We start from the raw sequence: 57,039 nt of genomic DNA on the forward strand, positions 1-57,039 counted from the left end.
TATTGAAAGTAGTTGCAATAGAGATATCCTGTAGCTGAGTTAAGTGGTGGAGTTATATCCCTCAGTCTGACTCTCTATCTCTCTATGTTGTGGAAACAGCGGGGATCCCGCGGCGGCAGGATGTGGGTCATCTGCGTCTTCTCCGGGCCTGGTTGAGGTTCTTTGCTAATGCAAGTAATTCTAACTAGCAAGAGTATGGCTGATCGTGTTGATGCCCGGTTATGCTCCCAGCACCTACTGGCCGGCTTCCATGTAACAGCGGTCAAAGAAAATGGCCGCAGCGGCTTTCAACTCGACCGGCCAGTTTCAAGGATCCCGGCAGCAGTGGGCAACAGTATCCTGTAAGCTGGTTGAGTCAGAGGCCCTTCTGGTTTGGGATTGGTGCATCCGGGTCGTAGCTATCGCCGTCTCATCCCTTTTATCCGGCCCCATCTGTGGATGTTGTTGTTGGGGCTGACCTGCACTCTTGGCTTTGTCCTGACCATGCCCGCGCTTGCCTACTTGATCGAGTGGGTGGCCCGCTCCATCGGCGCCGGGGATCTGGGGCAATTGCGGACGCTGGCCCTGATTGGAGTGGTGTTTTTCTTGGTGCGTGGCGCCTTCCAGTACGGCCAAGACACCCTGATGGCGAGGGCTTCCCTGCAAATGGTGTTGGAATTGCGCCAACAGATCTATGCCCATTTGCAAGCGCTGGATGTGGATTATTTTTCCGGCAGCCGCACCGGCGATCTGGTCTATCGCCTGACAGGGGATCTGGATCGGGTGGGAGAGGTAGTGCAACGCTTTTTCCACCGTTTCATCCCCAGCGTGCTCACCATCTTGGCGGTGGTGGCCTACCTGTTTTATCTCAACGGCATTCTCACCTTGACCACCCTGCTGATCGCCCCCCTGATGGCCGCTTTGATCAGTTGGTTTGGGGATCGCCTCTTGTTTCGCTCCCGCCTCAACCAAGAGAAGATGTCGGATTTGGCCGCCCTCTTGACAGAAGTGTTTGCCGGCATCAGTCTCACTCGCGCCTTTGCGGCCGAGGACTACGAAATTCGCCGCTTCAGTGCCATTGCCGAAAGCAACCGCCTGGCCCGGTTTCAGACCGAGCAGGTGAAAGCCATCCAAGACCCGGTGGTGGGTTTCCTGTACGCCATGAGCGTGTTGGGGGTGTTTTGGGTGGGCGGCTGGCAAATTAGCCAGGGCAACCTGACCGGCAGCCAGTTTCTCGGCTTTATTGCCGGTGTTGCCATGTTGATCGACCCCATTGTGCACATCACCAACAACTACAGCGAGCTGAAACAGGGTGAGGCTTCGGTGGAGCGGATTTTCGAGCTGCTGAACACTCGCTCGCAGATCCGGGAGCTGCCCGGCGCTCGGCCTATGCCCCCCATTCAGGGCTGGGTGGAATTCGAGCAAGTTTCCTTTGCCTACAAACCGGATCAGCCGGTGCTCAAGGAAATCAGCTTTCAGGTGTCTCCCGGCGAGATCGTGGCCTTGGTGGGATCCTCCGGTGCCGGCAAATCCACCCTGGTGAGCTTGATTCCCCGCTTTTACGATCCGCAGCAGGGCTGCATCCGCATCGACGGCATCGACATCCGCACCGTCACCCTCAAGAGCCTGCGCCGCCAGATTGGCATTGTGCCGCAGGAGATCACCCTGTTTTCGGGAACCATTGCCAGCAACATCGCCTACGGACAAGAGCAGTTTGACCTGGAAGCGGTACGCCAGGCGGCCCAGGTGGCCAACATCGACACCTTTATCGAGAGCTTACCCGATGGCTACGCCACCCGCGTGGGAGAACGCGGGGTCACCCTTTCCGGCGGACAACGGCAACGGCTGGCCATTGCCCGCGCCGTGTTGCTCAACCCCAAGATCTTGATCCTGGACGAGGCCACCTCTGCTTTGGACAACGAGTCGGAAGCGTTGGTGCAGGAGGCGCTGCAACGGCTGATGCAACGTTGCACCGTTTTTGTTATCGCCCACCGCCTCTCGACAGTGCGCACCGCCCACCGCATTTTTGTCTTGGAGCAAGGGCAACTGCTGGAGCAAGGAAATCACCGCGAGCTGCTGGGCAAAGGGGGGCGCTACGCCCAGTTTCACCTGCGCCAGTTTCAGTAGGCTTCAGAGCCGCCACTCCTGCCGGAAAGGCCGATAGAACTCCGAATCCTGAGGCGCACCCCCCGCGATCCCGCAGATGGCCGAGGCAAATTGCACCGCCCGCTGCAGCAACACCTCCTCTGGCCATCCCCGCAGCAGGCCCAGGATGGCCACGGCACTGAAGCCATCTCCAGCGCCCACCGTATCCACCATCTGAGGTACGGAAACCGGGTCGGCCTGATAAACCTGGGCGGGGGTGATCAGGAGCGCACCTGCGGCCCCTAGAGTCAAAAATAGACCTTTCAGGTTCAACTGCGCCCGCAGGATCTGCCCTTGCTCCCGCACCTCTTTGGCAGGGATCCCTTCTAGCCGCGCCACCTGCTCCAGCTCCGCCTGGTTTAGCTTCAGCCAATCGCAGGTGCGCAGCATCTCCCGGATGGGATCCGGCTGCCACCAGGGATCCCGCAGGTTGAGATCCAAAAACACCGGACAGCGAAGGGCGGGGATCGTCTCCTGAAAGTGGCGATGGGCCGCTTCCCGTCGCGCCGCCAAGCTGCCCCGATAGAGCAGGCTGGGCTGGAGAACCCCGATATCCAACTGAATGTAGTCGTAGGCTTGGTCGGGCAAGATGGCAAAGCTTGGGATCCCCTCTGCATCCAGCGTGACTTGGACTTGGCCGGTGGGGTGAATCGGATCCCGTTGCAAACCTTCCAGGCGCAGCCCCTGCCGCCGCAGCGCCGCCAACAACTTTTCTGCCGCTTCGTCTTGGCCGATGCGGCTAAGCAAGAGGGGATCGGATCCTAGCCCCTTGAGGTTCCAAGCCACGTTCAAAGCCGCACCGCCCAGCACCACCTGGCTGGGGAAGCAGTCGAAAAGCACCTCCCCCAAAATGAGAGGCAAGCCCTGGGGCACATCGGGGGGATCCATCATCGGCACTTAGGAAGCAGCCGCTCCCTGCAGCTCCAGGATTTGCTGGTAGGTGTTGCTGCGGAACCAACGCTCGATTTCTCTGGCCCGCAGGACCGGCAGCGGATGGGTGCGCCCCACCGTTTGCATCTGCTTCAGCTCCATCTGCCACAGATCCCCGTCCAGCTCGTCGTAAGCGCGGGCCTGCTCCAAAAAGGCGTCCACATTCAGCTTAGAGGCCAATTGCGGGGATCCACCGCACAACTTCATCAACACCGAGATCACCGTCTTGGCGTCTTGGGTGACCAACAGCGCCGCCCGGTCACAGGTAAACTCGGCGCACCGCAGCCAGTGCATCAGTTGCTCCTGCAACGCCTGATAAAACAGCCCGCCGAAGGGGAGCAAGCTGGTGGAGAGCATGAGGATGTTGGCCATCGTCAAGTAGACGCCGTGATTACATTTCAAATGGCCCAATTCATGGGCGATCACGGCTTGAATTTCCGGCGGCTCCAACAGATCCAGCAGAGAGCTGTGCAAAACGATAAAAGGCTTTTTCCCCTGCATGGCAAAGGTATAGGCATTGGGCGTGGGGTTCTGCCGCACATAGAGCTGGGGCACGTCCAGATCCAAGATGCGACAGGCCTGCACCAAAAGCTGGTGAATCTCCGGCAGCTGATGCTCGTTAATTTGAATACTGGAAGCGATGTTATCCAGATAAAAGACCTGTCCTGCTGTTGAGCCGAGCCAGTTTTGAATCAGCAGGCCCAGCCCCGGCACCTGCTGCAGAGAGCGGGTTGCCTGCAGATCCACAGGATGGCGAAACTGGTCGGCCCGCAGGCCCAGCAGAATGCGAGGTTCTTGTTGAATGGATGACATAGACAAGATGGGGAGAAAAAGGCTTCAAAAGCAGGCGGGCGGCTGGAGCTTGGGGATCCCTGCTGTCGGCCGTCAAGGGATGGAGACCAAGAGAGCTGGGCATGTCCGGGCTGACCTGCAACTGAGGGCTGTGAACCCCCTCCAACTGTTGCCTCGGCAGACTCCGCCCTTCCCTACATGGTTTCTTGATTTTAGCCGCTACTCTGGAAACATCTCTTCTCTCGACCCTAGTCCGTTTGCAAGCTAGACCCCTTTGTCGTCGTTCTAAGGTCATCATGCGGATCCCGACTTCCACCTATCGCATTCAGTTTCATGCTGGGTTTGACTTCGAGGCAGCACGGCAAATGGTTCCCTACCTGAAGTTGCTGGGCATCAGCGACTTGTATGCCTCTCCCATCTTCCAAGCCCGCAGCGGTAGCACCCACGGCTACGACGTGGTGGATCCGAGGCAGATTAACCAGGAACTGGGGGGAAGTGAAAAGTTTGAGCTCTTGTGGGAAACCCTCAATCAGCAGGGAATCGGCTGGATCCAAGACATCGTGCCCAACCACATGGCCTATGACGGCCAAAACCAAATGTTGATGGATGTTCTAGAAAGTGGGCCCAACTCAGACTTTATCGATTACTTTGATGTCAACTGGAACCACTCCTATCTGGGTATTAAAGGCAGGATCTTGGCACCCTTTTTGGGAGATTTCTACGATAAATGTTTGGAGTCTGGTCAAATTCAGCTTCGTTACGATGCCGATGGCCTCAGCATCAACTACTATAACCTGAGATTTCCTCTGAATATCGATACCTATGCCGATGTTTTTACCTACAACTTAGGTAAATTGCGGCGGAAGTTAGGGCGAAGCCACCCCGACTACATCAAGTTACTCGGGATCCTCTTCAGCCTGAGATTTATACCCAGCAAGGAAGATCTCCTAGAACGCACCGATCAAATTAACTTTGCTAAGCACTCCCTTTGGGAGCTTTACACGTCTAGCCAATCTATTCAAAACTTCTTTGACGAGAACATTGCCATCTTTAACGGCAAGCCGGGGGATCCCTCAAGCTTTGACTTGTTGGACGACCTTTTGGCGCGGCAGAATTTCCGCCTTTCCTTCTGGAAAGTGGGCGCCGAGGAAATCAACTACCGTCGCTTCTTCACCATTAACGAGCTGATCTCGCTGCGGATGGAGGATCGCGAGGTCTTTCGCAAAACACATCAGCTTATCCTTAAGCTGGCAGAACAAGAGCGCTTTACAGGCTTACGTATCGACCACATCGACGGCCTGTTTAACCCGGAAGAATATCTCCATCGCCTGCGGGAACGCTGCCCAGATCTCTACATCGTGGTAGAGAAAATCCTAGAAGCCGATGAGAAACTGCCTCAGCAATGGCCGATTCAAGGCACAACAGGATACGACTTTTTAGCCAAGCTCAATGGTCTTTTTTGCCAGGAAGAAAATGCAGAGGCTTTTGACTCTCTTTATCAAGACTTTACGAACCTACGACATTCCCCAGAACAGGTGATTGAAGACAAAAAACGTTTGATCATCGAGCGCAACCTGGCAGGTGATATGGATAATCTTGCTTTTTTGCTCAAGCAGATCACCAGCCATCACCGCTACGCTAACGACTTTACCCTCTACAGCTTGCGCCGAGCCCTGGTGGAAGTTTTGGTGTGCTTCCCGGTTTATCGAGTTTACATCCACCAAGGGATCCTCAGCCCAGAAGGTCAGCAGGTTATCCGTAAAGCTGTAGAGAAAGCCAAGGAGAACCTGCCCATCTTGGTAAACGAACTAAATTTTCTGCAGCGTTTTCTCTGCCTGGAGTCTCTCGACAATTTGTCAGAGCAAGAGAGAAACGAGCAGATCTACTTTGCCATGCGCCTGCAACAGTTGGCCGGCCCTCTCATGGCCAAAGGGGTAGAGGATACGGCCTTCTATGTTTATAACCGGCTACTATCCTTAAACGAAGTGGGCGGGGATCCCTGCCGTTTTGGCTTTTCTCTGCAGGAGTTTCACCGCTTTAACCAAGAACGAGCAGCCGAGTGGCCTTTTTCGATGAATGCTTCCTCTACCCACGATACCAAACGCGGCGAAGATGTACGAGCCCGCCTGAATGTGCTGTCTGAAATCCCTGCTGAATGGAAAAAACACATCAACCTTTGGCATGAGCTGAACCTCGGTTACAAGGTCCGCAGCAATCAAGCCAAGCGCTCGGAACTGCCAGATCGCAACGATGAGTATCTGCTCTACCAGACTTTGCTCGGCTCTTATCCCTTCCAAGCGGAAGAGGTGCCCCAGTTCGTGCAGCGGGTTAAGGACTATGCCATCAAAGCTGTGCGGGAAGCCAAAGTTCACACCGCTTGGCTTCGCCCCGATACCGAGTATGAAGAAGCCACCCTCGCTTTTATCGATCAGATCCTACAGACCTCAAGCCCCTTTTTGGAGTCCTTCTTGCCTTTCCAACGCAAAATTGCCCACTTTGGCATCTTAAATTCCCTCTCGCAAACGCTGATCAAGCTCACCAGCCCTGGGATCCCGGATATTTACCAAGGTACCGAGCTATGGGATCTAAGTATGGTGGATCCCGACAATCGTCGGCCTGTAGATTTTTCTCGTCGCCTCGCCTACTTAGAAGAAATTCAACGGCGAGTCAAACAGGATCCTCTACAGCTTGTCGAAGATCTGCTGTCCCACCGCCGCGACGGACGCATTAAGCTGTTTCTCATTCATCTTGTGCTCAGGGCCCGTCAGGAACAGCCGCAGTTGTTTCTTGGCGGAAATTACATTCCCCTGCAGGTGAGCGGATCCCATGCTGCCCACGTGGTGGCTTTTGCCCGCCAGCACGAGAAGCAGGTTTTGATTACGGTGTCACCCCGCTTTTTGACCTCGTTGATCGACGAGACGCAGGATCCCCTGGGAGAAGCCGTTTGGAAAGATACTGAAATTCATCTGCCCCGCTGGAAGCGGCTGGAGTGGGTGAACGGGCTGACCCAAGAAGGGATCCCTGCCGGCGAAACCTTGCCGGTGGGCATCCTCCTCAAGTCTTTTCCGGTGGCCCTGCTGTGGGGGCAGAAGAACCTACTGAGCAATTGAGGCCGGGGTCAGGGCCTGAAAGTTGGCGATGCGGGCAAACTCCCGCGGATCGAGGCTGGCCCCGCCCACCAGCACTCCGTCGATCTGGGGTTGGGCCATCAGCTCGTCGATGTTGCCGGCTTTGACCGAGCCGCCATACAGGAGGGGCAGTTGGTCGGCGCCCAGGTGCTGGCGGATCAAGCCGATGACCCGATTGGCCTCTGCGGCTGCACAGGTGTCGCCGGTGCCGATGGCCCAGATCGGCTCGTAGGCAATCACCAGGTTCTCCAGATCGATCCCTGCCAAGGCGCGATCCAACTGCCCTAGGATCCAAGACTCGATCAAGCCCTGCCGTCGCTGCTCCTGGCTTTCGCCCACGCACAAGATGGGGGTGAGGCCATGCCGCTGCGCCGCTGCCAAGCGCCGATTCACGGTTTCATCTGTCTCGCCGAAGTATTGCCGCCGTTCACTGTGGCCGACGATCACGTAGCGCACCCCCAATTCCGCCAGCATGGGGCCGGAGATCTCCCCGGTAAACGCCCCCTGATCCTCCCAATGCAGGTTTTGTGCTCCCACGGCGATGCCGGATCCCCGCGTTTGCTCTGCCACCACGGACAGGTCTGTGAAGGGCACACACAGGATGATCTGCCGTTGTGAAGCCGCTCCTAAGGACGACGCTTGCAGAGCCGGAGCAAACTCCCGCAGAAACTGGCGGGCCTCAGCCTGGGTTTTGTACATCTTCCAGTTGCCGGCGATGAGGATGGGACGCAAGGTGGATCCTCCCTAAAAGACGCTCAGAAGACAACTAAAGAAGGGGATCCCAAAGCAGAAACCCAAATGGATAGGCAGGGATCCCAGCTTTTGTTTTTTCGTATGTCACAGTTTATCAGCAAGCGGCTCCAGAATACGGCGATGGGATCCGGGCCCCGGTTAACCCTCCTGGGCCGTCTCTTGTTCCAGGCTGGCAGCGATGGCCGCCAGGCAGTCTTCCCAGGCGGCTCCCTGCTCCAGAGATTGGACGGCGACGGCATAGGTCTGGGGGTGGGCCTGCAACAGCGCTCGTCCCTGGCGTAAGAAGCGGTTGATTTGGATCTTCATTTTGGCTGGAGAGGTCAAGGGCTGCGCTGCCAACAGCGTTGCCAACTGCTGCCGATCCTCTGTATCGCCCGTAATTTGGCTGTAGTGCAACGATTCTGCGGCTGCCCCCGCCATCCAGAACGTGCCGTAGCGCTCCACCTCTGCCCAAGGGATCCTTCCCTGAGCCTGCCAAGTGTGCATCGGGGCCCGATCCAACTCCACCCCGCCGTAGCCAGGCATCCCCCGTCGAAAGGCTTGCCAGGGACTAAGCACATAGCCCAACAACGGGATCCCGAGCAGATGGGCCACCAAAATGTGCCCCGCTTCGTGGCGGATGACCCGCTGCCGGTAGGCCGGCGAAGCCCAATCCAGCAGCCCGCCCAGCAACCCTGAAATCCGCCCCCCAAAGGCCACTTGCTCGACGATGACCAGCCCCACCAGTCCTACCAGGGGCATGGCAACCCGCGGCCCCAGCACCGCCGACAAAACCAAAGCTGCCACCACCCAAGCAGCGCGAGTAATTCCAGCTTCTGACATCGGCTAGCTACCCCCTTAACCAACCAGCTGAAGGGAGGATCCCATACCAGCTTACGCGCCAAAACCCAACAGGAAAGCCGGGCTTTCACAACCCGACAATCTGGGTGTTTTCAAAGGTGGCGAGAATTGCATCCAGATCTTTGCTCTGCAGTGAGTAGGTGGCAGTGGCATCGCTGCCAAACTGGATCTCGTCCCCATCCTCAAGATCCCGAAATTCCACCCGTTGCCCACCCACGTAAAGGCCATTGGTGCTAGGATTGCCCTGAATGTCGCCGTCGATAATTTGGTAGGTGAACCCGTCGGGAGAAGAAGGAGATTCGGTTTTAACCAAAATAGCGTGGTAGCGAGAGGCGTACTGCGAGTCAATGCGAATACTGTTGCGCGGATCCCGGCCCAATGAGTAGAGCTCGGCTGTCAACCAGTAGGCCTTTGGCCCCTGTCGATCTTTGACAATTAGCACATGATTGAGGGCCGGTCGGCGAGGGGGCGTGGTCATAAAGCCACCCACTTGCACAACACTGAGGGCAGTATACCCAAAACATAACATACGGAATCCCCCAGTTGGATCCCTATATCCACCGGATGAGTCTCACTGGGATGGGCAGGATTGGCCCATCACCCTGAGCAGCGAGTAGATTTTTGTAACAACTCCTCTCATAATGGGATTAACGATGCACATGGATCTCTGACCATGAATGGCTCGCAACCGGATCCCGGTGTCCAACCCCGTCCTCCCCAGACACCGAGGCTGATTGAGCTACCGGAAGATGAAACCGATGCGCAGCTTGGCGATCCCCTGCGCATGCAGCGCTACGAATGCCGTTCCTGTGGCTACGTTTACGAGCCAGCCAAGGGGGATCAACTCAATCGGATCCCGGCGGGTGTGCCGTTTGAGGAATTGCCCGCCGATTGGAAATGTCCGGTGTGCCGAGCCGACCAGCGCTTCTTCCAAGCAGTGGGAGCCAAAGGCAAGCCTTCGGGTTTTCAAGAGAACTTGCGCTACGGCCTGGGGGTGAACGTGATGACCCCTGCCCAAAAGAACCTGCTCATCTTCTTGGGATTGGCGCTGGGGTTTTTATTTTTGATGAGTTTTTATTTCGTCGAGTGATGGCCAAGATGTTGAAGCTCTTGAGACTGGCGCTGTTGGCTGCTTGCTCCCTGCTGCTGATGGCGGCGCGGATGCCGAATATGCAGGTGGTGCCCTGGCAGCAGGTGGAGGTGCCTACCCAAAACATTCTGCTGGACATCGCCTTCACCGGCACCACCCCTACACACGGCTGGCTGGTGGGAGACAAGGCGACACTGCTGGAATCCCACGATGGCGGTTTGCACTGGCAGGTGCGGGAGCTGTCGAGCTTGGAGCCAGAAGCCTACCTTGCCTCGATCAGCTTTGCCGGGGCAGAAGGCTGGGTGGCCGGGCAGCCGAAGATCCTCCTTCACACCCTGAACGAGGGATCCGACTGGACTTCCATTCGCCTCAACACCCAACTGCCGGGTGAGCCGATCTTAATCCAGGCTTTGGGCCCTGGGGCTGCCGAGATGGTGACCAATGTGGGCGCCATCTACCGCACGGAAGATGGCGGGCAGACCTGGCGCGCTCAGGTGGAGGAGCCGATTGGGGCCATCAAAAACATCGCCCGCGGCCCTGGGGGAGAATACCTGGCGGTGTCGTCGCGGGGCAGCTTTTATTTTCTCTACACGCCAGAAAGCCGCGCCTGGAAGCCTTATCCGCGGGAGAGCTCCCGCCGCATTCAAAACATGGGTTTTGGCCCCAACGGCAGCGCCTGGAAACTGAACCAAGGGGCAGAGATTGCCTTCACGGAGGACTTCACCTCTGGCGAGTGGGCGTCGCCGCTGCGTCCGGGTCGGGCCCTCAGCTTTGGCTATTTGAATGCGGCCTATCAAAACGACCACGACCTGTGGGTGGTGGGGGGTGGCGCCACCCTGATCCACAGCCCCGACGGTGGCAAAACCTGGGAGCAGGCTAAGCAAGTCAGCGATATCCCCGCCAATTTCTACAGCATCGAGTTTTTCGGCCCCGACCGAGGGTTTATCTTGGGGCAACGGGGCACCCTCTTGCGCTATGTCAGCTCCAACAACTCCTGACGATCTCAGGGATCCCTAGCCGGTACGCGGGTGGATACACGCGCCAGGGCCACAGTTTCGCTTCCGCGGCTGCTGGTTGCTGCCAGCGGTACTGGCGGGCACGTTTTTCCGGCTTTGGCCATTGCCGAGCAGTTGCCCGATTGGCAGATCGAATGGCTGGGGGTGCCGGATCGGATGGAAGGGAAGCTGGTGCAGGAGCGCTACCCTTTGCACCGGGTTGCCATGTCTGGCTGGCAGGGATCCCCTCTCCACAAGCTGCGAGCCTTGGCTCAACTGGCGCGGGCGACCCTGCAGGTACGCCAACTCCTCAAGTCGGGACGGTTTGATATCGTCCTGACCACCGGTGGCTACATCGCCGCCCCGACCATCTTGGCCGCCCGTTCGCTGCGGGTGCCGGTGTTGCTGCACGAGTCCAACCGCATCCCCGGCAAAGTCACCCGTTGGCTGGGAAGATTTTGCCACGTGGTGGCGCTGGGCATGGCGGAGGCGGCAGAGCATTTGCCGGGGGTGGCCGCCCAAGTGGTGGGCACGCCGGTGCGGGCCGAGTTCTATCGGCCCCAGCCCCTGCCCGCCGATCTCCCCATCCCCGACGGGGATCCGCTGATCGTGGTGATAGGGGGGAGCCAAGGGGCACGGGGCCTCAACCGCATGGTGGCCGCCTGTGCCGAAGCTTGGTTGGAGGCGGGGGCTTGGATTGTGCATCTGACGGGCGGCAGCGAGGCCGGGATCCCCATCCATCCCCGCTACCGGCCCTTTCCTTTCCGCACCGATGTGGCTGCCCTGCTGCAGCGGGCAACGTTTGCCATCAGCCGGGCCGGAGCCATGAGCCTGGCGGAGTTGTGGGCCACCGCCACTCCGGCCATTTTGATCCCCTATCCTTTTGCCGCCGAGGATCATCAGTATCAGAATGCCCTAGCCTTTGTGGGGCGCGGTGGGGGTGTGGTCATGCGAGAATCCGAAGAGCATGTGGACTTGCTGCGGCAAACGGTGTTGACCTGGTTGGCTCAGCCGCAGGTGGTTGCCCAAATGGCTGCCCACTTGCAAGCCACAGCTCCCCCCAATGCCAGCAAGGCCGTAGCCCACCTGTTGCAGGAGATCTGCCAAAGTTCTGCCCGTTAACTCCCCCAGAGGGCCAGCCGTGGTACAGCCGAGAGTGGATGGTCTTTCCCAATGTCCGCCTGAGCCCGCCGTTTGCGCTCCTCGGACGGAGCCGTCAACCCCGCTGCCAGAGCTCCGGCTCGCCGACAGGACGGAATCGCTGTTGATGCAGCTAGAGCAGTGCTTCGGGATCCCTCAGCGCCCCCACACCCCCGACGGCCTTCCCCTCTATCCCGATCTCCTGGACGAGTTGGTGGGCACGGTTCTCTCCCAAAACACCACCGATTACAACAGCAGCCGTGCCTTCCGCGCCCTCAAAGCTGCCTTTCCCACCTGGGAGGCCGTCTTGGCTGCCGACCTGGCGGAGCTGGCCCAGGTGATCCGGCCCGGCGGCTTAGCCCACCTCAAGGCAGCCCGCATTCAGGAGATCCTGGCTGCCATTGGCGAGCGACGGGGATCCCTCAGTCTTGACTTTCTAAGAGACCTGGACGACGCCAGCGCCCTCGACTTTCTGCTCTCCCTAAAAGGGGTAGGGCTGAAGACCGCCACCTGTGTGTTGTTGTTCGGGCTGGGTCGGGATCTCTGCCCGGTAGATACCCACGTGCATCGAGTGGCCAACCGTCTGGGCTTGGTGCGGGCCAAACATCCCGACGACACCTTTGCTCAGCTTTCCCCGCAGATCCCCAAGGGCAAAGCCTACTCCCTGCATGTCAACTTCATCCGGCTGGGCAAGCGCATCTGCAAAGCGCGTATGCCCGAGTGTAGCCGCTGCCCGCTGCGTCGCACCTGCCCCTCTGCCCCCTTGCGGCAACGTTGATCCCCGCAGCAGAGTTCTACGCAGAGGGGATCCCCTCTTGTCCGTTGCCCTGGGCTGGAGGAACTTCCGGCTTCAGGACTTGCCGCACAGATTCGATCTCTTGGGAGAGCAACACCCGATCCCGATCCAAGAGGCCGACCACATGCTCCGGATCCTCCCGCGAGACCACCGGCAACTGGCGCAAATCGTATTCGTACATCGGCTCGGCAGCCACTGCCACCGCCTCATCGGGAAAGGTGGTGAGCACCGCCGATTGGCTGACCTGCTCTACTGTCAGCTCGGCCAATTCCCCAGCTTCCCTGTGAGCCAAAGCGCGCTCGAGGTCTTCCAGGGTGAGAATGCCTCGCAGCCGCTCCTGGCCATCCACCACCAAGGCGCTATGGCACTTTTGTTGCAGCAAACGCTCCAGGGCCTCCCGCAGGGGCGTATCCTGCTGCAACAGCAGAGAAGGGGGTACCATCACCTCTTGCACCGTCAGGCCCTTGTTGGGCTCCTGGCCGCGACGGCCGGAAGGGTAGATGGCCGGTGAGTGCAACTGCTCCGCCAGCCAAATGCTCAAACCCACCGCCGCCATCACCGGCAGCGCGATGTGGTAGTCCCGCGTCATCTCAAACAGCAGCAAAATGGCCGTCAGCGGAGCCCGCACACTGGCCGCCAACACCGCCGCCATGCCCACCATGGCGTAAGCGACAGGGGGAGAGAGGGCGATGGCGGGCAACACCTGTCCCAACACCTGGCCGTAGGCTGCCCCCAACACCGCCCCCAGGAACAAAGCCGGCGCAAAGGTTCCCCCCACAAAGCCGCTGGCCAGGCTCAAAGCGCTCAGCAACAGCTTGCCCAGCAAAAGCAGGCCCAGATGGCCAAGGGAAAAGGGCACAGCCTGCAAGATCGACTCAACGGTTTCATAGCCCACCCCCAACGCCAACGGGATCCCCAAGCCCGCCCAGCCCAGGATCGCCCCCCCCAAAATGGGCTTGCTCCAAGCCGGCCAAGCGGCCAGGGGGCCACTGCCGAACAGGTGCTTGCCCCACTCCAGGGTGTAGCTGAAGGCCAGAGAAACCAGGCTGGCCAAAAAGCCCAAGCCAAGATAGAGGGGCACCTCCAGCAGGCTGTGGATCTCGTAGTCCGGCAAGACAAAAGCCGGCTGCGTAATGGTGGGCAAGAGAAAAGCCGGCTGCGCCCCCAACCCCACCTGGGCGACCAGGGCCGACACCACTGCCGCCAACACCACCACACTGACGGCAGAAGTGGTGAACGTGCGGGCCAAAGCCAGCTCCAGCGCCAAAAACACTCCGGCAATCGGCGCATTAAACCCCGCCGCCAGCCCCGCCGCCGCCCCCGCCGCCAGCAACAGTTGCACCCGCTCCCGCGAGAGGCGCAGGTTTTGCCCCAGCAGGGATCCCAACAAAGCGCCACTTTCCACACTGGGCGCTTCCGGGCCCAGGGAAGCCCCCGCGCCCAACGAGATGGCAGCCGCCAGGAGCTTGAGCGGGATCCACCAGGACTGAGGCGCCAAAGGACGAACGGAGCTCACCAGACTGGAGAGGCTCGAGTTGGGGAAGGGCACGACTGCTCCCAAAGCGCCGATCAGCAGACCTCCCAGCACCGGCGCCAAAGCCAGAGACCAGGATCCCGGCAGCCACAGGCCATGGTGTTCTGCGGCTCTGCCGATGCCATCGACAAAGACGTCTTGCAGCAGATAGCGACACCAGCCGATCAGATAGCGAAACCCGACCACCAACAGCCCCGTGCCTAGCCCCACTGCCGCCGCCAGCAGCAGAAGAAGGTTCTCAGAAGAGAGGCGCAGGCGGAGAGCGAGGGCGCTGCTCATGATCGGCTCAAGGGCTTGGGGAAGGCAGGGTCAAGATCTCTACGCCAGTTTCGGTGACGGCAACCGTATGTTCGAATTGCGCCGAAAGCTTGCCGTCCAAAGTAACAGCCGTCCACTTGTCGGGGAGCACCTTCACCTCCCAAGTGCCCTCGTTGATCATCGGCTCGATGGTGAACACCATGCCGGGGCGGAGCTTCTCCCCTTTCCCTCGTTCGCCGTAGTGGGGGATCTGGGGGGCCGTGTGAAACTGCCGTCCCACCCCATGCCCGACAAAATCCCGCACCACGCTGTAGCCCTGGGATTCGGCATATTCTTGAATGGCAGCGCCAATGTCGCCGACCCTCCCCCCCGGCTTGACGGCGGCAATGCCCCGCCGCAGACATTCTTCGGTTACCTCCACCAAGCGCCGCGCCCGCTCAGAAGGCTGTCCGACAAAGAACGTTTTGGAGGTATCGCCGTGGTAGCCATCCAAAACCGGCGTCACATCGATGTTGATGATGTCGCCTTCTCGCAAAACCTGCTTGGGGCTGGGAATGCCGTGGCAGACCACGTGGTTGACGCTGGTGCAGATGGACTTGGGAAAGCCGTGGTAGCCCAGAGGGGCGCTTCTGGCCCCATGGGCCCGTGTCCAGCGCTCCGCCTCGTCGTTGAGCTCTTGAGTGGTAATCCCCGGCCGCACCAGCGGCTCTAGGTGCTTGAGCAGATCTGCCGCCAGGCGACAAGCCCGCCGCATCTTCTCCAGTTCCCGCGCCGAGAGCAACACAATGGGCTGGGGAGCTTGCGCGAGCTGGCTCATGCCCGTCTGCAAAGCGGATCCCAACTGCTCTCCCCATCGCTGAGAGCGACGGCTGAGATCTGTTAACAACGCTCGCATGTCTTCCATGATCAGACCTTAGATTAGACTTAATCTGTGAAAATTGTTCGCGTCAGCGGCGTGTAGCACCTCGAACCTCTGCCCCCGTCCAGGATGGGTTTGAGTTGAGGTACTCACTCACAGATTCTCTGCCGCCGACGAATCCGCTGCACCAACCACAGCCCCAGAAAATAGCTGACGAGAGCTCCCCAAAAGCCGACAAACGCACAGCCGACAAACAGCGTGCCCGACACCTCCAGGCCCCACTGCATCCAGTTTCGCCAAGTGGCCGCCACCAGCTCTGTGGTGGGAAGGACAGTCCGGGATCCCAGCAGCCATTCTCCCACCCGATAGTTAAAGGCATAGATGGGCACATAGGTGAGGGGATTGCTCACCCAGGTTCCTGCTGCCGCTACTAACTTATTGCCTCGAAATGGAATGGCCAGCACCAGAGCAGCCAGGGTTTGAAAGCCAAAAATCGGGAAGCAGCCAGCAAAAACCCCTACCGCCAAGCCGCGGGCAATTTCCTTGGGCGACGATTGCAGCCGCAACAGCCGCAGGTAAAGATAGCGCAGCCAACGCTTCCAGGCAGAACCCTGGCGGGCCGAGGTCGGCCCCAGTTGAGATCCAGAGTAGGAGCGGGAATAAAGCCCAGGGGATCCCGACGAAGGTTCAGAGAAAGAGGGCAGCCTCAACCAAAAGAGGGGGCTCATGGTGGCAAAAAGGGCAACGGAGGGAAGGTGTTAACTCCTGTAAATCCAGTGTATCTTTCCTGCCGTCGGCAAATCCAGGTCGGCAGCAACAGGATGAGGCTGGAGGATCCATTGAAGGGCGCTAGCTGAGCTTGTCCACCAAGGCCAGCACGAAGTGAAGACTCAAGTAGGAAACCAGCGCCACCAAAAACAGGAACAGGGCAATGCTCAGCCCAGATCGCAGGGCGACCCATTCTCTCTTGGGGTCAGGCTTTTCGGGGGGAGTTGTCATCAGAGCAAGTAGAGCAGGATAAACAACACAATCCAAACTCCGTCCACAAAGTGCCAGTAGATCTCAGCAGCCTCGACGCCAAAGTAGTGTTGGGCGCTGTAGTGGCCCGGCTTCAGGGATCGCCAGAGCACCGCCAAAATAAACAGCAACCCCGCCGCCACGTGCAGCCCGTGAAACCCCGTCAAGACATAGAAGGTACTGGCAAACAAGTTGGTGGTGAGGCCAAACTCCAGGTGGCTGTACTCGTAGAGCTGCCCGGCCAGGAAGATGGCCCCCATCAGGGCAGTGAGGGCAAACCACAGCCGCAATCCCTTGACGTTATTGGCCTGGATGGCAGGCTTGGCCTGGTGGATAACCAAACTGCTGGAGAGGAGGATTGCCGTGTTGATCCCAGGCAAGAGCAATTCCCGCTCCGGCGTCCCTTCCGGTGGCCAAACCGGGGCCGTGAGGCTGTAGGCCAAATAGGCCATGAACAGGCCCAAGAACAGACAGCCTTCCGCTACCAGGAACATCAGCAGACCAAAAACGCGATGATCTGGGTGCTCGGCATGAGCGGCATGGGCCTGAGTGTGGCCGACCATCAAGGCATCAGAAGCGAGGGATCCTTGCATATTCCTGTCCACTTAAAATCAATTTTCGCCAAATTCCAGAGACTTCTTGAAACTGTAGGGGCAGCCCAGCCAAGATCAAGACGGGAATACCCGACGAGCAGAGGATGGATACCCAGCGGGCAAGTCTCCTGCTAAGAAGAAGTAGGCTCCGCCTCAGCCAGCGCCAGCTCCCGCAAGCTCTGCAACTGGGCGGCCAAGTAATCCAAAGTCTCCTTGCTGTGCAGGCCGTAGTCGTAGGGGCCAGTTAGCAGGATGGGATCCCCGTAGAAGTTGTGGGCAGGCGGTGGGGAAGAAGTTGTCCACTCCAGAGTTAGAGCCTGCCAGGGGTTGTCTCCGGCCTTGGGCCCAGATACCCAAGAGTAGATGGCGTTCACCAAGAAGGGCAGCGTGGAGATGGCCAGAATGAATGCCCCCACCGAGCTAATCCAGTTGAGGTCGGCAAATTGCGGGTCGTACTGAGCCACGCGGCGGGGCATGCCCATTAGACCCAGCTTGTGCATCGGCAAAAAGCACATGTTGAAGCCGACAAAGGTCAGCGCAAAATGCACCCGCCCCCAAAACTCGTTCAGCAGCCGGCCGGTCATCTTGGGGAACCAGTGGTAGAGGCCGGCATAGATGCCAAACACGCTGCCGCCAAACAACACGTAGTGCAGGTGGGCCACCACAAAGTAGGTGTCGTGGACGTGGATATCCAACGGCACCGAAGCAAGGATGATCCCGCTCAAGCCGCCGATGACGAACATGGAGATAAAGCCCATGCCAAACAACATGGCTGACCGGAAGTGGATCTTGCCGCCCCAGAGAGTGGCCAGCCAGCTAAACACCTTGATCCCGGTGGGAACGGCAATGGCCATGGTGGCGATCATGAAGAACACCCGCATCCAGTCGGGGGTACCGCTGGTAAACATGTGGTGAACCCAGACAATCAAGCCCAAAAAGCAGATGGCCAAGCTGGAGTAGGCAATGGCTTTGTAGGCAAAGATGGGCTTGCGGGCATGCACCGGCAAGATCTCCGAGATCATGCCGAACACCGGCAGAACCATGATGTACACCGCCGGGTGGGAGTAAAACCAGAACATGTGCTGGTACACCACCGGATCCCCGCCGCCGCTGGGGTTGAAGAAGGCCGTGCCCGCCAACAGGTCAAAGCTAAGCAGGATCAGCGCCCCAGCCAGAACCGGCGTTGCAATGAGAGTGATGATGGAAGCGGCCAGCATCGCCCAGCAAAACAGAGGCATATCCTCCATCTTCATGCCGGGCATGCGCATCTTGAGGATGGTGGTAATAAAGTTCACGGCCCCCAGAATGGAAGAGGTTCCGCCCAACAAAATGCTCAGGATCCAGAGTTCTTCTCCCACTTTGCCACTGATGAGGCTCAGCGGCGGATACGAGGTCCAACCCGCTGCCGGGGCCTCGAGGAAGAGGCTAGCCAGCAGCAAAAGGCCGCTGGGTGGAATTAGCCAAAAGGCGACGGCGTTTAGCCTAGGAAAAGCCATGTCCCGCGCCCCGATCATCAGCGGCACCAGGTAGTTGCCAAAGCCCCCCATCAAAGCCGGCACAATCCACAAAAAGATCATGATTGTGGCGTGCAAGGTAAAGGCGCCGTTGTAGCGCTCAAAACCGAGAAAGTCGGCTTCGGGGGTGGCCAGCTCGGCCCGCACGGCTGTAGCCAGCGCTCCCCCCACCAAGTAGAAGCAAAAGGTGGTCACCAAATACTGGATCCCGATCACCTTGTGGTCGGTGGAGAAGGTAAAAAAGCGCCACCAAGGCTCGGCGGCAGGCTCCAGGCTGGCTTTGGGGGCGGCGGCAAAGGTGGGATTGTCCTGTAGCTGGGTCATGGCAAAAGGCTCCTACTGGCGTCACCAGAACGTCCGTCAAGGGGAAAGGGAGCTCTCTAGCCCGCTGAGGGAAGGGATCCCGTTCGCGTCAGCAGGACGGAGTCCTTGGGCAATTGGAGAGAGGTTAGATCAGCAGGCGAGAGGCCCAAACGCTGCTGGTGAACTTGGACAAAGGCAGATTGTGGGTGAGGGTGGCGCTCAGCCAAGGCCAGGGCGCCGGTTCCGCCCCGAGCAGCCACAATTTGCTCCTGCTGCCAGCGCTCGAACTCTTCCGGCGTCTCCACAATCAGTTGCCCAGCCATCACCCCATGGTAGGGGCCGCATAGCTCGGCACAGATGATGGGATAGGTTCCTAGCTGCGTGGGCACAAACTCTAGGTGAGTCTCTCGGCCAGGGATCAGATCCTGCTTGAGGCGAAATTGCGGCACCCAAAAGGCGTGGTTGACATCCATAGCCGTCATGTTCAAGCGCACCCGCTTGTTAAGAGGCAGGTGCAGCTCGCCGGCCACCAAACCCGACTCCGGATAGGTGAACATCCAGGCATATTGCATGCCCTGAACTTGAACCACCAGCTCTGGCCGGCCTGTTTCTTTTCCGGGCAGCACTGCAGGGGTGTAAGCATAGCCCGGATCCCCGGCTTCTGCCTCGTAGGCAGACCCCATCGCCATGGCCGCGTGGACGTGGCCGCCAACATCGGCGCCCCCATACACCGCCTGATAGACATCGAGACTGGCCAGGCCCAACCAGAGGATGATCACCGCCGGCACCGCCGTCCACACGATCTCCAGCAGCACGTTGCCGTGGTTGGGATCCCCATCTCCTCGATCGCCCCGCCGCTTACGGTAGCGGATAATGCAGTAGAGGAGTACCCCTTGCACCACCAAGAAGATCCCGGTGGCGATGGTGATCGTGCTGTTGAAGAGGCTATCGAACAAGGGAGCTGAGTCGGCTGCTGATTCGGGAAGCAGATGGTGGTTCTGGCCGTACCAGAGGCTGGCCAGGGCCAGCAGAACTCCGATACCCACCAAAAGGATGTTGCTCAGGGCACTCACGACTGCTTTTCCCCACTGCAAGAGATGCTTACTCCAGCAGATTGCCCAATAGGGCCTGCCGGATTGAACTTGGCTTTTTATCCCTCTCAGATGCTAGCTCACAGGAATCGGAGAGGATGGCTCAGGCTTATGGATCTCTTCAGGATCTTCCAGGGATCGGCAGTTTCGGCAGACCTGCGCAGGGGCCGTACTACACGACTCTGGTGGAGAGGCATCTCTCCGAACAGAGGTTCTCGTTGCCCGTAGCCTGAGGTAGCGTGGGATAACCCCGCCAGTTGGGGGGTTAGAGAGATTCTGCACCGTTGTTTCGCCAATGTCTTTTCCCCATTCATCGGCGACCTTTCTATCTGGCTTAGGGGATCCCCTGCCGATCCAAACCCCATCGACCGTCTCGGAGTTGGCCGGCATCCTCAAGGAGTGCCAGGGGCGGAAGGTGCTGCCGCTGGGGCAGGGGAGCAAGTGGAGCTGGGCCCAGGTTGCCGAGCCGGTGGATCTGGCTCTCAGCACCTCTGGCTTACGCCGGCTTATCGACCATGCGGCTGCCGATCTCACCGTCACGGTGGAAGCCGGTATGACCCTGGCAGAACTGCAACCCATCTTGGCAGAGCGGGGGCAATGGTGGCCGGTGGATCCCCTCTATCCAGATCGGGCCACCCTAGGGGGCATCATCGCCACCGCCGATACAGGTTCTCTGCGCTGGCGCTACGGTGGGATCCGCGACTTGCTGCTGGGCATAACCTGGGTGCGGGCGGATGGGGAGGTGGCCAAAGCAGGCGGGCGGGTTGTCAAGAATGTTGCCGGCTACGACCTGATGAAGCTGTTCACCGGATCCCTGGGCAGTTTGGGGATTCTGACCCAGGTAACCCTGCGGCTTTATCCTTTGCCAGCAGCCCAGTCTACGTTGCTGGCTACGGGATCCCTGCCGGAGTTGGAGGTCTTGTGTCGGCAGGCGCTGACCGGCCCGGTTAACCCTGTGGGGGTGGATCTCTGGCTGAGGGCAGGGGGAGCTCAGGCCTGGCTCAGCTTTCATGGCTCGCAGCGAGCGGTTGCCCAACAGATGACCCAAATGCGGCGGCTGGCCCCCGCAGGGCTAACTTTGCAGGAAGTGAGTCCCAGCTCTCTGCCCCTGCCTCAACCCGGCTCAGAGGCGGTGCTGGCCAAGTTTGGGTGCCTGCCCAACCAGAGCCTGGCCACATTGGAGCAGTTTCAAGCTCTGTTTCCCGAGGCGCAGGTGCAACTGCACCGCGGCTGTGGGCTGGGACGGGCTTGGCTGGTTCAGCCAGAAGTGGGATCCCTGCTGCAACTGCAGCGCCACCTCAAGTCTGTGGGCGGATTTCTCCTGCTGCTGGAAGCCCCGCCGGCCCTGAAGCGGGCTCTTCCCCCCGACTTTGGCCCAGCCACCAGCTTGATGCGCAGGCTGAAGCAGCAATTCGACCCCACCGGCACCTTTAGCCCCAGTTGGATATGAAGGCCACCGCTTCTTCCCCGGCATCCTGCTGGCCAAACGGCTGGTTCCGGTGCATGATAGATCTATAAGAACTTGAAACATTTCTTAATATCACTTCTCGGGATCTCAGCGTCAAAGCCAAAAAAGAGGTCAGCATGAGCATTGAGTGGCAACGGATACTCCGCATTGGGGTGATTTTTTGCCTTGGGTTGTTGATTGGGGTCGGCGGAGGATCCCTGACCTGGGCGCAACCGGCCCTGCCGGTGGTGCCGATGGAGCTGCCTCAGCCGCCTCTGCCGGTTTTGGACTTAGCGGATCAGTTGACCAGCAGCCAAGAAGCCCAACTGGCGCAGCACCTGAACAAGCTAGAGCAAGACACCGGTTGGAAGCTGCGGGTGCTGACTCAGTTTGACCAAACGCCGGGCCGGCAAGTGAAAGAGTATTGGGGCCTGAATGAGCGCAGCGTTTTGATGGTGGCGGATCCCAGGGGCGGCAACTTGCTGGCGTTTAATGTGGGGGATGCCGTGCGAGAGATCTTGCCGCGCACCTTTTGGATTGAGCTGCAATCTCGCTTTGGCAACCAATTCTACGTGCGGGAGCACGGTACTCAGCGCGCCATCCTGGAGACCGTCGACGTCTTGGATCGCTGTTTTCACCAGGGGGGCTGCCGGGTGGTGCCCGGCCTGCCTCAAGAGCAGTGGATCCTGACGTTGGTGACCTCGATTTTGGGAGGGATCGTGTTCGGATTTGCCGGCAAGCCCCGCCATGCGGAGGAGCTGTTTAACTGGCGCTGGGCTTTGCTCATTTCTCCTCTGTGGTTCATTTTGTTTGGGGCTTTCGGTATTGGCCCGGTGGTCACGCGCACCCAGGACTGGATCCCCTTGCTGCGCAATGTCTTGGGGTTTCTGGCAGGGGCCTTGGTGATCTACCTAGCTCCCATTGCTCGCCCGGCAGTGGATCAGCAATAGCCGACTCTTGACAGACTCCCAGCATCGAGGATCAGCGGTTTTCCAACGGCACTTATAAAGCTTACGGCCCGCTTGTGCGAGCAGTCTGGTCGGCCATTCCGCTGGCGCTCCTCGGACGAAGTCCTTGCAGCGGTGCTTATAACTCCCCTCTCCCTCTGGGAGAGGGGCTGGGGGTGAGGGCAGCGACGCGGAGCGCTTGGGCTGGCGGCAAAGTATCTTAATCTTGTTGGAAACGACTATATCTCCCCGTCCGAGCCTGCCACTTGGGGGGCAAGGCTGGAAAATGCTAGAATCGACAAGCCTAAACTGCTGGTGTAGCTCAGTTGGTAGAGCACTCGACTTGTAATCGAGCGGTCGTCAGTTCGAGTCTGACCATCAGCTTTCTTGGCCGCTGTAGGGCTTGACTCTGCCATGTCTGTCCTCTCGCTGAAGCGGAACTCAGCTTCTACACTGGTGGTTAGATGGCTGCAGCGGGATCCCTGCTTGGTTGGGCCTATCCACTCAGCCGCTTGGGTTGTTCTCCTGAATTCTTGCTTGGATGTCTATGTCCGGTCTCCCAGCCGCCACGATTCGTCGATTGCAAAAGTTGCCCCAGGTGCCCTCGGTGTGGGAAGGGGATCGCCACACCCTCTTGGGATTGCCGCCCCTGGGATCGCAAACGGAAGGGGAGTGCATCCTGTGGGTGGATGGCATCCAGGGAGTGGTACGGGCCATGGAAGTGGTGCCCGCTGGCTCGGGTGTTGAGCCGATGGTGCGAACCTTGATCATGGCTATGGAGCAGCCCCATGCTGCTTCGCCCGCTCGTCCCCAAAAGATCGTCGTGCGGGATCGAGAGGTGCAGTTTTTCTTGCGCGGCATTCTGCACGAGCTGGACATCAAAGTGGAATGCCAGCCGGCATTGCCCTTGATCGACGAGATCCTGCAGAGCTTTCAAGAGGCCAACGGGCGGATCCCTCCCCCGCTGCCAGAAAACTATGCTGAGCTGCTGGCCGGCAGAGCCCTCACCCTCTGGCGAGATGCTCCCTGGAATTACCTAGAGGATCACCAAATCTTAGCGCTCGACCTCAACCACTGGGATATCCAAACCCTTTACGTCTCGGTGATGGGGCGATTGGGCATGGAGTATGGGGTGCTTTTTTATCGCTCGCTGCCTTCCCTCAAACAGTTTCGCCAGGATGCGGGGCAGCCGGATACTCCCGAAGAGATGGAAGAGGCCTTCCTCAGGCAAGATTGTCTCTATCTCACCTTTCAAGCTCGCCATCCTGAGCTCAACGAACTGCCAGACCTGGACTTGGCAGAGTTGGATCCCGATGAAATTGAGCCGAACTTCGGCACCATTCACCCTCTGGAAGGCTTGCGCGTGACTTTGCAGGAGGATGAGGCGGCGGTCTTGGCGGTGGCCCTGGAAGCCTTGCATCGCTTCTTCAAGCAGTACCACCGCAAGCTGGAAGAGGACTTTCAACCCTATCAGGGTCGGTACCGCATTCCCAACCCCCAGGCGGAAGGGGAAACCCTCTCGGTGCAAGTGCGCACCTTGCCAGACTTGGCTGCAGAGCTTCTGGAGCTGGAAGGAGACGAAGAGGAGGAGGAGCACACCCAAACCCTGCTGCGGGATGATTTGGTGCCTGAGGGTGCCCAACTGGGCCTGGGGGTGTTGCCGTGGACAACGGTGGAAATGCTGCGTCGCACGGGGCAGTGGCATCCACTCCCGCAAAGCAAGCTGGTGCAAAGGGGAGAAGGGCTGCCGGTGGTGATCGTGCGCACTTCCCGCTCCAAAGCGAAGCAGTTGATCGAGAATTTGCGTGGAGAAGGCGGGCCCCAGGGCGTTTGTTTCAACACAGGGGTAGATCCCTTCGATGGCGATCGCTACGACCTGGAAATTGTGCAAACGGGCAATCGCGACCTGCACCTGTTCGGGGAGTTTCCCGAAGATGATCCCGTTCACTCCATGGCCCGCAAGCGCTGGGAACGGTGGTGCCGGGCGACGGGTGGCTATTGCGGCTTGGTGGTGGCGATGGGGGTGAATTCTGTGACTCCAGAGCTGCAAGTGCGCCACATTCTGGCCCTATTTGAGATGCAGGCGCTCAACCCGACGGGATTGGGGCTGGGGCCGATGGTGCGCATCGGCCGGCAGTTGCATTTGCCTTGACTGGCCAGGGGTTGTTCAAATTAAGGATCCCAACAGGCTGGAAGCTGCTCAAAAGAGGCAAGATAATGCAGCTAAGGGATCCCAAGACAACAGAGGCACTGCAGATGACTCCTGTTGAGCGTGCCCGCTGGCTGAAAGCGCAGACGTTGTTTCAAAGCCTGACGTCGGAGAGCTTGTATCCTCTGGCAGAGCAAATGCAAGATCATCCCTTTGGCCAGGGAGAGGTTTTGGCAGAGGCGGGAACCCTGCCGGCTGGGATCCAGATTTTGCTGGAGGGACGCTGGGAAGAGCGGGATCCCCATTCCGGGGAGGTTCTCAACCTGCTGCCTGGCGCGGTGGCTCATCTGGGGGAAGTCCTGGCGGAGCAGCCCCTGCGGCGGGATCTGGTGGCCGTTTCCGCCGGGATCCGGGGTTGGATCCCGGCTGCGGTGGTGCGCCGTTGGCTGGCAGAGCACTCGGGGCAATTGGCCGAGGCGCTGGCCCAGGCTCAAGATCGCCTCAGCTATGAGCAGGAGCGGCAAGTGGCTTTGCGCCCCTACTTGGTGCCGAAGGTGGAGCGGGGGATCGTCGGCTCCAGCCGCTACGCGGTGCGCCTGCGGCAGCAGATCAAAGAGGCAGCCCAGAGCGGCAAGCCGGTGTTGATCTTCGGGGAGCCGGGCCTGGAAAAAGACAACGTCGCCGCCCTGATCCATTTTGGATCCCCGCGGCGGCGCCAGCCCATGATCAAGGTGGATTGCAGCGCCCTGCAGGCCAGTGGGGCGGATCTGTTCGGGCGGACGGGGGGCAAGCCGGGGTTGCTGGAGTGGCTGGGAGAGGGCACGCTGCTGTTGAACAACCTGCACGAGCTGCCCGCCGAGCTGATGCCCAAGTTGCTGCGCCTGCTGGAGACGGGATCCTACACCCCTGTGCAGCGGGGGGAAGGGGAGCCGGGAGAGGAGCGCCCCTGTCGCTGTCGTCTGCTGATGGTGTCAGAACGGCCCATCCCCGCCCTTGACCCTTGGGCGATGGCCATCAAAGTGCCGCCGCTGCGGGTGCGCAAGGCCGATATCAAAGCCATGGCCGACTATTTTCTCAGCCTCTACAGCCGCCGGCGCGGGATCCCCAAGCCCAAGCTCTCGCCGGAGGCGCTGCGCCGCTTGCAGAGCTACGACTTTCCCGGCAACTCGCGGGAGCTGCGCAGCCTGGTCGAGCGGGCGGCAGTGCAGGCCGCGGGGGCGAGCGTGCTGGGGGAAGAGGTGTTTTGGGCTTCCCAGCCTCGGGGCAAGCGGTTTCGCCTCAACCTGCTCAACGTCTATCCCCGCTTGCGTCGCCTGCTGCGCAGCCCTTGGTGGCCGGATCGCCTCAACTACGGCCTGGTGTTGCCCCTCTATACCCTGGTGGTGTTTCTCCTCTTTTGGGGGCCTCAGGATCGGGCCCACAATGTGGGGTTGAATCTTTTCTGGGCCTGGTGGTGGCCGCTGGTGCTGCTGGTGTTTCCCTTCTTGGGACGGGTGTGGTGTGCCGTCTGTCCTTTCATGATCTATGGGGAGTTGATCCAGAGGCTGTCGTTATGGCTTTGGCCGCGGCAGTTGCAGAAATGGCCGCGACAGCCGGCGGAGCGCTGGGGCGGCTGGGTGCTGTTTGCCGGGTTTGCGTTGATTTTCCTGTGGGAGGAGATCTGGGATCTGCCCAATACGGCTTACCTGTCGGGGTGGCTGCTGCTGCTGATTACTGGTGGAGCGGTGGCCTGCTCACTGGTGTTTGAGCGGCGGTTTTGGTGCCGCTACCTCTGCCCGATTGGGGGCATGAACGGCCTCTACGCCAAGCTCTCGATGACGGAGCTGCGGGCGCAGCAGGGCACCTGTTCGGCAGAATGCACCACCTACCAGTGCTACAAAGGAGGGCCCGAGAAGGGGGAAGGCATGGCGACGGGAGGCTGTCCCCTCTACTCCCATCCGGCGCAACTGCAAGACAACAAAGATTGCGTCCTTTGTATGACTTGCCTCAAAGCCTGTCCCCATCGCTCGGTGGAGTTCAACCTGCGCCCACCTGGGATCGAGCTGTGGACTACCCATACGCCGCGCGCTGCCGAAATTGCTTTGCTGCTGTTGTTGCTGGGAGGCATCTACCTACACTGTCTGCCGCGGTTGGCAGAACAGATGGCCCAATGGGGTCTGAGCTGGGATCTACGGCAGTTTTGGCCCCATCTGGGGGCCGCTTTGCTGGCTTTGGGGTTTCCCAGCTTGGTGCCTTTGGCAGCTTGGGGATTGGCTTGGTTGTGGCATCGGCTGGGCCGGGGGGCGCGACCCCGACCCTTTGCGGAGATGATCTACGGCTATCTGCCCTTGGTTTTGGGGGGAACGTTGGCTTTCTACTGGCCCCTGTTTTTAACGGAGGCGGGGCAGGTGCTGCCGGTAACCTGGGCAACTTTTTCCCAGACGGGATCTGCTCTTCCCGTGCTGTGGCAGGCGCACCCGGCGGTAGTTCAGTTTCTCCAGGGATCCACGCTGATCCTGGCAGTGCTTCTCTCTTGGGCCCTCACGGGCAAAATTGCCCGCCAGAGCTTGCAGTGGCCCTACCATCTGGGCGCTCTGGGGTTGGGGGTGAGCTTGTGGCAGGTGCTGGGGATTTGATAGTCGAGATCCCAGACCTTGGGCTGTGGAAATCCTGTGGGATCATGAAGAAGTCTCCTACTCTAGGAAAGGGGCCACTTTCTCCATGCCTTCTCCTTTTTCTGTCCCCTCTTACCCGGTTCACATCCACGACCGCCAACGGGACACCCACTATCTGATCCAGGTACCGGCGAATCAATACATCTTGGCCAGTGCCGAGGCCCAAGGGATCCAACTGCCCTTCGCTTGCCGCAACGGCGCCTGTACCACCTGCGCGGTGCGAGTGCGTCGGGGATCTCTGTACCAGCCGGAGGCGATGGGCCTCTCGCGCGAGCTGAAGGAGCAGGGGTATGGGCTGCTGTGTGTGGGCTATGCCCGTTCGGAGCTCTGGGTGGAAACCCAAGATGAAGATGAGGTGTATGAGCTGCAATTTGGGCGCTACTTCGGCCAGGGACGGGTCAGGCCGGGGATCCCCCTTGAGGATGAATGATGTTTTTTTCTGCACCGGTTGGGTCTCAAGAGTTGCCGCCGCATCCCTTGCCCTCTCGGCCGCGGGGCTGGCTGCTGGGGGCGGCGGCGCTGCTCCCGGTGAATTTGGCCCCCAGCTTGCTGTTGGCTTTGGTGGGGACAATCCAGGGCTATACCTGCTGCGGTAAAAGGATCCTTCGCGATCCTCTATTTGGGCTGGCAGCTCTCCTGAGCTTGGCTGCGGTGGGCGTGGCCTTTGTGGGTGAGGATTGGCGGCTGAGCCTGCCGGGGATGTTCAACTACTGGCCTTTTTTGTTGATGCTGCCGGCCTTTGCAGCGGTGCTGGCCGATTGTGGTTCTCCTGGGGGCCGTCGTCGTTTGGCCCAGGTGCTGGTTCTGGGCAGCGGGCTGATGCTGCTTCTGGGCTGGGGAGAGGTGCTGTGGGGGTGGCAGGGGCATCTCGTTTTGGGGCCGCTTTGGATCACGGGGGTGGCCGGAGGCGAGCGACCGGCGGCAGCTTTTACCTCTCCCAATATCTTGGCCATTTACTTGGTGATCCATCTCTGCTTGGCGGCGGGGCTGGGGTGGGAAGGGGTGGGACGATCCTGGCTGGGAAGAGCAGGGCTGGGGGCGATGCTGGGGCTGGGATCCCTGCTGCTGCTGCTGACGGCCTCTCGCAACGGCTGGGGAGTGGGGGGGCTGGCGCTGGTGATAGGGTTGGCGCTGCGGCGCTGTTGGTGGGGAATCGGGCTCTTGAGCGGCTTGGGGTTGGCCAGCTTGGCCGCCGCTTGGGATTGGCCGGGCTGGCGGGCCGTTGTGCCCCGATTGATTTGGAGCCGTCTGGCAGACACCTTCGATCCTCAAGCCCTCTATTTTAGTTCCACCGCCAACCGCTTGGATGCCTGGCATTTTGCCCTGCAGATGGCACGGGAGCGACCCTTGACCGGCTGGGGCTGGCAGAGCTTTGCCGCTCTTTACAATGCTCAGGATCCGCCGGAGCTGCTGGGCCACTGCCACAATTTGTACCTACATCTGGCGGCTGAGGGCGGGATCCCGCTGCTGCTGGGCCATCTGATCCTGTGGGGCTGGATTTTGGCGCGGGGGTGGCAAGCCTGGCGGCGCTCTCAAGAAAGTGTCCTGTTGGGGATGCTGCTGGCTTTGACAGCGTTTTTTGTCTCAGGGCTTTTGGATGTGGTGATGTTGGATGGCCGCGTGCACCTGTTGATAACGTTGCTCTTGGGGGCCGTTTGGGGAGCCGGCCTTGAGCAGCAAGACGACCCCGTCGCCGGCAAAGAGCAAGCCCAGAGGAGCCACTACTGAATGCTGCCGTGGAATATCCCTTGGCCGGCAATGAGTCCAGAATCCATCACGCCGACGGTTTGCAACGCGGAAGCCAGCTACAGTCAAGGGGGAGTTTAGGGGATCTTTGCGGTGAACCTGTACCGAGATGTGGTGTGGCCTTTGCTTTTTTCTGGACTGAGAGCCGATCCAGAAACGGTCAAGGTGGGGCTGTTGCGTGCCCTCCATTGGATCGACACTACCCAGGCCACCGGGATCCTGTCGGCTCTGGAGCGACTGTTTTGCTACCGGGATCCCCGGCTCTCGGTGTCACTATGGGGCCTCACCTTTCCCAATCCCCTTGGCTTGGCTGCGGGCTTTGACAAAGATGGCCTGGCTCTGGCCGTCTGGCCCAGCTTGGGATTTGGCTTTGTGGAGGTGGGCACCGTCACTCCTGGGCCGCAGCCGGGCAACCCCAAACCGCGCCTGTTTCAACTGCCCCAAGATCGTGCCGCTCTCAATCGTATGGGCTTTAACAACCAGGGGGCAGCGGCTCTGGCTGAACGGTTGCGCCGGTTGCGTCGGCGTCCTATTCCCATCGGGATTAACCTGGGCAAAGCCAAAATCACCCCCCTAGAAGAAGCGGCTGCCGATTACCTGGCCAGCTTCCGGCTACTCCAGGAGCTGGGGGACTACTTCGTGGTCAACGTCAGTTCCCCCAACACCCCAGGCCTGCGATCCCTGCAGGCTGCTGAGCAACTGGAGCCCATCCTGTCTGCCTTACAGCAGGAAAATCAGGGGCGAAAACCTCTTTTGGTGAAGATCTCCCCCGACTTGGACTGGCCTGAAATCGACAGCCTCCTGGAACTGGCCCAAACCTATGCACTGGCCGGGATTGTGGCCACCAACACCACGCTGCGCCGCGACAACCTGAAAACCCGTTTTCTACCTGGCCACGGCATCTCAGAACCCAGGCCAATCCTGGCAGAAGCCGGCGGGATCAGCGGTGCCCCCCTGCGGGAGCGTTCCACCCAAGTCATTCGCTACATCCACTGCTCCACCCAAGGAAAATTGCCCATCATCGGAGTGGGGGGCATCTTCACCTTGGCCGATGCTGTGGAGAAGCTGGAAGCCGGAGCCAGCCTGCTGCAAGTCTATACCGGCTGGGTTTACGAAGGGCCGGGTATGGTGCCACAACTGCTCCGAGGCCTGGCCAGCTCTTCTCCGCCCCGCCCTGATGTTACACTTCCCTCGCAGAATACCGCCATGGGTCAGATCCAGGCGTAAGATCGTTAGGGATCCCTGAGGAAGCTCGCCGGTGAACCTGCTGCAACACCTGTTCAAGACCCCCCATCCAGTTATTGGGGTGGTTCATCTGTTGCCGCTGCCCACCTCCCCCCGTTGGGGAGGGGACTTGGAGTGGGTGATCGCTCAGGCAGAACAGGCTGCCACGGCCTTGGCGGCAGGCGGGGTGGACGGGATCCTCGTCGAGAACTTTTACGATGCCCCTTTTGCCAAGGAGCGGGTAGACGCGGCGGTGGTGAGCGCCATGACCGTGGTTGTCCAGCGGATCAAAATGCTGGTCTCCCTGCCCATCGGGATCAACGTCTTGCGCAACGATGGCTACAGTGCTCTGGCCATCGCCGCCAGCGTGGGAGCGCAGTTTATCCGGGTGAATGTGCTCTGCGGGGCGATGATAACCGACCAAGGCATTATTGAGGGGAATGCCCACCGCCTGCTGCGCTATCGCCGCGAGTTGGGGGCCGACATCAAGATTTTCGCCGATGTGCTGGTGAAACACGCTCAGCCCCTGAGTCCCATCCGTCTGGATGCAGCCATCGCCGACACGGTGGAGCGCGGCCTGGCCGATGCCATCATTCTCTCCGGCTGGGCCACCGGCAAGCCACCCCTTCTGGAGGAGCTGGAGCTGGCCCGCCAGGTTGCCCCTCAGGTACCCCTGTTGATTGGCTCAGGGGCCACCGCCGAAAACATCGGCACCCTCATCCGCCACGCGGATGGCGTGATTGTGGCCAGTTCTCTGAAACGGCCGGCCCGTTCCGCCGGCATGCCGGTGCGCTGTGCGGATCCCTTTCCCCTCATTGACCCCATCCGGGTGCGGCAGTTTGTGGAAGCATTGCACCTTGGCCTGGGCGAACAGCCCGCCAATCCGGCTTGCCTGGCCACTCCCAGCTCTAGCTGCAGCTAGACCTCGGGGATAGAATTGTCATTCATTACTTCGTCGTATCAGGGTTTCTCCTCATGTTGTCGGCTGAACTCGAAGGCTGGCAGCCTTCCCCCAGCTTGGTTTCCGCTCCCGTTGGTGGGACGGAGCCCTTGCCCTTGGAGGAAGTTTCGTGGAGCCAGGTGCCGGCTCAGGTTCCCTGCATTTGGGTCATCGACGATGACCCGGTGAACGGTCGTTACATCGGCGAAGTCCTCAAAAGCTCCAACTACCGGGTGGAAAGCTGGGAAAGCGGCCAGTTGGCCTGGGAGCACCTGCAGACCCTGGATGAAAGCAAATGGCCGGATTTGATCATCTGCGACTGGGTCGTGCCGGGTTTGTCTGGAGTAGAGCTCTGTCGCCGTCTGAAGCACTCCGCTGCCGGCCAGTTTGTCTACTTCCTTTTGCTCACCGCCCGCTCCGAAGTTGAGGATCGGGTGCAGGGGCTGGATGCAGGGGCGGACGAGTTTATCGTTAAGCCGGTCGAGGCTGAGGAGCTGCGGGCCCGGGTACGGGCGGGGCTGCGCCTGCAGCGGCTCACCCGAGCTTTGGCCCAGGCCAACCGGCAACTGCGGGCCCGCAACGAGCTGTTGGAGTCTCTGTCTTTGACGGATCCCTTGACCGGAGCCTTGAACCGCCGCGCTCTCGACCAGGCGTTGCCCCATTTACTCAAGCAGGTGGGGCCCCGTGGGCAAGCCCGCTATCGCTATCTCTGCCTGCTGATGATGGATGTGGATTACTTCAAGCAGGTCAACGACACCTACGGCCACTTCATCGGCGACTGCGTGTTGCAGGCCCTTGTTGGGCGGCTGCACAATCAACTGCGTCCCTCCAGCCTGCTCTACCGCTACGGCGGCGAAGAATTTGTCTGCGTCACCCCTGGGCTCAACCCCGCCCACTGCCACCGCTACGCCGAGTCTCTGCGCCGGGCCATCGCCAGCCGGCCAATTGACGTTTCGCCCAAACGCAGCCTGCCTGTCACCATTAGCATTGGCGGGATCGTTATCAGCGAAGATGACCCCTTAGATCCAGAAGCTGCACTCCAACGAGCGGACGAGGCCCTCTACCAGGCCAAGCAAGCCGGGCGAAACTGTGTACGCCTCTTCCTGCCATCGCTCCTGGAGAACTACTGTCCTCCGCCGGACTCGAGAGGGTAGCCGGAAGCTGCCGCCAAGGCTTCCAGCGAGCGCAGCCCCACGTAGGTGCGGCCGTTGATGATCCAGGTGGGATAGCTGGTGATCCCTGCTTCTGTGCATGCCTGGGCTTGGGGCGTACCGGGACCGTTGGGGGAGCACTCCACGTAGGGCACTTGGGCAAAGGCCGACCCAAACAGCTCTTTCTGCTCCTGACAATGGGGGCACCAGTAGGCCCCGTACATGGTGCCGCCGATCTGCCGCAGGTGGGCCGCCAACCCTGCCGCCAGGGGGCTGGGGGGAGGAACTTGGTTGGCATACACCCCAATGGTGGTCACCAAGGTGAGAAAGCTCACGAGAATGTAGCTGAAGGCCAGCTTGCCCCCATCCAGCCAGCGGTGGCCCAGCAGGGTTACCGCCCACAGGCTGGCCACCAAGACTATGGCGGTGGTGCAATACAGACAAAATTGCCGCAGCACCCCCACCATCAGGTAGAGCATGTACATTTCAAAGGCGGTCATGGCGGAAACCAGACCAAACAGGGCCGGCCAGCGCCACCGCTTCACCAGCGGGATCCCATCCGGCAGCACCGCCAGCGCCAAGACCCCCAAAAAGCCCAGCAGGCCAACTGTTGCCGTCGGGATCCCCAAAAACTCTGCCCAACGGCTGGAGAGCACCAGGTCGCACCCCCCATCCCCTGTGCAGAAAGCGGCAGGCTGATCGGTCAGCTTGGTGTAGGTGAGGTAGGCCGTCAACAGGGATCCCAGGCTGGCCAAGATCGCCAAGATCAGACGGGCATGGCGCTGCAGCCAGGTCTCTTCTTGGGCTTTGAGTTTGAGATAAGAGGCCATGGGGGGGTCAGCAGTTGGACATCCCCGATTATAGTGGGGCGGAGCGGGTCTCGTCCCTGGGCTCCGAGGCAGAAGCGCTGCTCGAGCGCCGCACTTGGGCAGCAAACCTGTCTCCCAGCGGCTCCAGCTCCCAAAAAGATTCCAGCTTGGAGTCGGAGATGGGCCGGTCGCAGATCCCCCAGCGGCGACGAAAGTAACGGGCCAGATCTTTTTCGGCCAGAGCCAGATACACTGGCCGGCCATGAGGGCAGGTGTGGGGATTGGCGGTGCGCTGCCAGGCCTCCAGCAACTGTTGCATCTGCTCCAGGGTCAGAGGGATCCCGTTGCGCAGGGCGCCGCGACAGGCCACCGCCACTTGAGCTGATTCGAGGTCAGCACAGCGGCTCAATTCTCGCAGGGATCCCTGAATCTCCTTGGGGTCTTCCGACCACAGGGCCAGAGGCACGCGGCGCACCAGATAGGTGTTGGGGCCAAAGGGCTCCAGCTCCAGACCCAATTGCTCCATTGCTTGGGCGGATAATCCCTCCAGCATGACCGGCGTCTCCAGCTCCACCGGCTGCCAATGCTGTTGGATGTACTCGTAGCGCACCCGCTCGTGGGCCAGGTGCTGCTCCACCAGCCACAGCCCCTGAGGGTGTTCCGCCAAAATGTAAATCCGGTGCAGTTGGGCCAGGGCCTTCAGAGGCGGCAGGGAGCAACCGGCAGCGGGGAGAGCCGGACTTTGCAGGGAGGAAACCCTGTAGATCGACTTGGCCTCGCTGGCGCGGATGAGATGCACAGAGCGGCGGCTGGCTTGCCCGGATCCCGATTGCAGAAGAGCGTGTAGGTGTTGGCGCAACTGCTCCTGTCGGATCTCCGGATCCCGTAGATAGAGCTCACTCTTGGCAGGATGGCGATTCCAGTCCACCTGCTCAGGTGGCAGGCGCAGATGTACCACCACTAGAGGATGGCGGTGGCGGGGCAAGGCGTGCTGAAAGACTGACTGGATCACCCGTTGCCAGTCTGGCATCTGCACAAATCGCCCGTTGACGGCCAGGCGGATCCAATCGGGGCGGGGGCGATGCAGACGATCCGGTAGGCCCAGCACCACTTCCCAATCGCTATCCCCCTCCTGGATCCGCTGATAGCGCAGATCCGAAAGATCCAACTGCGGCAACACCTGCAGCAGCAGATCTTGCAGAGATGTTCCCGGCCAGAGGCTGAGCAGCAGTTGTCCCTCCCGATGCACCTGCCAACTGACCCAAGGATGGGCCAAAGCCGCATTCTGCACCAGGGTTAGAAGCGGGGCAATAGGGGGCACACCTCGACGGCGCAGAGGCCAGTCGGCAAACAAATCCGCCACCGTGACCACCGTTCCCAAGGCCATGGCTGCTGGTTGCCTGTGGGTCAGCTCCCCTTGGCGGTCGTAGGCGGCCAGCCAGCCGTGGGCATCGTCAGCATGGCGGGTCTGAATGGTCAAGGATCCCAAGCGGGCCAGGCTGTGCAGCGCTTCCCCACGAAATCCCAGGCTGCAACCGTCCAACTTGCTGGTGGTGTGGCGGCGAGCCACCTGCTCCAGCTCCGAACCTGGGATCCCTTGCCCATTATCGGCCACCCGCACCTGCCAGCGACTGGGCCAAATCTCCACCTGAATGCGGGTGGCCTGAGCATCGAGGGCATTTTCCAGCAATTCCCGCAGAGCAGCCCCCAGCGAGTCGATCACCTCTCCCGCCGCCATTTGGGCGATCCGCTCTGGGTTCAGGGGCTGGATTTTGGACATGGAGTGAGTTGAGAAAGCAGACCCTCTTCCTGCCAGCCTGTCGCCGAAAGGCCAACAGCGTCGAGCTTTAGCTTAGCTCTCTCTCTGTTGCCGGTGGACAGCGCCTTGCTAATAATTTTCATTAACTTCAAGGGCCCTCTCAGGCAAAGGGAAGGATTGGTGTTCCGCCCCCCTACCCGTTGGCAACCGCCAAGAGCTCCGAGAAAAAGAGATGGGATTTTGCTGAGTGGGTGGACAGTTAAAGGAAACCTTAAAATCCCAAGCCCAGTCATCAGCCTCTACTAGGATTTAAATAATAAAATTTCTCATTAAGGAGGAGATTATGGCAGCACAGCAAGCTCCGGCCCAAGAGCTGTTTAGAGAGGCCTTTGAGAATCGCTACACCTGGGATGAGGACTTTCCTGGCTACCGAGCTGAGATAGCCTACTTTCCCAAAGAAGGTGACAGCAGCCTCTCCTTCTCAGGAGTTGTGAGTATTGACTGCAACATGAAGATTGATGTTGCCGGCGTCGAGGACGAGGAGATCCGCCAGAAAATAAGGGAACAGATGTGGGAAATCATGGTGCATCGCGTTCGTCATTCCTTCGACGAAGAACACGGTGGCCACACCTTTGTCTATGGAGAGCCACAAAATTCAGACATCACTGAAGTTCTTGTTTCGGGCTTATCTTCTACCGATAGGTACTGGGTTCAGGGCAAGCACATTCAAAGGGTGCATCGCCATCTTGCCAATCGGACAATTACAGTCTCAGTTCAAGAGTTTTACGATACAGGTGAGGGCTACCTACCCACTCACTACACTGCTGAGTATTGTAGCCCAGGAACCGAAGAAAAAACTCAAGCAAAGATGATCTATGAAGATCGTTATCAAAAAATAGGTCGGTATTGGATTCTAGTTGAGAGAAGAATTTGGGAAGAGCAGGATGGCAAAAAAAGTGCATCGCCTCAGCTTTTCCTCTTCTCAAATATTCGATTTTTCGAATAGCTGGGAAAATAAGTTTTCTCTTTGCGGCTGTGAGCATCTCTTATAATAGAAGGTGATGAGGTGCTCACAGCCAAGCTCAAAACAGATGGCCACAGGGTATCTTTTTTAGAGTTATCTATGACTAAGCTGGACTTAAAAAATGTACCTGGACACCAAGTACTGGCTGCGGCAGGTAAAAAGGCACTTCGACCGGGGGGCTTTGGCGCCACCGAACGGCTCTTCAAGTTTGCCGAGTTCCGTCGAGGAGAAACAGTGCTAGAGCTTGCTTCGGGCCTTGGCTACACAGCCATTAGATTGGCAAAACGCTATGGCGTGTATGTTACCGGCATTGAGAAAAATCCAGATAACATTGCTCGTGCTCGCGCTAATGTTTCTGCAGCAGGGCTAGCTGGCCAAGTTGAGATCCTCGAGGGCGATATCTTTCACCTAGATCAAGTTGATAAGAAATTTGACTATGTCTTGGCGGAAGCTATTTTAACAATGCAGTCCGATGCAGGAAAATCTAAAATTTTGTCCGAGATTTACAATTGCCTCAAGCCAGGGGGTAAGTTTCTCAGCCACGAGCTGCGGGTTAAGGGATCCAACGCTGACATCATCCGCAAGGAGTTATCCTCCGTAATTCGTGTCAATGCCAATCCTTTATCTACTGACGGCTGGCTTTCAACTGTTCAGCAAGCAAATCTTACGGTTGTCGACTACGACACCGGCCCCTTAACTTTGCTCAATCCTGTTGCCATTGCTACAGAGGAAGGATTGCCGACGCTCTTGACTATAATTTGGAATGTACTTACACGTCCTGTAATCCGCCAGCGGATCTCAGCTATGAGGCAAATCTTTAGCCGATATCGAAATAACCTGGGCTACATGGTACTGGTTGCTGAGAAGGAGGCTCAATGATGTCCCTCGTCTCCCCTGAGTCACCTTTTTTGCAGCTCAAAGATCACATTGCCTATTCGGCAGGAGGAATCCGTAGCAAGATCATCTGGAAAACTGAAATCTGCCAATATACTCTTTTCTGTATGGCAGGGAGTACAAGTATTTCCGAGCATACCTCCACAAGGGACGCCACTCTCCACGTCATTGAAGGAACCGGGGTCTTAACCCTTGCAGGAGAAAAGATCTCTCTATCTCCGGGCGTATTTGTCCTAATTCCGGCAAATGTTCCCCATGAGTTAAAAGCCACTGCCGATCTTGCTTTTGTTCTGACCTTATCAAAGGCAAGTTAAGAACGCCGCCTTTTACTCAGCCAGCCGGTTAACATCGCTAAAGCAAACATTCCCAGCAGAGCAAAGCCCAGCAGCCACCTTCCCTGCTCCAGGATCCCTGCCCCTAGAGCTACTACTGGCGGCGTAGAGACAGCAATGCCCAAAGCCAGAGCGAGAAGAAAGCTTTGCCATTTCATTTGAGTTAGGCCGGCAGCGTAGGCGACAAAGTCGAATAGGCCCGTCATTAAAAACCCGGCCGTAAGGAAAATATTGTTTTCCAGATAGTTGGCTGAAAGGGCATCGACTTTATACATCCATTGTCGCCCAACCATTCGCTGTACTAGGCCTCTACCAAACTTTCTGGCCAGGTAAAAGTTAAATGTACAAGAGGTAAAATCGGCAATTGCAATGTAAAGGATTCCTGCCCCAAATCCAAAGAGTGCTCCTGCCAGGATGGAGTAAACAGTGCTAGGTATGGCAGGAATAATAATACTCAAGGAGCGTAATCCGATCAGAGCAAGGGGTGCCCGTGGGCCTAGTTTTGCTATAAATTCTCGAGTTGTGTCTGGATCTAAGCGACGGGCCAGCAAGATAGCAGCTACCAGGACAACAAGCAACAACAGCAGTGAGAGGATATCCTTCCTTTTCCTAGAATTGGTTCTGCTGCTGGAGGGTAGCTTTTCTGAGGAGGTAGGAGACGATCCTGCTGACTCGCCAAAGGCAGTGCCGGGGGGATAGTAGAGCTCATTCCTCAAAATCCAGCCTGTTTTTTGCTGTAAGTAGGCATGCGTGCTCAGTCCCAGGTGCCTTGCTTCTTCGGCCACGGTTTTATAGTCTAGGCCCAGTAGCTTGCAAAGCTCTCTTTGTCGAATACCTGAAGGTGGCTGCATAGGGCAAAGGAACACCAAGGGTTTCTACTTTCTCTGCCAGATACTTGAGGTTTTCAAGGAGCGCTTGAAACAGGCATGATTTCCATAGGCTTTGTTTTGCTAGTGTAGAAGGTGTTGCATGTTTTGATTTTTAGAGGTTGACAATGATCTTGTGTATTGGCGATGTTCTCAGTTTAGCAGAATTGCAACAAACCTTGGCCATTATATCCGATGCTGAATTTGCAGATGGTGCCCTGACGGCTGGCTGGAATGCCAGGCTTGTCAAAAATAATAGGCAGATTCCTAAGGGATCCCTCCAGCACCAGAAGATTCAGGAGATTGTCTTTGCAGCTCTAGAGCGCAATTTGCTGTTTCAGATGGCTGCTCGGCCCAAGCTCATTCATTCTATTTTGATTAGCCGCTACGAAGCGGGCATGTCCTACGGCACTCATACCGACGATGCGCTTATGGTTGATCAGCGTCAGCTTATGCGTACAGATATTTCCTTTACCCTATTTCTGAGTGCCCCCGAAGACTATGACGGTGGTGCGCTAAAAATTGAGAGTAGCGAAGGAGAACGAGCCTACAAGCTGCCGGCGGGCGCCTTGATTCTCTATCCTGCTTCGACCTTGCACCAAGTTGAGCCTGTAACCCGCGGGATCCGCTATGCTGTCGTCAGTTGGGTTCAAAGCCTAATTAGGGATCCGCAAGAACGCGAGATCCTCTTCGATTTAGAGACTGTGCGGCTGCAGATGTTTCAGGAATCGGGCAAGACACGCCACTTTGATTTGGTCTCCAAAGTTTACGCGAACCTGCTGCGGAAATGGGCGGAGCTCTAGAGGGATCGAAGAAAATAGAGCAGGGCTTCTCTGTCTTCAGCAGCCATATTTTTAAAGATCTCGCGGGAGCGTTCAGCTTCTCCCCCATGCCAGAGAATGGCCTCCTCGAGGCTGAGAGCGCGGCCATCGTGCAAATAGCCGGAGTAGGGCAGAACTGTCTGCGACAAGCCGATGCCCCACAAAGGGGGGGTGCGCCATTCTCGGCCCGTAGCCTCAAAGTCAGGGCGGCCATCTGCCAGTCCTTCGCCCATGTCATGCAACAGCAAATCGGTGTAGGGGTGGATGACTTGGTTGGCCAGGGCAGCGATCTCGTGAATGCCGGTGTGCAGCTCTGGTCGGTGACACTTGGCGCATTGGGCTTGGACGAAGAGCTTTTCACCTCGCTGAACTTGGGGATCCTGCCAAAGGACGCGGCCAGGCACAGCCAGGGTTTGCACGTAAACGGTTGTCGCTTGGAGAGTGTCCTCGTCGATATCTTGGCTGCCATCGGCGGCCGGAAAAAGAGGATTCGTGACACCCATGTCGTTGGCGTAGGCGGCCGCAGTTTGTTGCCTGAGGTTGGGGGTATTGGCTTTCCAACCAAACCGTCCCAGCACCAGACGCTGCTGCTCTTGATCCCAAACAGAGTTGGGGCGGCCAGAGATGCCATCCCCATCAGTGTCGTCAGGATCGGCTGCTTCTAGGATTGCAGACTCGGGAACTGCTTCCAGTAGGCCCGCTCCAAACACCGGCTGGGGGATCCGCAGGGAGATGAGGACAGGCTCAATCGGCGATCCCTCCAGAGTCAACAGCTTCACAACAGGAGAACGAAGCCTGTAGGCGGTTCCGTCGGCGTACTGTCCGGTCTGCTCTACCCAGTGCAACTCCACCTTGGCCTCTGGCCGATAGCCTCGAACGGCCTTTTCTTGAATCTGCGTGCCGATGCCGGGCACAGGGGGAGTGTTGCCATAAGGAGCCATGGCCTCCCATCCAAAAGGCCGGGGATCCCCACTTCTATCCAGGGATCCAACCTGGCTCACCCTAACCACCCGCTGTCCTTTCTCGGGTAGACCGCGGCCGTTTTTGACATGACAACCGGCGCAGGAGTTGTTGTTGAACAGAGGTCCAAGGCCGGGGTTAACAGGCGCTGGAGCCGCTACAAAGTTGGCCTCAAAGGCAATGTCCCCCAGGGCATGCAGCCTGGCCCAGCGGGGATCCAAATTGGGGGCCGGCTGCTCGTAGGCTGTTGAGGTGCGGTTCCAAAGGGTTGTTTCGCCACCCGCTCGCGGGGGCAATGGCTGGGATCCATCTAGGCCGGCGGAAAAAGCCAGAAAGCTCGCTGCCCAAAGAGAGGCCAATCCCAGCATGAACATCTGGAGAAGACGACGCATAGGCTATCAAAATAGCGGCAACTCAACTCTTTTCGGACTTTCTTACTGCTGCAGAAGCGGCACAACTTCCCGAGCAAAGTTATCGAAAGCGTCTTCAATTTTTTCCATAGCGGCGGTAATAGATCCACGGGCATTGGCATCGCAAAGGCTTTTTTCGATAGGGTCAGGGATCCCCTGGAGAGCCACCGCTGCTGCTTGTAACTCCGACTGAATTTGACTATCCAAATTGGGGTTGATGTCCCGGACAAATTGGCTGAGGCCGCGACCTTTTCTATCCCTAAATCCACCCAAGTAAGCATATTGGACGCTGCGCAGGTTGGCCTGAAACTCCGGCAGCGAATGGTGGGCAAAGCGGCTTTCCAAGAGAAAGGGATTTTGCCGGGCGAAGGCTTCGCCAATTTTGACCTTGCCCAGCTCGTCCAACATGCTGAGAATACCTTGGGCTATTTCTTCAGCAGCAGCTTGCAACGTCAGGTAGCTCTTGCTGCCCTCCCCGGCTTTCACCCATTCTTCGCGAAAAGCAGGCAGCCCTTGCACGCCCTCTGTCCAGCTCTTGAGTAGCTTTTCCGCCGTATCCGCCAAAACCGGGCCAAGGGCAGCCAAGTACTCCCGATCCCGCTCGGTAAAGTCTTGCAAGGACTTGTTGTTATCCACGCCAAAGAGCAGGAAGGCCACGGCATGAAATCCCTTTTGCCCGCTTTCCAACTCGGCCACGGTCTCTGGAGTGAGGGGATCGCCGCTGTTGAGAACTTCCAGCACCTCCACCTCGTTCAGGGGCCATTCGTCCAAATCCGCATCTAGCCCCAAGGAAGCCGCCGGCCCGAAGGCAAAAGCCTCGCTCTCCTCCCACGTTAGACGGGCAACAGACCAAGCCTGGCGAGCCGCTTGCAAAGTCTGGGAATTGGGATCTTGCACGAAGGCCTGGATGGCTTGAGACAGGGCCTGGGTATCGGCGGCCAACTGCTCATAGGCAGGGATCACCACCTGATCGGCAAAGTCGATCAAAATCTGCCGATCCTGAAACCGCTGCTCAGGAGAGAGCACAACGGCTGGCCGGCCAGAGCCCGCTCCTTCTTCTCCCCCTTCCCCACCCTCGCCGCCGCCATCCACCGGGATGGGCCGACACTCTGGGTTCATTTGAGCCGCCTGCTGGGGCGAGGCCTGGCTCAGGACCGGTGGATCCTTTTGGCTTTCCCCGCAAGCAGCCCCGCTAACCAGAACATAAAGCCCTATCCCCGTCCACAGCTTCAGATATCTCGACATCTCCTCTGGGCTCCTTACCCCCTCAACTTGGCCAACTTTGGCTTGATTGTAACCTAGCTATTGAGACTCAATCTTAAGAAAGGAGAGATTTTTTACCACCGGTTGCCACGGGATCCCTCGCTTAGGCCCAACCCTTCAGGGACAACTGCCGCGCACAAAAGCTGTGGAAGGCGAAGTTAACCTGGATTTTAACAAAATTTAACCCCAGGTATATTGATATCTTCTCTCAAGAAGCCTAGAGTGAGTCACAGCTTACTATTGAGACTTAATCTCAATAGTTGGTTGCGTGTCTCGAAAGGATGTGTCCGTGCGGCCAGAGGCGGGCCTGGGGCAAAGTCTCTGGCCTTTTCCCAAGCAATCTTGTTTAGAAACACAAGAGGAGCGAAGATGACAGCGACGATACCGAAGCAAGAAGGGGGATCTAGCTCGCAACACCAGATCCCCTGGTGGGCGGGCAACGCCCGTTTGACCGTTCTTTCTGGCCGGCTGCTGGGGGCGCATGTGGCCCATGCCGGGCTGATCGTTCTCTGGGCAGGGGCGATGACCCTGATCGAGTTGGCTAAGTTTGACCCCAGCCGACCGATGTATGAGCAGGGGCTCATTCTCTTGCCCCACCTGGCCAGCTTGGGGCTGGGGGTGGGATCCGGCGGGGAAGTTTTGGATACGGATATCTACTTTGCGGTGGGAGCGATCCACCTCATCAGCTCTGCCTTTTTGGGGTTTGGGGGCATTTTTCATGCCCTGCGCGGGCCGGCGGTGCTGGATCCCAAAGCTTTTCCCCTGTTTAGCTACGACTGGCAAGACAAAGACAAAATGACCACCATCCTAGGGATCCACCTAGTGCTGCTGGGCCTGGGAGCCTGGCTTTTGGTGCTCAAGGCAATGGTGTTTGGCGGGTTGTTCGACCCGGTGGCGGGAGAAGTGCGCCTAGTGGCTCCCAACTGGAACCCCTTTGGCCACCTGCTGGGCACGGAAGGTCGCCATTGGATAGCCGGGGTGGACACTTTGGAAGACGTGGTGGGCGGCCACCTCTGGCTGGGCCTGCTCCTGGTGGCAGGTGGGATTTGGCATATCGTGACCAAGCCTTTTGCCTGGGCAGAACGGATTTTTGTCTGGTCTGGGGAAGCTTATCTTTCCTACAGCTTGGGAGCTTTGGCCTTGATGGGGTTTATTGCCGCCTATTGGGTTGCCGTCAATCCCGTCGTCTATCCCGAAGTTTTCTATGGGCCGCTGCTGCGGGTGGGCTTGGATCGCTATCCCTTTTTTGAGCAAGGGGGGGCTCTCACATCTAGGGTTTGGCTGGCCAATGCCCACTTTTGGCTGGCCTTTTTCTTCCTTCAGGGTCACCTTTTCCATGCCCTAAAAGCACGAGGATTCAATTTCCGTACTGGCAGAGTAGAGCTTGCTGCGCAGCAGGTCTAACGACAATCTGGCCATCTAATTTTGGGCTTTGCACTTGCAGTTTCGAGGTAGGAGCAATGGCAAAAATAGGTCTATTTTTCGGCACTCAAACCGGAAATACCGAAAGAGCTGCTGAGATGATTCAAAAAGAGCTGGGCGAAGACAATGTGGATTTGATCGACATTGCCGAAGCCAGTATTGAGGACTTTGAGAAGTACGACTACTTAATTATCGGCTGTCCAACCTGGAACATTGGGGAGCTGCAGGCCGATTGGGATGGGTTTTTCCCCAATTTGGATGAAATCGATTTTTCCGGTAAGACGGTGGCCTACTTTGGAGTTGGGGATCAGTTAGGCTATCCCGACAACTTTCAAGATGCCATGGGGATCCTAGCCCAAAAAATCGCCGAGCGTGGCGGCAAAAATGTCGGCTCCTGGCCCACAGAGGGCTACGAGTTCAATGAGTCCAAGGGAGTGGTTAACGGCGAGTTTGTCGGCCTTGCCCTGGATGAAGACAATCAGCCGGAGCTGACGGAAAAACGAATTAAAGAGTGGACGGCCAAACTCAAAACACTCTTCAATCTGTAATCTCAAACCCGGCTTCTTAACTTGTTGTGGATACTGTGGGAGTTTGTCATGACTGGCGCAGTTCTATCTTCATCACCTACCTCTGCCGAGGGATCCCCTCAGGTCAGTTGGTTGGCAGGCAATGCTCGCTTGGTGAATCTGTCCGGAAAGCTGCTGGGGGCCCACGTGGCCCATGCGGGGTTGATCATGCTGTGGGCCGGCGGCATGACCCTGTTTGAGGTGGCCCACTGGGATCCGGCTCAGCCCATGGGCAGCCAAGGGCTGATCTTGCTGCCCCATTTGGCCACGTTGGGTATCGGCGTCAACGCAGAGGGGGTGGCCACGGATCCCTATCCCTTTTTTGTGGTGGGCGTTCTGCACCTGATTGCCTCGGCGGTGCTGGGGGCAGGAGGGATCTTCCATGCCCTTTTGGGGCCGGAGGTGCTGCCCAAAGGAGAAACCTTGGCCCAGTTTTTCGGCTACGACTGGGAAGACGACGACAAGATGACCACCATCCTGGGGATCCACCTGCTGCTGTTGGGGCTGGGGGCTTGGTTGCTGGTGGCCAAAGCGCTCTTCTGGGGAGGGCTGTACGATGCTCACCTGGGCCGCGTACGGGTGGTAACGGATCCCACCCTCAATCCGCTGCGGATCTTCGCCTACCTGACGCCGCTGATGGGCCAGCAGGGCATGGCTGCTGTGGATAACCTAGAAGATCTGGTGGGAGGGCACATCTACGTTGGCCTGCTTTGCGTCTTGGGGGGATGGTGGCACATAGCCACACGGCCCTTTGCCTGGGCCAAGCAGATCCTGATCTACTCGGGCGAAGCCTACCTCTCCTACAGCCTGGGGGCCCTGGCCTACATGGGCATCTTGGCGGCCTATTTTGTCAGCGTCAACGAGATTGCCTATCCGGTGGCTTTCTACGGGCCGCTGGGGCTGGCTGCCGACGAGATGGGTGTGGTGAGCAGCCGCACCTGGTTGGCCACAGCCCACTTTGTCTTGGGGATCCTGTTTTTGGCAGGGCACATCTGGCATGCCATCCGGGCGCGGGCGGCAGCCAACGGCTTTGACTTCCAGCGCGGGGGCTGGGTGCGAGCCACAGATCCGCAGGTGGGCAACTTGGAGACGCCGGTAAACCAGGGGGATCTCACCCTGCTGCTGCTGCAAAACCTGCCCATCTACCGGGAGGGCTTGTCGCCCTTTCTGCGTGGCTTGGAGATTGGCATGGCCCATGGGTACTTTCTGGTGGGGCCGTTTTACAAGCTAAGTCCGCTGCGGGATTCGGAGCAGGCCCTGACAGCAGGGACGCTGGCGACCATCGGCCTGGTGCTGATCCTGACGGTTTGTCTCTCCGTTTACGGACGGGTGTCCTTTCCGCGCTCGCGGCTGGTGGCGGTGGTCAATACCCCCTACGGCGAGGTGACCTATCCGACGCCAGGGGTGCAACTGATGGCGGAATCGCAGGGATCCCCTCAGCCGGTGCGCCTGCCGGCAAGCTCGGAGGACTTGCCCGAAAACTTGCGCACCCGCGCCGGTTGGAGCCAGTTGGCCGGAGGGTTTCTGGTGGGCGGTGTTGGCGGTGCCCTGTTTGCCTACATGCTCTTGAGCAGCGGCGATGTGGTAGCCCAGATTTTGCCGGGGCTGTAAAGCAGGGTTGAGGCTTCTCAAAGCAGGGGAGGGGAGATCCTCATCCCCTCCTCTCTGTCCCGATCTGCCCGGTTTGGATAGTTCTGCCGATTTCTAGAACTCTTGTTTGTGAAGCTTTTGTCAGCCACCGGCTTCAATCTTTCGACAGTCGAAATGGGACGGCCAAAATGAGTTTAGGTTCCGCTTCCGCGCTCTCTTTTGAGGCACTTTATTTGGGTGTTTCTCCCAGTCTCAAGCTTTTCGACCGGCCTTTGCTGGGATCCCTGGGAAAATGTTTCCGTGTGGCCTACTGGGAGTATCACCAAACCCAGGATGAGCCCTGTAGTTTAGAGACAGTCGTGACGCTACTATACGAATACCTGAAGGCTTGGGATCGACCGGTGCATCTCATCGGCCATGGCTTGAGCGGGGTGGTCGCCTATCTTTTCGCGTGCCACTATCCCCAACGGGTACGGTCTCTGACCCTGCTGGCAGTGTCCGATCAGCCTGCCGCTACCTGGCACGCCCATTTCTACCTGCAACGAAAAATGTTTTTCTGTAGCCGAGAACAGCTCCTGGTGCGTATAGCCCAGAGCCTTCTGCCCACTTCAGAACAGTGGCGAGCGCGCTCACTCTCCTATGCTCTGGCTAAAGACTTAGATACTTCCCCCATACCTCACTCCCTATTTCAGGTGATAGCGATTCCAGCTCGGAAAGTTTCGGTGCCGATGTTGGTTTGCGCCAGCAAGGATGACCCCATTGTGGATCCTGCTGCGCTCGAGAAGTGGAAAAACCACTTAAAGCCGGGGGATCAAATGTGGCTTTGCCCTGGAGGGCGACACTTTTTTCACTATTCTTTTCCAAGTTTGGTCAATCTGAAAATCATGGATTTTTGGCAGGAACTGCGCAAACTTCAGCCCAGCATGGCCTAAGGCGGCTGGATCTTCGCGGGATGATGGACATGGCCGCTCATTCAAACACTGGAGGAGCTCCGTTTGCCGCCCAGGTCGAGCCCCTCACAACAGAAAAACGGGCAGGGGTGGAAGGAGGCCATTGAGCTGCCGGTAAAATTGATAGAATGAGGCCGGCCCCCCGACTTGGATAGGGAATGGGCTTGACTGTGGGATCCGCGACTATGTTCGACAAACTGCTCTTTCCCATCGACAACTCGCGTGAGACCAGCCACGCCTTGCCCTTAGTGGCAGACATAGCGCAGCGCTACAAAAGTCAGGTGTACCTGCTCTCGGTTCTGGATGCTGCGGAGCTGGACGCGGAGCGGGCAGAACAAGCCCGGCAGAACATCCAGAACCTGCTCAAACAGACGGAGCTGGGCCTACAGCAAATTGGCATCAGCAGCGTCAAGAGCGAGTATCGCGAGGGAAAAGTGCCCTTTGTGATCTGCGATGTGGCAGACGAGCTGGAGATCAGCCTGATTGTGATGGGATCCCGTGGCCTCAGCTTGTCTGCGGAGGGGCGGAACAACTCCGTCAGCCACCGGGTGATCGACCTCGCCCCTTGCCCGGTGCTGGTGGTGCCCTGAGGGGCAAGGATCCCGGCAAGTGTTATCCTGGAGAGTACTTCAAGGGGGGCTCTTGCCCAGTCTAAATGTTGCCTTGTGTAACAGCAAGGCTATTATTCTTTGGCTTATCTGAGAGTTTGCAGTACAACGAAGAGCGAGATACAGCTTTGTCCGACTTTGTGGGCGGTCTGTAGGATCAGATCCCGGTATGCGCACATCTGCATTGACTTCAGAAAGTGTCGCCGGAAGAAGCTGTGAGCCTCATTGTTAGCAACAGCCGGTCAGTTCCCTTCCGAGAATCGTCATGGAAAGTCGTGGTTATAACAAGTCCTCGCAGAAAAGCTTTGAGGTGATGCGGCACTTCGCAGAAACCTACGCCAAACGCACTGACACTTTTTTCTGCTCCGATCCTTCGATTACGACCGCGGTGATCGAGGGCTTGGCTCTACACAAAGAGCAATTGGGCGCCCCGCTATGTCCCTGTCGTTTTTATGAAGACAAAGAGGCAGAAGCAAAAGCCGGCTATTGGAATTGCCCCTGTGTACCCATGCGGGAGCGAAAAGAATGCCACTGTATGCTCTTTTTAACCCCAGACAACCCCTTTGCCGGCACCAGCCAAACCCTAGAGGAGGTGCCCCTAGAGTACCAGGCCAAATAGTTGGCAATGGGTCTGTCTCTGGGTTGAGCGACAAAGACCGGTATAATCGGGAAATAGTTGGGTAGTCGATAGTCGCAGGAGGAGGAAACTCTTTTTATGACTCCCTCACTTGCTAACTTTCTCTGGAGCTTGGTGTACGGCGCAGTGGTGCTAGGGCTTCTCTTCGGCGCCATCGTCTTCGTCAGCCAAAGAGATAGGGTGCGTCGTCGCTGAGTCTCCCCCTCGCCAGAGCTTGTCTGCGGATCGCCCACCGCCCCTTATGATCAAAAGCTGATCTGGCGACATCCTGGGAGCGTTGACCCACCCTCTGCACTACTGGCGGCAAAAAAACCGCTACTACCACGAGGATCTAGAGCGGCTGCACCGCTTCTTCGTTCCTCCAGGACTGCGCATTCTCGAAATCGGCTCCGGCACCGGATCCCTGCTCAATGCTTTGCAGCCCGGTTTTGGCGTGGGGATCGACTGGGACGCGGAGATCGTTGCCCAAGCTCAGTTTCAGTTTCCCCATCTCCACTTCCGGGTGCAGGATGCCCACCGGCTAGACGAAAGGGATCCGGTCTTGGCGGGGCCTTTTGATGTTATTTTGCTCGTCAATACCCTGGGCTACCTGGCCGATATTCAGCAGGTTCTCCAGCAGTTGCGCCGTTTTTGTACGCCGCGTACCCGGCTGATCCTCTCCCACCACAACCCCCTCTGGGAGCCGCTGCTGGGCCTGGCGACTGTCCTCAAGCAGCGCATGCCTCTGCCGGCAGCCAACTGGCTCTCGGCTGGTGATGTGGCCAATCTGCTGCACCTGGCGGGGTACGAGGTCATTCAGCAGGGCAAGCGGCTGTTGCTGCCGCGGCGGATCCCATTGCTCTCGACGTTGATCAACCACTTCATTGCCCCCTTGCCTGGGATCAACGCCCTCTGCCTGACCGAATATACGATTGCCCGCCTCCAGCCCGATCCCGCCTGGGATCCCCCCCCTGAGGAGCAACCTTCTTGCACGGTGGTGATCCCGGCCCGCAACGAGGCGGGCAACATCCGCCGCTGTGTGGAGCAGTTGCCCGAGATGGGATCCCGAACTGAGATCATTTTTGTGGAGGGGCATTCCAGCGACGACACTTGGGCCGAGATCCAGCGGGTTCAGGCCGAATACCAGGGGATCCGCACTATCCAAGCTCTCCAGCAAGAGGGCAAGGGCAAGGGAGATGCAGTGCGCAAGGGGTTTGCCGCAGCCAGTGGCGATGTACTGATCATTCTCGACGCCGACTTGACCGTCCAGGCGGAAGACCTCCCCAAGTTTTTCCGGGCGGTGGCCTCTGGGCGGTGCGACTTTGCCAACGGCTGCCGCCTGGTCTATCCCCTGAAACCAGAAGCAATGCCGCGCCTTAACCAGTGGGCCAATCGTTTTTTTGCCGCTCTCCTCTCCCACATTCTCGGCATCCGCATCAAAGATTCCCTCTGCGGCACCAAGGCCCTGTGGCGAGAGGACTATTGGCAGATTGTCAAGCTGCGGCAAGAGTGGGGGGATTTTGACCCGTTTGGGGATTTCGACCTGTTGCTGGGGGCGGCCAAGCGCACCCTCAAGATCCTGGACATCCCCGTGCGCTATTTTCCCAGAACCTATGGCCGCTCCAACATCCAACACGTGCGGGATGGGCTGCGGCTGCTGCAGATCTGCGCTTTTGCCCTCAAGCGCTTCAAGGGATCCTGAGGCAACGCCAATAGCCCTCAAGTTTCCAGAAGGTGGGTCACCCCGCCCCCCTGGAGATTGTTACAATAGTTGGCTATCAATGAACTGGGTGGATCGGCCCCACAAAGAAGCACCGCAGGAAAGAAGCAATGGGGGAATCCATATTGAGCAGAATTGGGCACTGGATCTCGAATACTCCCCTACGTTCCCTTGATCGAGCTTATGATGCTGCCCTGCGCATTAAAGCCATCGAAGACCGCTACTTTCAGGGAGAGCCCATCGGCAACAACGGAACCCACGGCCAAAACACCAGCCGCTACTTTCAGATCCAATTGCGCCAGGAATTGCGCCAGATCGATCTTAGTTTAGCGGAGTTCAGGGCCAGCAGCGTCTTTTCTCGCCTGCCGGATCCCGCGCAAAATGGCAGCGGCCCTCGCTTCTCTGCCGATAAAGATCCCGGCAAAGATCCAAGCGCTCAAAAAGATCCCGCTGCCGAGGTCGGCTCTTCCGAGAACAAGGACCAAGATGCTGCAAATGGCCGGCAAAGTCCGGATCCCTCGATTTTGGAAAAGCTGGAGTTTATCGATCAGGTGACCTCGCGATACAAGCGCCCTGCCGCCCCACCCAAGCTTCCCCACCAGCCTGAACCACTGATCTCAACCCGTCCCCCTGCTTCTGAAGAGCCTGCCAAGCCGAGTCCTGTTAAGACCAACGCTGACAGCAGCGCTGCTCCGGCTGCCTCTAAAGCCGCCATCTTGCCCCGCTCTATTCTGCGCACGGCCAACCAGATCCGCCGTGAGCTGAGTTCGCAAGCAGAAGAGGAGCTGATCGAGGAGTACCGTGAGTCTCGCACGCGCACGCTGGTCTCAGTTCGGTTTTTGTTGTTGTTGGCCATTTTGCCGCTGCTTGTCCAGATTTTCTCGAAACAATTCCTGTTCGGACCGTTGGTGGATCGCCTGCAGCCGCAGGAACCCACCCTCGTGGCCCTAAGCTACGAATTTCAAGAGAAAGCTCTCTCCGAGTTTGAGTTTTTCAAGGAAAAAATAGAGTTTGAGCAGGCTTTACACCACCAATCTTCAGAGCCCAACCTAGAATCAGAAGACCAACTGTCCAGGAAGGCCGAGGAGTTGCTGCAAAAATACGGTCGCAAGAATTTGGAAGGCCTGAAGAACGTCTTTGCCGACTTGCTATCGCTGGCGGTATTTGGTTGGCTGATCTTTATCGGGCGCGAAGAAATTGAGGTTCTTAAGTCTTTTTTGGATCGCCTGATCTATGGCCTCAGTGACAGTGCTAAGGCTTTCATTATTATTCTTTTTACCGATGTCTTTGTGGGTTATCACTCACCCCACGGTTGGGAGGTGCTTCTGGGTAGCTTAGCTGCCCACCTGGGCCTGCCCGAAAACCGCAATTTCATCTACGGCTTTATTGCCACTTTTCCCGTTTTTCTGGATACGCTCTTTAAGTACTGGATCTTCCGTTACTTGAACCGCGTATCGCCGTCAGCGGTGGCCACCTACCATGCCATGAACGATTGAGGGTTCGCAGTTGTCTTAGTTGGAGAATCTGGGCCGCTGCCCTCACCCCCAGCCCCTCTCCCAGAGGTGCCCAAGCGCTCCGCGCCGCTCACGCGACCACCCCCGGCCCCTCTCCCAGAGGGAGAGGGGAGCTGGGGATCGGCCTAACGAGTCGTTTCGTTGCCGTTGGAAACAGCCCTAATTTGAGTTCTCTGAGTTAGCTGCGCAGGCGCAAGGACTGGCGATGGCAAAACCCGCAGACAAACCAACGCTCCAGTTCGGCGGCAGGGGTAGGGCAGCCACAGGCGGGGCAAGGGAACAGATTTTGCTGAGTCTGCCGTTGTTTGACCACTCTCGCCCAGCGCTCGAAAGCCACTTTCGGATCCGAGATGGGCTGTTTGGGGGGAGCGTTGCGGCAAGATCCAGGGCGTTGTCCATCTTGGGCAGCGAGGCGGGGGGGGCCATAAAACTTGCTGGTCAACTCCGCATCAGGAGGGGGAGCGGCCAGGCTGGATCCCTCGTGCCAAGCGCCGGGGCTAAAGCGAATGTCGCTGAGGGGGGGGTGCAGGCGGCTGTTGAGTTTTCTGAGAATGAGTTGGCGCTGCAGAGTTAAGTTTTGCGCCCAGGACGGGGTAGAAGTGGCTACCTGCAGCACCTGGCGGCGCACGTTGAGGGGATGGGTTTGCGCTGCTACCGCCTCTCCCACCACTTCCGGCCAAAGCTGCCTTAGGAGCTGCATTTGCTTCAGTTCAGCCCAACACGGATGGCTGCCAAAGCTACCCAGTGCCTCATCTAACCGTCGCAGCATGGTGTCGATAGGGATAGCTCAGGAAACGCCGTTTTGATCTTCCAGCGATTTTGCCGCTTCGCTGAGGGCGGACTGGATGGAAGCGGCATCGGGCAGGGAACGGGAGCCGCCATTGAGGCTGACAAGTCCCTCCAGGCTGCGAATGTGAATATCCTGCTGCGGGAAAGGAATGCGGATCCCACGCCGCCGAAACTCGGCCTCGATGGCGAAGTTCAGCTCGCTGATCAAGACAAATTGATCCTGGGGACGGTTGATCCACACCAGCAGCTCAAAGTTGAGGGAAGAGGGGCCAAAAGACTTGAGCCAAACTTGGGGGGCGGGGCTGCTCAACACCCGAGCATTTTCTTTGGCGGCGCTGAGCAGAGCTTCGGTAACCAGGGCCGTATCGGAGCCATAGGCTACGCCGACGGGAATGTGAATGCGACAGCGGGGATCCCGGTAGCTCCAGTTCACCACCTTTGACTCGGTGAAGCGGGAGTTGGGCACAATCACAAAGATGCGATCCAAAGTGCGCAGGACGGTGGCCCGCGGGCCGATGCGCTCCACGGTGCCGAGCAGGTTGTCCACTTCCACCAGATCCCCGATTTGGATGGGGCGCTCCAGCAAAATAGCGATGTAGCTGATGTAGTTGTTGGAGAGGTTTTGCAGGCCAAAGCCGATCCCCAAACCCACCGCCCCGGCAATCACCGCCAGGGATCCCAGATTCAGGCCGCTGAAGGGCAAGACCAAGAGGATCCCGAACAGCGTGAGGATGTACTTGAAGATGGCCGTTGTAGACTCCTGGGTGCCCAGATCCAGTCCCAGCCGGCTCAGAAACCGCTGCTTAAAGCCAACGCTGACGTAGTGGGCAACGGTGAAGACCAAAACGGCCAGCACAAAGAAGACCAGTAAGCTGGCAATGGAGACGCTGGAATTGGGCAGCGGTTGGGTGAGGACGCCCAACGCCGTGGCCACCACCCGCCCCAAGCCCAGGTAAAAAGCGCGCTGAAACGGTCGCAGAGCGGGTATGAAGCTGATGCCGCGATCCAGGGAGATGCCGGCAATGAGAATTGCCCCCACGCCTCGCAGGAGCACTCCCCCAATGTCGATCCAGGTTCCCCAGGCCGGGCCGGCCTGGAGCTCCAGCCACCTCTGCAGGCGAACTAGGCTGCGGTCGAACAGCCGCCAGAGAAAGAACCCCAGCGCCAATGTGGCCAGACCGGCCAGGATGGTGAACACCAGCACGCGCGGATCCTGCGCCCGCTGCAGATCCAGCCGATCCTGCCGGTACTCGGCAATGGCTTGTTCCAGCCGTCGCGCCCAAGTGTTGGCCACCAGGCGCACGTCATTGAGGCCCACCTGGCCCAGCGGCACCCTGCGCTCGGCGGCGGCATCGGCATAGGTGACGGTAAACAGATACCGCTGGGTGGCCTCAAAGCGGCCCCTTTCTCCCAGACGTAAGATGTATTGCCCGTTGGCATCCTGGTCCACCCGCACCTCCGGCTGCGGCAACTGGCCCTCCGCCAGAAAGCGCTCAATGATCGCCCGCACGTTGTCGGCCCGCACATCGCTGGGGTACTCTGCCGTCTGCAGGCGAAACACCGGGATGTTCCCCACCAAGACTTCTGTGCCCTCTTGGCCGGTAAAGGGGATCCCAGTTGGGCTAGGGGTCGGGGAGGGGGATCCCTCAGGAGTTGGCACTTCGGCAGGGGTGGGGCCGGTCTGGAAAAAGCCGGGATCCCGAAATTCAAGGGCCTGAGCCACCGGGATCCCAGCAGCCTTGGAGACCGGAGCAGGCAGGAGCCAGAGGCCGATCCCAGCTATCAGCCCCACCGCCAGGGCCGCTCCCTTCAGCAGGACAGAGTCTCGAATGGCTCGTTGGACACGAACGCCCATTGTCTCGGGGATCCCTAGGATGCTGCTGTAAGCCTATGGTGGCACAAGCAAATCCCGATTTTGGCCAACCCAAGTGAGGACTTTAAGTGCTCTGATGGTGGCCCAAAAGGCGTTGGCGCAGCTTTTTAATTTGGTCTCGCAGTTGCGCAGCTTCTTCAAATTCCAGGTTTTTGGCGGCTGCTTTCATCTTGAGTTCCAGTTGGCCGATCAGCTCCGGGATCTCCGACAGAGGGATCTCGTCTGTAGCTTGAAAGGCCTTTTCCAGATCTTGGTCGCTGAGTTTGCGGGAGATGGCCAAAAAAGACAAGATGGCGTTGCTGTTTTTCTTGACAATGGGCTTAGGGGTGATGTTGTGTTGGCGGTTGTATTGCAGTTGAATTTCGCGGCGGCGCTGGGTTTCGGCGATGGCCCGGGCCATGCTGCCGGTCAGGGTATCGGCGTACATCACCACCGTGCCACGGACATTGCGCGCTGCTCGCCCGATCATCTGAATCAGGGATCGCTCCGCCCGCAAAAATCCCTCTTTATCCGCATCCAAAATGGCCACCAAGGAGACTTCCGGCAAGTCTAACCCTTCCCGCAACAGATTAACCCCCACCAGTACGTCAAAGGCTCCTTCGCGAAAATCTTGCAAAATTTCAATTCGCTCAATTGAGCTAATCTCGGAATGCAAATAGCGAACCCGGATCCCGCGTTCCTGAAGGTATTCGGTGAGATCTTCGGCCATGCGTTTGGTGAGAGTGGTCACGATCACCCGTTCGGCAGGCCCCCGCTGGGAGCGCTCCAATCGCAGATAAATTTCTGCCAGCAAATCGTCCACTTGCCCAGCCGTGGGGCGCACATGCACTTCAGGATCCACCACCCCCGTGGGCCGGATGACTTGCTCCACAACCCGACCGCTGCCCGGCAGATAAAACTTTATGGCCTTGCCATCTTCCACCAGGGTTTGAAATTGGGCTCCGCTCTGCTCCAGTTCCCAGTTGCCGGGCGTGGCGGAAACGAAGATGCACTGGTGGACTTTGGCCCAAAACTCCTCGGCTTTGAGGGGGCGATTGTCGAGGGCACTGGGCAGGCGAAAGCCGTGATCCACCAGCACCTGTTTGCGGGCACGGTCGCCGTTGTACATGCCACGGATCTGCGGCACCGTGACGTGGGATTCGTCCACCACCAAGAGCCAATCGTTGGCCTTGAAATAATCCACCAAACAGGCAGGCGGCTCCCCTTCTTTGCGCCCCGTCAAGTGCCGGGAGTAGTTTTCGATGCCGTTGCAATAGCCCACCTCCCGCAGCATCTCCAGGTCGTAGCGGGTGCGCTGTTCTAGCCGTTGGGCTTCCAATAGCTTGCCCTCTTTGCGGAAAAGGGCCAGTTGCTTCTCCAGCTCCTGCTCAATGTCGAGGATTGCCCGCTCCAATTGTTCTTCTGGTGTCACAAAGTGGCGAGCCGGGTAAACTCTGAGGGCGCTGAGGCTGGTCAAAATCTCACCTGTAACCGGATCAATCAGGCGAATGGCCTCGATCTCATCGCCAAAAAATTCAATGCGGATCACCCGATCTTCATACGCCGGCACAATTTCCAGCACATCGCCTTTGACGCGAAATCGTCCCCGTGCCAGCTCCAAATCGTTGCGCTCGTACTGGATGCCGGCCAGCTCCCGCAAGATCTCCCGTTGGTTGATCTCCTGGCCGACTTTGAGAGGGATGGAGGCCTTCAGGTATTCCTCCGGCATGCCCAAGCCGTAGATGCAGCTTACAGAAGCGACGACAATAACATCTCGCCGTTCAAATAAAGAGCGGGTGGCGGAGTGCCGCAACATGTCGATCTCATCGTTGATGGAAGAAGATTTGGCGATGTAAGTATCGGTGCTGGGCACATAGGCTTCCGGTTGATAATAGTCATAGTAGCTAATAAAATATTCGACGGCGTTGTAAGGAAAAAGCTCCCTGAGCTCGTTGCACAGTTGCGCCGCCAGCGTTTTGTTATGGGCCATCACCAAGGTGGGCCTGCCGACCTGCTGGATGGTGTGGGCAACGGTAAACGTTTTACCGGTTCCGGTGGCCCCCAGCAGGGTTTGAAAGCGATGGCCCTCTGAAATTGACTTCACCAAGCCGGCAATCGCCTTGGGTTGATCCCCCATGGGTTGATAAGGAGAAACCAGTTGAAACGCTGACATAAGTTTAATTTTCTGATGATCCTGAGCCGAAAGTTCCAAGTCGAATCTAAATCTAGGGAATACTGCGCTCCAAATCCGCAGATTTCAGCGCAGCTATACAGATCGATAAGATCCGGTCTACTTCGTCGGGATAGGGGTAAGTATAGGGATCCAGGTAGATACCTTTGTTTGGTCTATCCAGCAGGGCGAATTGCCACAGCTCCCCAGAGGTGATGGCTCCCGTAAGGACAGCTTGGCCGTCGCCGAGCCACTGATCCAGGGCAATCATCTCTACAGATAATTGGGTTAAGCCTTGAGTAAGGTCGGCTTTTTTGGCCTCGACAACCAGCAAAGAGCGGTCTGTATAGAGATAGTAGTCCAGGGTACCTTTAAGCTTCTCGCTGACTTGAATTGCATATTCGATCCGCATTTGCGCTTGGGTATACTGTACTACCTTCAGTAAAAGTGGGGCAATCAGGATTTCTCGACGAGCTGCTTCACTTTTTAAGCTAATGTAGGGTAAAAGCTGCTCTAGGCTGAGTCTCAAGTCTGCGCCATTGGGCAGTCGTTCCAGAGTTGGCCAGGTAATCTTTCGTCGTGTAAAGGTATAGCCAAACTCGGCCAACACATCTTCCGGTTCAAAGGGAAGATCAAAATAGCTGCTGAAGGTGTAAGCCTGATCCGGCTTCAGCACAGGCACTTTTGGCATAGGGATCCGGGAACGTGCAGTTTCTCGGCTGGGTTCACTCTAGCATTGAGCTGAGGGAAAGAGGCTCAACCCCGCGCCTCGCCACCGATAGAATCCAAGAGGACAAAACCCAGAACCGGCGAAGACAGATCCCTCTCACCTGAACAGCCGCTGCTATGCCCTCCTCCTATTTCTCCTGGGATCCGGGATCCCTGACCGAAAGCCCCAACCTGGCCACAGCCGAGATTGACCGCCTCAGCACCTTGGAACTGGTGAGACGGATCAACGCCGAAGATCGGCGGGTGCCGGCAGCGGTGGCTGACCAAGCAGAGCCGATCGCCCAAGCCATCGATGCCATTGCCGAGCGGATGGGGCGTGGCGGGCGGCTGATCTATATTGGGGCGGGAACTTCGGGGCGCCTGGGAGTATTGGATGCGGCTGAATGCCCGCCCACCTTCGGCACTGCCCCCACACAGGTGGTGGCTTTGATCGCCGGGGGGGAAAGGGCTCTGACCCAGGCGGTAGAGGGCGCAGAGGACGACGCCGAAGCCGCTGCCCGCGCTCTGGAGAGTCTCCATCTCCAAGCTCAAGATAGTGTTGTGGGAATTGCCGCCAGCGGTCGTACCCCCTATGTGCTGGGTGGGATCCAAGCCGCCAGAAGCATTGGGGCGCTCACGATTGGCCTGGCCTGCAACCGTCCTTCCCCCCTGACCGAGCAGGTGGAGATTGCCATCGCCCCTTTGGTGGGGCCGGAGGTGATCCTCGGATCCACCCGCATGAAAGCCGGCACAGCCCAAAAGCTGGTGTTGAACACCCTCTCCACCGGAGTGATGATCCGCCTGGGCAAGACCTATGGCAACCTAATGGTAGATCTGCAGGCCGGCAACGCCAAGCTCAAACAGCGGGCGGAGCGAATTGTAGCCCTGGCTTGCGATCTGGATCCCACCACGGCTGCCCAAGTGCTGCAGACTTGTGATGGAGAAGTCAAAACGGCGATCCTTGTGACCTTGATGGGGTGCTCTGTTCAGGAGGCCCGTCGGCAATTGCAGCAGGCCCAGGGCAGCATTCGCCAGGTGCTCGATTCCGCTCGGGCGCGGCAGCGGTGACCACAGCTTGGTTGCTTGTCCATGAGCGTTTACGGCTACCTCTACACACCTGCCCACGCCCCCTTGCCGGAGCAGGAGTTGGCCTGGCTGAAGGCACAAGGAGCCGATCCCATCCTGCACGATTGGGGATCCCGAACTTATCTGGAGGAGCTGTTGCAGGACATCGCTGCTGGATCGGTGCAGCAGGTGCTGCTGCTGCGCCTGGCGGATCTGGGGGAGCGGGCGGAGGAAGTCCACCAACGGCTGTTGCAGATCCAACAGGCGGGGATCCAACTGAGCCTGGCGACCCAATCCGGCTTGCACACCCCCAGCG

52 protein-coding genes and 1 tRNA gene (1 of these 53 only partly in view) are annotated in these 57,039 nt (G+C 58.5%); 32 read left to right on the top strand and 21 right to left on the bottom strand.

The window, feature by feature from the left end; all coding sequences use genetic code 11:
- Positions 1-195 precede the first annotated feature (195 nt).
- Positions 196-345, top strand: coding sequence for a hypothetical protein (locus tag NW858_RS05890; RefSeq protein WP_414347990.1), 150 nt, complete (start codon positions 196-198; stop codon positions 343-345).
- Between the two features lie 36 nt (positions 346-381).
- Positions 382-2,106 (top strand): ABC transporter ATP-binding protein, encoded by a 1,725-nt coding sequence (locus NW858_RS05895; RefSeq protein WP_414333744.1) that lies wholly within the window; start codon positions 382-384, stop codon positions 2,104-2,106.
- Positions 2,107-2,109: 3 nt separating this feature from the next.
- Here the strand turns inward: NW858_RS05895 and NW858_RS05900 are convergent, their stop codons facing one another.
- Positions 2,110-3,015 (bottom strand): carbohydrate kinase family protein, encoded by a 906-nt coding sequence (locus NW858_RS05900; protein WP_414333742.1) that lies wholly within the window; start codon positions 3,013-3,015, stop codon positions 2,110-2,112.
- A 6-nt stretch (positions 3,016-3,021) separates the two neighbouring features.
- A complete protein-coding gene (locus NW858_RS05905; protein WP_414333740.1) occupies positions 3,022-3,867 on the bottom strand; it encodes a M48 family metallopeptidase in 846 nt (281 codons plus the stop codon).
- 275 nt (positions 3,868-4,142) lie between these two features.
- On the opposite strand from NW858_RS05905, the gene treY reads away from it, so the two are divergent.
- Positions 4,143-6,956 (top strand): malto-oligosyltrehalose synthase, encoded by a 2,814-nt coding sequence (treY, locus tag NW858_RS05910; RefSeq protein ID WP_414333738.1) that lies wholly within the window; start codon positions 4,143-4,145, stop codon positions 6,954-6,956.
- Here the strand turns inward: treY and tpiA are convergent.
- The 3 genes from tpiA to NW858_RS05925 form a co-directional block, all read right to left on the bottom strand.
- On the bottom strand, positions 6,942-7,706 hold the full coding sequence (tpiA, locus tag NW858_RS05915) for a triose-phosphate isomerase (RefSeq protein WP_414333737.1): 765 nt from the start codon (positions 7,704-7,706) through the stop codon (positions 6,942-6,944). The genes treY and tpiA overlap by 15 nt on opposite strands.
- Positions 7,707-7,865: 159 nt before the next feature.
- Positions 7,866-8,549, bottom strand: coding sequence for a hypothetical protein (locus NW858_RS05920; protein WP_414520104.1), 684 nt, complete (start codon positions 8,547-8,549; stop codon positions 7,866-7,868).
- 85 nt (positions 8,550-8,634) lie between these two features.
- Positions 8,635-9,045 carry an FHA domain-containing protein gene (locus NW858_RS05925; RefSeq protein ID WP_414333734.1) on the bottom strand — a complete coding sequence of 137 codons (411 nt, stop codon included), beginning with the start codon at positions 9,043-9,045 and terminating at the stop codon, positions 8,635-8,637.
- A 195-nt stretch (positions 9,046-9,240) separates the two neighbouring features.
- On the opposite strand from NW858_RS05925, the gene NW858_RS05930 reads away from it, so the two are divergent.
- The 4 genes from NW858_RS05930 to NW858_RS05945 all read left to right on the top strand — a co-directional run bounded on the left by NW858_RS05930 (position 9,241) and on the right by NW858_RS05945 (position 12,570).
- Positions 9,241-9,657, top strand: coding sequence for a rubredoxin (locus tag NW858_RS05930; protein ID WP_414333732.1), 417 nt, complete (start codon positions 9,241-9,243; stop codon positions 9,655-9,657).
- Between the two features lie 8 nt (positions 9,658-9,665).
- Complete coding sequence (locus NW858_RS05935; RefSeq protein WP_414333730.1) at positions 9,666-10,655, top strand: photosynthesis system II assembly factor Ycf48; 990 nt, start codon at positions 9,666-9,668, stop codon at positions 10,653-10,655.
- 30 nt (positions 10,656-10,685) lie between these two features.
- Complete coding sequence (gene murG, locus NW858_RS05940; protein ID WP_414333729.1) at positions 10,686-11,774, top strand: undecaprenyldiphospho-muramoylpentapeptide beta-N-acetylglucosaminyltransferase; 1,089 nt, start codon at positions 10,686-10,688, stop codon at positions 11,772-11,774.
- A 145-nt stretch (positions 11,775-11,919) separates the two neighbouring features.
- Complete coding sequence (locus NW858_RS05945; protein WP_414338612.1) at positions 11,920-12,570, top strand: endonuclease III domain-containing protein; 651 nt, start codon at positions 11,920-11,922, stop codon at positions 12,568-12,570.
- 16 nt (positions 12,571-12,586) lie between these two features.
- Here the strand turns inward: NW858_RS05945 and NW858_RS05950 are convergent, their stop codons facing one another.
- The 7 genes from NW858_RS05950 to NW858_RS05980 all read right to left on the bottom strand — a co-directional run bounded on the left by NW858_RS05950 (position 12,587) and on the right by NW858_RS05980 (position 19,739).
- Positions 12,587-14,401, bottom strand: coding sequence for a chloride channel protein (locus NW858_RS05950; protein ID WP_414520105.1), 1,815 nt, complete (start codon positions 14,399-14,401; stop codon positions 12,587-12,589).
- Between the two features lie 7 nt (positions 14,402-14,408).
- Complete coding sequence (map, locus tag NW858_RS05955) at positions 14,409-15,197, bottom strand: type I methionyl aminopeptidase (RefSeq protein ID WP_414333759.1); 789 nt, start codon at positions 15,195-15,197, stop codon at positions 14,409-14,411.
- A 191-nt stretch (positions 15,198-15,388) separates the two neighbouring features.
- A complete protein-coding gene (locus NW858_RS05960; RefSeq protein ID WP_414333723.1) occupies positions 15,389-15,949 on the bottom strand; it encodes a DUF2062 domain-containing protein in 561 nt (186 codons plus the stop codon).
- Between the two features lie 139 nt (positions 15,950-16,088).
- Entirely contained in the window at positions 16,089-16,238 is a 150-nt protein-coding gene (locus tag NW858_RS05965; protein ID WP_414333721.1) for a hypothetical protein, read from the bottom strand.
- Positions 16,238-16,849 carry a cytochrome c oxidase subunit 3 gene (locus NW858_RS05970; RefSeq protein ID WP_414520106.1) on the bottom strand — a complete coding sequence of 204 codons (612 nt, stop codon included), beginning with the start codon at positions 16,847-16,849 and terminating at the stop codon, positions 16,238-16,240. Before NW858_RS05970 ends, NW858_RS05965 begins: the two co-directional genes overlap by 1 nt.
- Positions 16,850-16,980: 131 nt before the next feature.
- A complete protein-coding gene (gene ctaD / locus NW858_RS05975; protein ID WP_414520107.1) occupies positions 16,981-18,687 on the bottom strand; it encodes a cytochrome c oxidase subunit I in 1,707 nt (568 codons plus the stop codon).
- Positions 18,688-18,743: 56 nt separating this feature from the next.
- Positions 18,744-19,739: a cytochrome c oxidase subunit II gene (locus NW858_RS05980; protein WP_414520108.1), complete on the bottom strand. Its 996-nt coding sequence runs from the start codon at positions 19,737-19,739 to the stop codon at positions 18,744-18,746.
- Positions 19,740-20,052: 313 nt separating this feature from the next.
- Here NW858_RS05980 and NW858_RS05985 point away from each other — a divergent pair, with 313 nt between their 5' ends.
- The 10 genes from NW858_RS05985 (at position 20,053) to NW858_RS06030 (ending at position 32,018) form a co-directional block, all read left to right on the top strand.
- A complete protein-coding gene (locus NW858_RS05985; RefSeq protein WP_414369027.1) occupies positions 20,053-21,207 on the top strand; it encodes an FAD-binding oxidoreductase in 1,155 nt (384 codons plus the stop codon).
- Between the two features lie 251 nt (positions 21,208-21,458).
- Complete coding sequence (locus tag NW858_RS05990) at positions 21,459-22,154, top strand: TPM domain-containing protein (protein WP_414333758.1); 696 nt, start codon at positions 21,459-21,461, stop codon at positions 22,152-22,154.
- Between the two features lie 308 nt (positions 22,155-22,462).
- Positions 22,463-22,535: transfer RNA gene (locus tag NW858_RS05995), tRNA-Thr, on the top strand.
- Between the two features lie 163 nt (positions 22,536-22,698).
- On the top strand, positions 22,699-24,303 hold the full coding sequence (locus NW858_RS06000; RefSeq protein ID WP_414520109.1) for a DUF6930 domain-containing protein: 1,605 nt from the start codon (positions 22,699-22,701) through the stop codon (positions 24,301-24,303).
- Positions 24,304-24,407: 104 nt separating this feature from the next.
- Complete coding sequence (locus tag NW858_RS06005) at positions 24,408-26,915, top strand: sigma 54-interacting transcriptional regulator (RefSeq protein WP_414520110.1); 2,508 nt, start codon at positions 24,408-24,410, stop codon at positions 26,913-26,915.
- 85 nt (positions 26,916-27,000) lie between these two features.
- Entirely contained in the window at positions 27,001-27,384 is a 384-nt protein-coding gene (locus tag NW858_RS06010) for a 2Fe-2S iron-sulfur cluster-binding protein (RefSeq protein ID WP_414335312.1), read from the top strand.
- Positions 27,381-28,682 carry an O-antigen ligase family protein gene (locus NW858_RS06015; protein ID WP_414520111.1) on the top strand — a complete coding sequence of 434 codons (1,302 nt, stop codon included), beginning with the start codon at positions 27,381-27,383 and terminating at the stop codon, positions 28,680-28,682. Before NW858_RS06010 ends, NW858_RS06015 begins: the two co-directional genes overlap by 4 nt.
- Positions 28,683-28,793: 111 nt before the next feature.
- Positions 28,794-29,927, top strand: a complete 1,134-nt coding sequence (locus tag NW858_RS06020; protein ID WP_414520112.1) for a quinone-dependent dihydroorotate dehydrogenase — start codon at positions 28,794-28,796, stop codon at positions 29,925-29,927.
- A 31-nt stretch (positions 29,928-29,958) separates the two neighbouring features.
- A complete protein-coding gene (gene btpA, locus NW858_RS06025; RefSeq protein WP_414335318.1) occupies positions 29,959-30,846 on the top strand; it encodes a photosystem I biogenesis protein BtpA in 888 nt (295 codons plus the stop codon).
- A gap of 53 nt (positions 30,847-30,899) precedes the next feature.
- Positions 30,900-32,018, top strand: a complete 1,119-nt coding sequence (locus tag NW858_RS06030; RefSeq protein ID WP_414520113.1) for a diguanylate cyclase — start codon at positions 30,900-30,902, stop codon at positions 32,016-32,018.
- Here NW858_RS06030 and NW858_RS06035 read toward each other — a convergent pair.
- Positions 31,988-32,845: a vitamin K epoxide reductase family protein gene (locus NW858_RS06035; RefSeq protein ID WP_414368861.1), complete on the bottom strand. Its 858-nt coding sequence runs from the start codon at positions 32,843-32,845 to the stop codon at positions 31,988-31,990. The two genes, NW858_RS06030 and NW858_RS06035, sit on opposite strands and share 31 nt — an antisense overlap.
- A 28-nt stretch (positions 32,846-32,873) precedes the next feature.
- A complete protein-coding gene (gene mutL, locus NW858_RS06040) occupies positions 32,874-34,604 on the bottom strand; it encodes a DNA mismatch repair endonuclease MutL (RefSeq protein WP_414520114.1) in 1,731 nt (576 codons plus the stop codon).
- A gap of 322 nt (positions 34,605-34,926) precedes the next feature.
- Between mutL and NW858_RS06045 the strand changes: the two genes are divergently transcribed.
- The 3 genes from NW858_RS06045 to NW858_RS06055 are packed head-to-tail and all read left to right on the top strand — an operon-like array spanning position 34,927 to position 36,815.
- Positions 34,927-35,589: a DUF3386 domain-containing protein gene (locus NW858_RS06045; RefSeq protein ID WP_414336167.1), complete on the top strand. Its 663-nt coding sequence runs from the start codon at positions 34,927-34,929 to the stop codon at positions 35,587-35,589.
- 60 nt (positions 35,590-35,649) lie between these two features.
- Positions 35,650-36,486, top strand: coding sequence for an SAM-dependent methyltransferase (locus NW858_RS06050; protein ID WP_414520115.1), 837 nt, complete (start codon positions 35,650-35,652; stop codon positions 36,484-36,486).
- Positions 36,483-36,815 carry a cupin domain-containing protein gene (locus NW858_RS06055; protein ID WP_414336164.1) on the top strand — a complete coding sequence of 111 codons (333 nt, stop codon included), beginning with the start codon at positions 36,483-36,485 and terminating at the stop codon, positions 36,813-36,815. Before NW858_RS06050 ends, NW858_RS06055 begins: the two co-directional genes overlap by 4 nt.
- Here the strand turns inward: NW858_RS06055 and NW858_RS06060 are convergent.
- Entirely contained in the window at positions 36,812-37,291 is a 480-nt protein-coding gene (locus tag NW858_RS06060) for a TVP38/TMEM64 family protein (protein ID WP_414520116.1), read from the bottom strand. The genes NW858_RS06055 and NW858_RS06060 overlap by 4 nt on opposite strands.
- Before the next feature lie 536 nt (positions 37,292-37,827).
- Here NW858_RS06060 and NW858_RS06065 point away from each other — a divergent pair.
- Positions 37,828-38,502: a Fe2+-dependent dioxygenase gene (locus NW858_RS06065; RefSeq protein WP_414520117.1), complete on the top strand. Its 675-nt coding sequence runs from the start codon at positions 37,828-37,830 to the stop codon at positions 38,500-38,502.
- On the opposite strand, the gene NW858_RS06070 is transcribed toward NW858_RS06065, so the two are convergent.
- Positions 38,499-39,872 (bottom strand): di-heme oxidoredictase family protein, encoded by a 1,374-nt coding sequence (locus NW858_RS06070; protein ID WP_414368045.1) that lies wholly within the window; start codon positions 39,870-39,872, stop codon positions 38,499-38,501. The two genes, NW858_RS06065 and NW858_RS06070, sit on opposite strands and share 4 nt — an antisense overlap.
- A gap of 42 nt (positions 39,873-39,914) precedes the next feature.
- A complete protein-coding gene (locus tag NW858_RS06075) occupies positions 39,915-41,135 on the bottom strand; it encodes an imelysin family protein (protein WP_414520118.1) in 1,221 nt (406 codons plus the stop codon).
- Between the two features lie 387 nt (positions 41,136-41,522).
- On the opposite strand from NW858_RS06075, the gene NW858_RS06080 reads away from it, so the two are divergent.
- From NW858_RS06080 to pxcA, 9 genes are all read left to right on the top strand, one after another.
- Positions 41,523-42,557 (top strand): chlorophyll a/b binding light-harvesting protein, encoded by a 1,035-nt coding sequence (locus tag NW858_RS06080; protein ID WP_414371937.1) that lies wholly within the window; start codon positions 41,523-41,525, stop codon positions 42,555-42,557.
- A gap of 56 nt (positions 42,558-42,613) precedes the next feature.
- Positions 42,614-43,123, top strand: coding sequence for a flavodoxin FldA (gene fldA / locus NW858_RS06085; RefSeq protein ID WP_099812754.1), 510 nt, complete (start codon positions 42,614-42,616; stop codon positions 43,121-43,123).
- A 48-nt stretch (positions 43,124-43,171) separates the two neighbouring features.
- On the top strand, positions 43,172-44,752 hold the full coding sequence (locus NW858_RS06090) for a chlorophyll a/b binding light-harvesting protein (RefSeq protein WP_414520119.1): 1,581 nt from the start codon (positions 43,172-43,174) through the stop codon (positions 44,750-44,752).
- Between the two features lie 212 nt (positions 44,753-44,964).
- Positions 44,965-45,663, top strand: a complete 699-nt coding sequence (locus NW858_RS06095; RefSeq protein ID WP_414333699.1) for an alpha/beta fold hydrolase — start codon at positions 44,965-44,967, stop codon at positions 45,661-45,663.
- A gap of 203 nt (positions 45,664-45,866) precedes the next feature.
- Positions 45,867-46,271, top strand: a complete 405-nt coding sequence (locus NW858_RS06100) for a universal stress protein (protein ID WP_414333698.1) — start codon at positions 45,867-45,869, stop codon at positions 46,269-46,271.
- Between the two features lie 283 nt (positions 46,272-46,554).
- Complete coding sequence (locus NW858_RS06105; RefSeq protein ID WP_414333696.1) at positions 46,555-46,908, top strand: ferredoxin-thioredoxin reductase catalytic domain-containing protein; 354 nt, start codon at positions 46,555-46,557, stop codon at positions 46,906-46,908.
- 96 nt (positions 46,909-47,004) lie between these two features.
- Complete coding sequence (locus NW858_RS06110; protein ID WP_011431389.1) at positions 47,005-47,121, top strand: photosystem II reaction center X protein; 117 nt, start codon at positions 47,005-47,007, stop codon at positions 47,119-47,121.
- Positions 47,122-47,203: 82 nt separating this feature from the next.
- Complete coding sequence (locus NW858_RS06115) at positions 47,204-48,607, top strand: glycosyltransferase (RefSeq protein ID WP_414333694.1); 1,404 nt, start codon at positions 47,204-47,206, stop codon at positions 48,605-48,607.
- A 128-nt stretch (positions 48,608-48,735) separates the two neighbouring features.
- Positions 48,736-50,121, top strand: coding sequence for a proton extrusion protein PcxA (gene pxcA / locus NW858_RS06120; RefSeq protein WP_414333693.1), 1,386 nt, complete (start codon positions 48,736-48,738; stop codon positions 50,119-50,121).
- Between the two features lie 196 nt (positions 50,122-50,317).
- Here pxcA and NW858_RS06125 read toward each other — a convergent pair whose 3' ends face one another.
- The 4 genes from NW858_RS06125 to NW858_RS06140 form a co-directional block, all read right to left on the bottom strand.
- Positions 50,318-50,839, bottom strand: coding sequence for a DciA family protein (locus tag NW858_RS06125; RefSeq protein WP_414520120.1), 522 nt, complete (start codon positions 50,837-50,839; stop codon positions 50,318-50,320).
- A gap of 87 nt (positions 50,840-50,926) precedes the next feature.
- Complete coding sequence (locus NW858_RS06130) at positions 50,927-52,783, bottom strand: mechanosensitive ion channel family protein (protein WP_414348770.1); 1,857 nt, start codon at positions 52,781-52,783, stop codon at positions 50,927-50,929.
- Positions 52,784-52,865: 82 nt separating this feature from the next.
- Positions 52,866-54,953 (bottom strand): excinuclease ABC subunit UvrB, encoded by a 2,088-nt coding sequence (uvrB, locus tag NW858_RS06135; protein ID WP_414333689.1) that lies wholly within the window; start codon positions 54,951-54,953, stop codon positions 52,866-52,868.
- Positions 54,954-55,005: 52 nt separating this feature from the next.
- Positions 55,006-55,641, bottom strand: coding sequence for a hypothetical protein (locus tag NW858_RS06140; protein WP_414333687.1), 636 nt, complete (start codon positions 55,639-55,641; stop codon positions 55,006-55,008).
- A 155-nt stretch (positions 55,642-55,796) separates the two neighbouring features.
- Between NW858_RS06140 and murQ the strand changes: the two genes are divergently transcribed.
- A complete protein-coding gene (murQ, locus tag NW858_RS06145; RefSeq protein ID WP_414333685.1) occupies positions 55,797-56,726 on the top strand; it encodes an N-acetylmuramic acid 6-phosphate etherase in 930 nt (309 codons plus the stop codon).
- 21 nt (positions 56,727-56,747) lie between these two features.
- Positions 56,748-57,039 carry the beginning of a recombinase family protein gene (locus NW858_RS06150; RefSeq protein ID WP_414333683.1) on the top strand. 995 nt of this gene lie beyond the right edge of the window, so 292 of the gene's 1,287 nt are visible here — the first part of the coding sequence; its start codon is at positions 56,748-56,750; its stop codon lies beyond the right edge, outside the window.

The sequence above is a fragment of the Synechococcus sp. H55.10 genome (assembly GCF_047502715.1).
Taxonomy (GTDB): Bacteria; Cyanobacteriota; Cyanobacteriia; order Thermostichales; family Thermostichaceae; genus Thermostichus.

Bases quoted from the DNA above. Each gene is read 5' to 3' on its own strand.
- NW858_RS05890 (WP_414347990.1), top strand. From the start codon at position 196: ATGGCTGATCGTGTTGATGCCCGGTTATGCTCCCAGCACCTACTGGCC.
- NW858_RS05900 (WP_414333742.1), bottom strand. From the start codon at position 3,015: ATGATGGATCCCCCCGATGTGCCCCAGGGCTTGCCTCTCATTTTGGGG.
- NW858_RS05905 (WP_414333740.1), bottom strand. From the start codon at position 3,867: ATGTCATCCATTCAACAAGAACCTCGCATTCTGCTGGGCCTGCGGGCC.
- treY (WP_414333738.1), top strand. From the start codon at position 4,143: ATGCGGATCCCGACTTCCACCTATCGCATTCAGTTTCATGCTGGGTTT.
- NW858_RS05920 (WP_414520104.1), bottom strand. From the start codon at position 8,549: ATGTCAGAAGCTGGAATTACTCGCGCTGCTTGGGTGGTGGCAGCTTTG.
- NW858_RS05925 (WP_414333734.1), bottom strand. From the start codon at position 9,045: ATGACCACGCCCCCTCGCCGACCGGCCCTCAATCATGTGCTAATTGTC.
- NW858_RS05930 (WP_414333732.1), top strand. From the start codon at position 9,241: ATGAATGGCTCGCAACCGGATCCCGGTGTCCAACCCCGTCCTCCCCAG.
- NW858_RS05935 (WP_414333730.1), top strand. From the start codon at position 9,666: ATGTTGAAGCTCTTGAGACTGGCGCTGTTGGCTGCTTGCTCCCTGCTG.
- NW858_RS05945 (WP_414338612.1), top strand. From the start codon at position 11,920: ATGCAGCTAGAGCAGTGCTTCGGGATCCCTCAGCGCCCCCACACCCCC.
- NW858_RS05950 (WP_414520105.1), bottom strand. From the start codon at position 14,401: ATGAGCAGCGCCCTCGCTCTCCGCCTGCGCCTCTCTTCTGAGAACCTT.
- map (WP_414333759.1), bottom strand. From the start codon at position 15,197: ATGAGCCAGCTCGCGCAAGCTCCCCAGCCCATTGTGTTGCTCTCGGCG.
- NW858_RS05965 (WP_414333721.1), bottom strand. From the start codon at position 16,238: ATGACAACTCCCCCCGAAAAGCCTGACCCCAAGAGAGAATGGGTCGCC.
- NW858_RS05970 (WP_414520106.1), bottom strand. From the start codon at position 16,849: ATGCAAGGATCCCTCGCTTCTGATGCCTTGATGGTCGGCCACACTCAG.
- ctaD (WP_414520107.1), bottom strand. From the start codon at position 18,687: ATGACCCAGCTACAGGACAATCCCACCTTTGCCGCCGCCCCCAAAGCC.
- NW858_RS05985 (WP_414369027.1), top strand. From the start codon at position 20,053: ATGTCTTTTCCCCATTCATCGGCGACCTTTCTATCTGGCTTAGGGGAT.
- NW858_RS05990 (WP_414333758.1), top strand. From the start codon at position 21,459: ATGGAGCTGCCTCAGCCGCCTCTGCCGGTTTTGGACTTAGCGGATCAG.
- NW858_RS06000 (WP_414520109.1), top strand. From the start codon at position 22,699: ATGTCCGGTCTCCCAGCCGCCACGATTCGTCGATTGCAAAAGTTGCCC.
- NW858_RS06005 (WP_414520110.1), top strand. From the start codon at position 24,408: ATGACTCCTGTTGAGCGTGCCCGCTGGCTGAAAGCGCAGACGTTGTTT.
- NW858_RS06010 (WP_414335312.1), top strand. From the start codon at position 27,001: ATGCCTTCTCCTTTTTCTGTCCCCTCTTACCCGGTTCACATCCACGAC.
- NW858_RS06015 (WP_414520111.1), top strand. From the start codon at position 27,381: ATGATGTTTTTTTCTGCACCGGTTGGGTCTCAAGAGTTGCCGCCGCAT.
- NW858_RS06030 (WP_414520113.1), top strand. From the start codon at position 30,900: ATGTTGTCGGCTGAACTCGAAGGCTGGCAGCCTTCCCCCAGCTTGGTT.
- NW858_RS06035 (WP_414368861.1), bottom strand. From the start codon at position 32,845: ATGGCCTCTTATCTCAAACTCAAAGCCCAAGAAGAGACCTGGCTGCAG.
- mutL (WP_414520114.1), bottom strand. From the start codon at position 34,604: ATGTCCAAAATCCAGCCCCTGAACCCAGAGCGGATCGCCCAAATGGCG.
- NW858_RS06045 (WP_414336167.1), top strand. From the start codon at position 34,927: ATGGCAGCACAGCAAGCTCCGGCCCAAGAGCTGTTTAGAGAGGCCTTT.
- NW858_RS06055 (WP_414336164.1), top strand. From the start codon at position 36,483: ATGATGTCCCTCGTCTCCCCTGAGTCACCTTTTTTGCAGCTCAAAGAT.
- NW858_RS06065 (WP_414520117.1), top strand. From the start codon at position 37,828: ATGATCTTGTGTATTGGCGATGTTCTCAGTTTAGCAGAATTGCAACAA.
- NW858_RS06070 (WP_414368045.1), bottom strand. From the start codon at position 39,872: ATGCGTCGTCTTCTCCAGATGTTCATGCTGGGATTGGCCTCTCTTTGG.
- NW858_RS06075 (WP_414520118.1), bottom strand. From the start codon at position 41,135: ATGTCGAGATATCTGAAGCTGTGGACGGGGATAGGGCTTTATGTTCTG.
- NW858_RS06080 (WP_414371937.1), top strand. From the start codon at position 41,523: ATGACAGCGACGATACCGAAGCAAGAAGGGGGATCTAGCTCGCAACAC.
- fldA (WP_099812754.1), top strand. From the start codon at position 42,614: ATGGCAAAAATAGGTCTATTTTTCGGCACTCAAACCGGAAATACCGAA.
- NW858_RS06090 (WP_414520119.1), top strand. From the start codon at position 43,172: ATGACTGGCGCAGTTCTATCTTCATCACCTACCTCTGCCGAGGGATCC.
- NW858_RS06100 (WP_414333698.1), top strand. From the start codon at position 45,867: ATGTTCGACAAACTGCTCTTTCCCATCGACAACTCGCGTGAGACCAGC.
- NW858_RS06105 (WP_414333696.1), top strand. From the start codon at position 46,555: ATGGAAAGTCGTGGTTATAACAAGTCCTCGCAGAAAAGCTTTGAGGTG.
- NW858_RS06110 (WP_011431389.1), top strand. From the start codon at position 47,005: ATGACTCCCTCACTTGCTAACTTTCTCTGGAGCTTGGTGTACGGCGCA.
- pxcA (WP_414333693.1), top strand. From the start codon at position 48,736: ATGGGGGAATCCATATTGAGCAGAATTGGGCACTGGATCTCGAATACT.
- NW858_RS06125 (WP_414520120.1), bottom strand. From the start codon at position 50,839: ATGCAGCTCCTAAGGCAGCTTTGGCCGGAAGTGGTGGGAGAGGCGGTA.
- NW858_RS06130 (WP_414348770.1), bottom strand. From the start codon at position 52,783: ATGGGCGTTCGTGTCCAACGAGCCATTCGAGACTCTGTCCTGCTGAAG.
- uvrB (WP_414333689.1), bottom strand. From the start codon at position 54,953: ATGTCAGCGTTTCAACTGGTTTCTCCTTATCAACCCATGGGGGATCAA.
- NW858_RS06140 (WP_414333687.1), bottom strand. From the start codon at position 55,641: ATGCCAAAAGTGCCTGTGCTGAAGCCGGATCAGGCTTACACCTTCAGC.
- murQ (WP_414333685.1), top strand. From the start codon at position 55,797: ATGCCCTCCTCCTATTTCTCCTGGGATCCGGGATCCCTGACCGAAAGC.